This window comes from Variovorax pasteuri (assembly GCF_051216435.1).
Lineage (GTDB): Bacteria > Pseudomonadota > Gammaproteobacteria > Burkholderiales > Burkholderiaceae_C > Variovorax.
Genome location: NZ_JBPJZS010000007.1, coordinates 329,594 through 385,004, shown reverse-complemented (window position 1 = coordinate 385,004; position 55,411 = coordinate 329,594). Strand labels below are relative to the sequence as shown.

Genomic DNA, 55,411 nt, shown 5'->3' with positions numbered 1-55,411 from the left:
CGCTGGAAGCCGCTGCGCAGGTCGGACACCGCATCGGCGGTGTCGCGGTCGAGCGCGGCCTGCACCTGCTCGACCTCGTGCCGCCCCGCGAGCCACACCACCGTGACCAACAGCGCGGACACCAGCACCGCCAGCAGCAGCCACAGGAACCAGCGCTGCCACAGGGAGCGCAGCCGCGCGAACGCCAGCAGCGCCCGGCGCGGCGGCGCGACGGTCGGCAACGCGTCGGACATCGCTAGAGCACGCAGTGCGACAGCACGGGCAGTTGCGCCCGTGTGCGCTCGACCTGCGCCGCGTCGATGTCGAACAGCACCACGCCTTCTTCGGTGGCCTGTTGCGCCACCACCGTGCCCCAGGGGTTGACGACCAGCGACTGGCCCCAGGTGTGGCGGCCGTTTTCGTGCGTGCCGCCCTGCGCGGGCGCGACCACCCAGGCCAGGTTCTCGATGGCGCGGGCGCGCAGCAGCACCTCCCAGTGGGCGGCGCCGGTGGTGCGCGTGAAGGCGCTGGGCACCAGCAGCAGGTCGGCGCCCTGCCTGGCGAGCGCGCGGTACAGCTCGGGAAAGCGCAGGTCGTAGCACACGCTCATGCCCACGCGCCAGCTGTGGCCGTCGCGCGAAGGCAGGTCGAACACCACGGGCTCGGTGCCCGGGGCGATGACGCGGCGCTCGTCGTAGCGCTCGGTGCCGTTGTCGAAGAAGAACAGGTGGATCTTGTCGTAGCGCGCCACGCACCTGCCCTCGGGCGAGAAGGCCAGCGAGCTGTTGAACACGTGCTCGGCGTCGGTGCTCTCGATGGGCAGCGTGCCGCCCACGATCCACAGGCCGAACTCGCGCGCCGCATCGGCCAGGAAGCCCTGCACCGTGCCTGCGCCGGCGGTTTCGCGCAGGCCCAGCTTGTCGGTGTCGCGCGCGCCCATCATGCAGAAATACTCGGGCAGCACGGCGAGTTCGGCGCCGGCCGCGGCGGCCTGCGCAAGCAGGCCGTGGGCGCGCGCGAGGTTGGTTTCGCGGGCGATGGCCGACACCATCTGGACGGCTGCGACTTTCATTGCGTGGTCTCCGGTTTCTTGTCTTCGTTGGCCGTGGACGGACCCGAACCGCGCGAGCCCGACAGCCCCGGCATCGACGGGATGCCCTGCGGCAGCAGCTGCAGCGAGCGCGGCACCTTGGTGATCTTCGGGTCGGCCCAGGTGCCTTCGATGTGGAACTCCTGCGTGGCCGCCGCCGACAGCGGCTTGCTCAGCACCCATTGGGCCAGGAAGGTGCCCAGCCCGATGGCGGGGTTGATGGCCGTGGCCACCAGCGCGGCCGTGCCGGCATTGATCTCGGGCACCACCACCACGCGCAGGTCTTGTGTCTCGCGCACGATGTCGGCCGAGCCGTCCATCAGCGCGGCGGCGTTCACACCCTTCATCTGCAGGTTGTTGGTGCTGGCGATGCCCTTGTTGATCTTCGCGTCGCCGCGGATGAAGTCGAAGGCGAAGCCCTGGCTGAACACGTCGCGGAAGTCGAGCGTGAGCCGGCGCGGCAGCGCCTGCAGGCTCAGCACGCCGAGCAGCTTGGCAAGGCCCGGGTCGGCCTTGAGGAACTGGCCCTGCTCCACGTCGACCTGCAGCTGCCCGCCCAGGCTCGGGTAGTCGAGCGAGAACGGCGAGCCGCGCCAGTTGACGTCGCCCTCCAGCCGACCCTTGCCGCGGCGCAGCACGCCCGGCATGCCGAAGCGCGCGAGCAGCTCGCCGGCGTCGGAAATGTCGAGCCTGAAGGTCATGCCGGTGCGACGCTGGCCGGCCGCCCCGCCGGGCACGCCCGCCCAGGTGCCCTTGGCGGCGAAGCTCGCCTCGGGCATGGTGAAGGCGAGCTTGTTGAGCGCCCATTCGCGGCCCGCGCCGCCGCGGTTGACCGCGTCGATCTCGGCGCGGCCCAGGCGCTTGCCCAGCAGCTCGAAGTCGTCCACCACGATGTCGAGCGCGGGCAAGGTGCCCGGCTGTTCGTCGAGCAGGGTCTCGACCTGGGTGGCTTCGCTGGGCGCGATCTTCAACCGCGCAAGCCGCGCATACAGCCGCCCGGCCTGCGTGTGGCGGTACTCGGCGTAGCCGCTGAGTTCGGTGGCGTCGATGTTGGCGCGCCAGAGGTCACCGTCGCGCGTGCCGCCGAGCACCACGTTGTGCAGCGTGCGGCCCGCCACGGCGAGCTGCTGCGCGCGCACGGCGATGCGCGTGGGCAGGTAGGCCAGGGAGGGGTCGTCGGCGCGCTCGGCGCCCTCGGCCGCAGTGACGCCTGCGCCCGTCTGCCCGCCGGTACCGGTCGCCTCGCCCACCAGCGACTGCCACGCCCCCATGTCGAGCTTGCCCACGTTGACGTTGGCGAACACGCCCTTGTCGGGCAGGCTGGCGGTTTCGCCCGCCACCAGGCCGATGCCGATGCTGCCGCGCACCACGCGCGCTTCGTTGCCCACGAGGTCGCGCACGTACTGCACGGCGCCGATGCGCCCGAGGTCGAGCGACAGCTGGTCCTGCGTGGCGGTGCCCACGGCAACGGCGGCGCCCTGGCGGGCTTCGCGCGCCAGCACCTTCTTCTCGATGCGCAGCGGCATCTGCTCTTCGGCGCTCTTCATGAGCGGGGGCGGCAGTTGCAGGGCCAGGCCCTGCAGGCTGCTGGTGAGCGAGAACTCGGGCGTGCCGTCGCGCATCGAGAAGGTGGCCGCATACGGCGTGCTGCCGGTGGCCTTCTTCGCCAGGCGGGCGAGCCAGTCGACCTCGCGCGCGCCGCGCAGGCCATCGGCGGTGGCGGTGCCCTGTGCCTTCAGCGCGACTTCGCGGCTGGGGCCGGTGAAGCGGCCGCGGCCTTCGACGCGGACGTCGCCGCCGAGCAGCCTGGCCTGCACGTTGGCCATCGTGAAGCCGGTCTCGGTGAAGCTCAGCGTGCCCTTGGCCTGCGTGAAGGTGGGGGCCTCGGGCACGATCTGCAGCTCGTTGCCGGACAGCACCACGCTGGCCTGCACCTTGGCGTTGTCCATGGCGGCCAGGGGCAGTTCGAGGTGCAGCTTGTAGTCGGCGGAGCCGGTGGCGCGCGCGCGCAGCATGATCTCGCCGGTGTCCCCGGCCAGCGGCGCGCCCGCGCGCAGCACCTCGCCCAGCGGCCCCTTGGCCTGGGCGTCCACACGCAGCATCGAGGCGTGGTGCGACATGTCGGCAATCTGCGCCTCGGCCCTGGTCACCTCGACGCCCGGCGCGCCCACCAGCCGGCCGCGCGCATTGCGCACCAGCATGCCGGCGCGCTCGAACACCAGTTCGCCCGACAGGCCGGTGAGCGGCGGCCACACCGGCGGGGGCATGCCGCTGCGCGCGGCAGGTTGCGCGGTGCCGCTCGGGGTGTGGGGCGGCGCGTAGGCGTAGTCGACGTCGGCCACCTTGGCGGCGATGCGGAAGTCGCCCTGCTTCGGGTCCATGAAGGGCATGTCGTGCAGGTCGCCGCGCACGCGGAAGTCGACGCTGCTGGCGGTGCCCTTGGTGACGGCGTCGCGCACGTAGTCGCGCGTGTGCTGGGGAATGTCCAGCGGCAGGTAGCGGAACACGCGCGTGCCGTCGGCGCGCGTGAGCTTGCCCTGCAGGTCGAGCACGCCGGGGTAGCGGCCCTTGCCGCTGGAGACGGCCGGGTCGCTGGTACGCCAGCTGGCCTCGGCATCGCCCTCGGCGTCGGCGTTGACGAAGCGCAGCCTGGACACCTGCAGCTGCGCGTTGCCGTTGTCGAGCTTCCATTGCAGCTGGGTCGAGAGCCGCTCGATGGGGACCACGGGCTCTTCGAACACGCCGGGGAATTCGAGCGTGCCCTGTGCGATGGCCAGCGTGGCGGTGCCGCCGGCGTGGGTGGCGTCGAAGTCGACGGTGGCGCCGCTGAGGCCGGGGGTGCCGGGGTGGGCCCTGGGGGGAGCGGCGGTTGCGGCGGTGGTGGTCGTGGTGGTCGTGGTGCTGGTGCTCGCCGCGGGTTGCGAGGCCACGCGCAAGCCGCTGATGCGGCCCTTGGCCTGGTAGCGGTCGGGCGCGCCCGGCGAACCCTGCCAGTTCAGGTCGATGTGCTCGACCAGACCGCGCGGCGCATAGGCCTCCAGCACGCGGTGCGTGGCGTCGCCCAGCGGCAGCCGGTCGGCGATGAGCGCCAGCGCGGCCAGGTCGAGGCGGTCGGCGCGCATGGCGCCGTGCTCGGGCGTGCGGCCCTTGGCCGGCGTGTGCTGCAGCCACAGGTTGCCGCCCGGCCAGCGCATGCCGTCGCTGGTGTCGAACTGCAGCGCGGTGGTCGAGAACTCGAGCGTGTCCTCGGTCCGCTGGCCGGCCAGGCGGCCGGTGACGGCGCGCAGCACCAGCGGCTGCAGGCCCTTGTCGAGCGAGACGTCGACCTTGTCCAGCCCCAGGTCGGCCGCGCCGCCGACGACCTGGCCGTCGTCCACGTCGGCCCACACGCGCAGCGCACCGTTGCCTTCGCGGATGCGCGCGTCGAGCGACACGTACTGCCCCAGGCGCGTGACGTCGATGTAGGGCAGGTCGGCATAGAGCTGGCCGTCCCAGGTCTGCCAGTGGCCGCTGCGTATCGACAGCAAGGGCTGGCGGAACTGGCCGCGCAAGGTGAAGCGCTCGCCCCAGCCGGCCGGCGGGGTGGCGTCGAGCCGCAGCCCGTGGCGGCGCGACGTGTTGCGCGCAACGAAGCGCACGTCGGTCAGCAGCAGGGGTTCGGCCTGTCGCTGCTCGTCGGTCCAGCGCACGGTGCCGCCTTCGATGACCAGCTCGCGCTGCGCGAAAAACCAGTCGGCGCCGCGGGTCTCTCCGGTGGTGTCGGTCGACATGTGCAAACCAGCCACATGGAGTTTTCCCTGAGTGTCGCGGCGCACGTCGAGCTGCGGGCCCTCGATGTAGAGCTGCTCGAAATTCAGCCGCCACAGCGAGCGCGGCGACACGCTGGCCACCACGCGCACGAGGCGCAGCGCCTCGCGCTGGTCGGCGTCCTGCAGCACCACGTCGCGCAGTTCGAAGGCTGGAAAAAGCCCTTCGGAGCGGGCGGTGATCGAGCCGATGCGCACCGGCACGCCGATGGCCTTGCTAGCCTGTGCTTCCAGGGCGCCGCGAAAATCGCCGATTCGCGGCACAATCCACGCGTGTAGGACAACGACTGACAGCGCCAGCAGAAGCCATGCAGCGATCAACAGACCCAGCAGCCAGCGCGCCGTCACAGCGGTGATTTTGAGCAGACGTGAAGGGGGAGACGCCGTGTCGTTCATTGAGGATCGCGCTGTGTCGGGAATTATGACCGCCAGCATTCAGAGGGGTTCCACGGAAACCGACAGCAGTGTGAACCAGTTGCAAGCCACATCGACGCAAACCGCGTTCTCCTCCTACTCGCGCTTCGTGCAGCGCCTGCGTCGCAGGTACGCGGCCGAGCTTTCATGGCTTCCCCCTGGCGCGCCGCGGCGCGAATCGATGACTGTGGCCTACGAGGCATTGCGCCGACGTGGGGACAGCGTGGGCGATGCACTGCGAATTGTGCGGCAGCTGGTGATGGAACGGCTCGTCACCCTCGATTGCGACGCGCAGGCGCCGCTGGCCGTGGTGACCACCGCGGTCACCGAGCTGGCCGAACTGGCCCTCGATGTCGCCTGCCAGGACGCCTGCCATGAACTCGATGCGGTGCACGGCGCCCCGCTCGGCCCCGAGGGCCAGCGCGCGCAACTGTGGGTCGTGGGCATGGGCAAGCTGGGTGCGCGCGAGCTCAACGTGTCGAGCGACATCGACCTCATCTACCTCTACGACGTCGACGGCGAGACGAAGGGCGACGCCGACGGCCGCGGCCGGCTGTCGAACCAGGAGTACTTCTCGCGCGCCGTGAAGCGCATCTATGCGCTGGTGGGCGACACCACCGAGCACGGCTTCGTGTTCCGCGTCGACCTGGCGCTGCGGCCCAACGGCAACTCGGGGCCCAGCGTGGTCTCGCTCGATGCGCTGGAAGAGTATTTCCAGGTGCAGGGCCGCGAATGGGAGCGCTTTGCCTGGATGAAGAGCCGCGTGGTGGCGCCGCGCGACATCGTGCTGGCGGGCCAGGCCCAGGGCCTGCGCGGCGCGGTGCTGCCCTTCGTGTTCCGCCGCTACCTCGACTACAGCGTGTTCGATGCGCTGCGCGTGCTGCATCGGCAGATCCGCGAGCAGTCGGCGCGCCGCAGCGCGGGCCGGCCCGAGCGCGCCAACGACGTGAAGCTGTCGCGTGGCGGCATCCGCGAGATCGAGTTCACCGTGCAGCTGCTGCAGGTGGTGCGCGGCGGCCAGTTCCCCGAACTGCGCACGCGGCCCACGCTCGACGCGCTGCAGCGGCTGGCGCGCGCCGGCCTGATGCCGCAGGAAAGCGCCGACGCGCTGGCGCAGGCCTACGAGTTCCTGCGCCGCGTGGAACACCGCATCCAGTACCTGGACGACCAGCAGACCCACGTGCTGCCGGTGGCCGACGACGACCTGCGCTGGATCGCCCAGACCATGGGCTATGCCGACTGCTGCCCGTTCCTCGCGCAGCTCGACACGCACCGCGAGTTCGTCGCGCAGGAGTTCGACAAGCTGCTCGGCAGCGACAAGCCCTGCAGCGGCAAGTGCAGCGGCAAGAAGGCCGCTGCGCCCGCCGAGCTGGCCGACCTGCTCGGCGACCTGCCTCCCGCCTTCGCCGAGCGCATCCGCGACTGGTGCGAGCAGCCGCGCGTGCTGGCCCTGCGCGAAGACACCCGCGCACGGCTGCGCCAGCTGGTGCAGCGCACCGGCGCGTGGCTGAAGGAACCCGACGGCGATGGCGAGGGACAGACGCCGCGCCACGTCGATGCCGCGCTGCGCTGGGCCGACTGGATCGAGCCGCTGATGCGCCGCGAGAGCTACCTGGCGCTGCTGGTCGAACGCCCGGCCGTGCAGGAGCGCCTGCTGCGCCTGCTGGGCTCGGCGAAGTGGCCCGCGCGCTACCTGATGCAGCACCCCGGCGTGATCGACGAGCTGGCCAGCGACGAAATGCTCTCGGGCCGCTTCGTGGCGGCCGAGTTCGAGCGCGAGCTCGAGGCGCGCCACGCCTCGCTCACCCGCACCGGCGAGGCCGATGAGGAGCGCCTGCTCAACCTGCTGCGCCATGCGCACCACGCCGAGGTGTTCCGCACCCTGGCGCGTGACGTGGACGGCCGCATCACGGTGGAGCAGGTGGCCGACGACCTGAGCGCGCTGGCCGACACCACGCTGCGCGTGACGGCCCGCTGGTGCTGGCCGCATGTGCGCAACCGGCACCGCGAGGTGGCGCAGTTCGCCATCATCGGCTACGGCAAATTGGGCGGCAAGGAACTGGGCTACGGCAGCGACCTGGACATCGTGTTCGTGTACGACGACGACGACGAGCGCGCCGGCGAGGTGTATGCGGCCTACGTGCGCAAGCTGATCAACTGGCTCACGGTGAAGACGCGCGAAGGCGACCTGTTCGAGATCGACACGGCCCTGCGGCCCAACGGCAACTCGGGCCTGCTGACCACCAGCTTCCAGGCCTACGAGAAGTACCAGCTCGGCCGCGGCAGCAACACGGCGTGGACCTGGGAGCACCAGGCCATGACGCGCGCGCGCTTCGTGCTGGGCAGCGAGGACCACGGCGCCGAACTGGGTGCGCGCTTCGACCAGGTGCGCGAGGCCGTGCTGGTGGCGCCGCGCGACCGCGAGGCGCTGAAGGCCGAGATCATCGCCATGCGCGACAAGCTGCGCGGCGCGCGGCCGGTGAAGGCCGGCCGCTTCGACGTGAAGCACAGCCCCGGCGGCATGGTCGATGCCGAGTTCGCGGTGCAGTTCCTGGTGCTGTCGTCGTCCGGCGAACACCCCGAGCTGATTCCGAACGTGGGCAACATCGCGCTGCTGCTGCGCGCCGAACTGGCCGGCATGCTACCCGAGGGCGTGGGCCGCAGCGCGGCGCGCGCCTACCGCGAGCTGCGCCGCGTGCAGCACCGCGCACGCCTGAACGAAGAACCGACGCAAGTCACCCCGCCCGCACTGGCCGCCGAGCGCGACGCCATGCTGGCGCTGTGGAAGGCCGTGTTTGGCTGATCTGGCTCACCCCCCGGCTTCGCGCACTTCGTGTCGCTTCGCCACCCCCCTCGCCGGGGGCAACACCGGCGGCCCGGCAAAGCCGGTTCCGCGGTGTTCCTGGCGCGAACCGCGACAGGCACTCGCTGTGTGCGCGGTCGTGGTCGCCGTACTTCTGGCCGGTTGCGCGAGCAGCACACGCACCGGCGGCGGCGTCGCCAGCGGCCGCGACGGCCCCGGCAGCCACATTCCGCCGGACCTTGCCAGCGTGCCCGACGCCGAGCCCCGCATCGAGCCGATCCGCACCAGCGGCGGCACCAGCAAGCCCTACACGGTGCTGGGCCGCGGCTATGCGCCGGTCACCGACGACCGGCCGTTCCGCGAGTCCGGAATGGCCTCGTGGTATGGCAGCAAGTTCCATGCGGCGTCGACGTCCAGCGGCGAGCCCTACGACATGTACGCCATGACGGCCGCGCACAAGACGCTGCCGCTGCCCAGCTATGTGCGCGTGCGCAATCCGGCCAACGGACGCGAGGTGATCGTGCGGGTGAACGACCGCGGGCCCTTCGTCGACGGCCGCGTCATCGACCTGAGCTACACGGCCGCGCTGAAGCTCGACCTGCTGCGCGGCGTGGCACCGGTGGAGATCGAACGGATCACCAACGAGGACATCCGCACCGGCGCCTGGCGGCGCGACTCGGACACGGCGTATGCCGCCGCGGCACCTGCTGCCGCGCCCACTGCCGCACCCATGGCCGTTCCGGTGCGCATGCCGGCGACGCGCGTGGCGAGCGCCCAGCAGGTGCGCGTGCCGGCCGAATGGGTGGCGCCGGTCGGTGCGGCGTACAACGACATTCCACCGCCGGCCTCGACGATGCCGGTCGTGCCGCAGACGCCGATGACAGCGGCCCCATCCGCCGCTTCCGGTGCCTCGGCGGGGGCCGAAACGGAATCGGCGCAGTGGCCGCCCTCCACGCCGCCGTCGCGGCCGGCCATCGTGGTCAACGACCTGGCGCCGCTGCAGGCGGCACCGTCGTCACCGCCGCCGTTGCCGCCCGGCGCACCCGCGCCGTCCGCCGCGCTGCAGGGCTTCTGGGTGCAACTGGGCGCGTTCCGCGAACGCGACGGCGCCGAGAGCCTGCTGAACCAGGCCGCGCGCGGCCTGCCTTCGCTGGCGCCGCAGTTGCGGGTGTTCAGCGAAGCAGGCACGCACCGGCTGCAGGCCGGGCCCTTCCCCTCGCGCAACGCGGCCGGCGAAGCCGTCACGCAGCTGCGCGACACCCTGCGCATCTCGCCGATGGTGGTCGAGCGGCGCTGACCGAGCCCACGCCCGCACAGGGCATCGCTCAGTCAGTCGATCGGCTTGGCTGCCACCGGCAGCTGCATGCCCACGCCCAAACGGTTCCATGCATTGATCTGCGCGATGGCCACCGAGAGCTCGACGATTTCGAGCTCGTTGAACTGGGCCTTCACCGCTTCGTACTCCACGTCGCGCGAGCCGTGGTCGCTGGACAGGCGCGTCAGGCTCTCGGCCCAGCCGAGTGCGGCGCGTTCGCGCGCGTCGTAGAAGCTCACTTCGCGCCAGGTGGCCAGGCTGTTGATGCGCTGCCAGTCTTCGCCCTGCACGCGCAGGTCGCGCACATGCATGTCCAGGCAGTAGGCGCAGCCGTTGATCTGCGAGACGCGGGCGAAGACCAGGTCGACCAGCTTCTTGCCGAGCGTGGTCGATTCGATGGCGCCGTTGACGCCGAGCATGGCCTGGAAGGCCTTGGGCGCGATCTTGAACCAGGCGAGGCGGGGGGCAGTGTTCACGGTGACTATCTCCAGGGTGGTTGACGATGAAATCTGCTTACCCACTGAAGACGGGCGAACCCTGCGCCCTGTGACACGCCGCGCGAATTATTTCGATGCAACGCGCCGGGCGATGCGCGCGAGCTTGTCCGGATTGCGCTGCGCGCGGATGCGCACGATGCGGTCGTTCTCTATTTCGAAGGTCTGCGCCGATTCGAGCTGGCCGTCGACGAAACGCAGCAGGCCGGGCTCGCCATTGATGTCGACCACCTCCACGCGCATGGCCGCGCCCCCCGAGCGCCGCCAGACGGCGAAGTAGAGCTGGGCCAGCCGCTGGCTGCCGCGCAGGATCTTGCCGAAGCTCGGCACCTTGCCGCCGCCGTCGCTCAGCAGTTCGGCGTCTTCCGACATCAGCGCCTTCAAGTCCTGCAGGCTGCCGCGCACGGCGGCATCGGCGAAGGCGCGCAGCAACCGCTCGTGCGTCTCGCGCGGCACGCTGAAGCGCGGGCGTGCGTCCAGCACCTGGGCCTTGGCGCGGTGCACCAGCTGGCGGCAGGCGGCCTCGGTCTTGCCGAGGGTGCGGGCAAGGTCCTCGTAGTCGGCGTCGAACACCTCGCGCAGCAGGAAGGCGGCACGCGCTTCGGGCGCGAGGCGTTCGAGCACGGCCAGGAAGGCGACCGAGACGTTGTCGGCGCGCTCCAGCAGTTGCTCGGGGGTGTCGGGGGCGCCCGTCAGGGTGGGCTCGGGCATCCAGGTGCCGATGTAGTGCTCGCGCTCGACCTTGGCGGCGCGCAGCCGGTCGATCGACAGGCGGGTGACCACCGTCACGAGCCAGGCGTCGGCGCTGTCGAAAGTGTCCCGGGCGGCTTCATGCCAGCGCAACCAGGCGTCCTGCACGACCTCTTCCGCCTCGGCCATGGCGCCGAGCATGCGGTAGGCAATGCCCTGCAGCCGGGGGCGCAGGCGGTTGAAGGTGAGGGTGGCGTCGTCCATGAGGGCTAGACGGCTGGCATTCCCCGTTTGTGACGGCGGCCTCAAAAAAACGCCCCGGGGTGCGGGGCGTTTCTTGAATCAGGCGCCCTGGTATTCGGGCTTGGGGCCGAGGGTGGCCGAGATTTCCTTGCGGTAGCGGTTGAGCTCCTGCACGGTCTTGAAGCTGCGGTCCATCAGCAGGCTCAGGTTGTGCAGGATGCGTTCGCCCACCTTGGTCTCCCAGACGGCGTCGAACTTGATCTGCTTGTCGAGCCAGTGCTCCAGCCAGTCGGGGTCGGGCATGCGGCTCTGGATGGTGTCGTTGGGAAACAGCGCCTTGTTGACGTGCAGGTTGGTCGGGTGCAGGGCCTGCGCGGTGCGCCGGGCGCTGGCCATCAGGACGCCGACCTTGGTGAAGGCGGCACGGGCCTCGTCGCCGAACTTTTCCATCGCGCGCTTCATGTAGCGCAGGTAGGCGCCGCCGTGGCGGGCTTCGTCCTGGCTCAGCGTGGTGTAGATGTGCTTGATGACCGGCTCGGTGTGCCACTGGGCGGCACGGCGGTACCAGTGGTTGAGGCGGATCTCGCCGCAGAAGTGCAGCATGAGGGTTTCGAGCGGGGGGGCCGGGTCGAAGTCGAAGCGCACTTCGTGCAGTTCCGCCTCGGTGGGCGCGTGCTGGGGGCTGAAACGCTTCAGGTACTCCATGAGCACAAGCGAATGCTTCTGTTCCTCGAAGAACCAGATCGACATGAAGGCGGAGAAGTCGCTGTCGTGGCGGTTGTCGCGCAGGAACATCTCGGTGGCCGGCAACGCCGCCCACTCGGTGATGGCATTCATCTTGATGGTTTGCGCCTGCTCGTCCGTCAGCAATGTCGCGTCGAACGATTGCCAGGGAATGTCTTTTTCCATGTCCCAGCGGACGGATTCGAGTTGTCTGAAGAGTTCCGGATAGAGCATCAATGTCTTTCTATGGCCGTCGATTTTAGTCGGCACGTTTGGCGCGACCATGACAGAAGCGCGATGATGCGAATACGTGCGCCGTGGCAACGCGGATGCACACCCCCCTTTTTCGAACCTGGAGCCCGCCATGCGACCCCTCTCCCGATTGTCGATGCGGTGGCACTGCGTACCGGCTGTTTCCCTCGTGGCGAGCCTCATTTCAGCCCTGCCCGCCGGTGCCCAGACCACACCCGCCGCCCCCGCCGCGGTGCAACCGTCGGGTTGCCCCGCGGTGCTGCAACACACCTTCCCGCGGCTGCAGGATGAAAAACCCCAAAGTCTCTGCCAGTACTCCGGCAAGGTGGTTCTGGTAGTCAATACGGCCAGCTTCTGCGGTTTCACGCCGCAATACAAGGGTCTGGAGGCGCTGGACCTGAAATACCGCTCGCGCGGCCTCGTGGTGCTGGGCTTTCCGTCGAACGATTTCTCGCAGGAATCGGGCTCCAACAAGGAAATTGCCGACTTCTGCGAAAGCACCTTCGGCGTGAAATTCCCGATGTTCGCCAAGTCGTCGGTGCGCGGCACCGACGCCAATCCGCTGTTCAAGCAGTTGGCGCAGGCTTCAGGCACCACACCGAAGTGGAATTTCTACAAGTACCTGATCGGGCGCGACGGCAAGGTCGTGCAGGCATGGTCGAGCATGACGGCGCCGGACGAAAACGGGTTCGTGAACGTCATCGAGAAGCAACTCGGACCAAATTAAGACTGAGCAGTTCACAACACGACGCATCGGTAATATTATCTACCGATGCGTCCAAGCCATTGTGAACTCACAGAAACAAACGTTTACCAAACGCGAGGGAACCGTGCCTCGGATGCCGCGCTCCTAACTTGCGTGGGCAGTGAGTGCCCACAGGTTTTCATGTTGCGAGGTCTTCCGGGCGCCTGCCGTCCGGTCGAAATCCCGAGGCGATTCTTCTCCTCCTCCCTCCCTCCCTCCTTCGCGTCGGGGCGCCTCGCAGCATTTTTGTCTTCCAGCCGGACGGCGGGTGCGCCGTGACGCACACCACCCGCATCGCCGTCGTCGGCGCCGGCATCTCGGGACTGGCCGCAGCCCACGCGCTGCGCGACGTGGCCGCCGTCACCCTCTTCGAAGCCAGTGACTACTTCGGTGGTCACGCCCACACGGCAACGATCGAGCTTGCGCGCTCCGCCACAGACACCACCCGCGTCGCCCATGGCGTCGACACCGGCTTCCTGGTCTACAACGACCGCACCTACCCCCAGCTGATTCGCCTGTTCTCGGAGCTCGGCGTCGAGACGGCGCTGTCCGAGATGTCGTTCTCGGTGCAGGCCACGCGCGACGACGGCGGCGGCCCGCTCGAATGGAGCGGCAACAACCTGAGCACCGTGTTCGCGCAGCGGCGCAACCTGTTCGACGCCCGCTTCCTCGGCATGCTGGGCGACCTGCTGCGTTTCAACCGCCTGACCACGCGCATCGCGCAGGCCGGCACCGAGGGCGAACTGGCCCAGCCGCTGGGCGAGTTCCTCGACGCCCATCGATTCGGCGCGGCCTTCAGAGACTGGTACTTCCTGCCCATGATGGGCTGCATCTGGAGCTGCTCGACCACGCAGATGCTGGCGTTCCCGGTGGCCACCATGATCCGCTTCTGCCACAACCACGGCCTGATCCAGATCGCCAACCGGCCGCAGTGGCGCACCGTTCGCGGCGGCTCGCGCAACTACGTGGAAAAGATCGTCGCCGGCCTGGCCGACAAGCGCCTGAACACACCGGTGCGCCACATCAGCCGCTCGGGCGTCGATGTGCGCGTGACCACCGATGCCGGCACCGAGTACTTCGACCACGTGGTGCTCGCCACCCACTGCGACCAGTCGCTTGCCATGCTGGGCGGCGACGCCAGCCCGGCCGAGGCGGCGGTGCTGGGCGCCATCCGCTACCAGGCGAACCACGCCGTGCTGCACACCGATGCCGCCGTGCTGCCGCAGCGACGGTCCGCCTGGGCCGCCTGGAACTACGAGCGCGCGGCCGCCGGCGAGCGCGAAGCGGGCCGGGTCTGCCTGCATTACCTGCTCAACAAGCTGCAGCCGCTGCCGTGGGAGCAACCGGTCGTCGTTTCGTTGAATCCGGTGCGCGAGATCCAGCGTAGTCAGGTGATGGCCGAATACGACTACGACCACCCGGTGCTCGACCTTGCCGCCCTCCGCGCGCAAGGCGAGGTGCCCGCCCTGCAAGGCCAGCGCAACACCTGGTTCGCGGGCGCGTGGATGGGCTACGGCTTCCATGAAGACGGCCTGAAGGCCGGGCTGGCCGCGGCCCAGGGCCTGCGCGCGCGCCTGGCGCGCCAGGACGCACCGATCGACGCCATGGGGAGTGCGCTGGTATGACCCAGCCGCAGCCGATGCCGACCCCGCTGATGGGCTTCGGCGAGGTGCGCCACACGCGCTTGCGCCCGGCGCGCAACGCCTTCGCCTACCCGACCTATTTCCTGATGCTGCCGATGCGGGCCCTGCGCGCGCGGCCCGCCGGCACGCTGGCGCTCAACCGGCGGGCGCCGCTGTCCTTTCACGACGTCGACCATGGCGACGGCCGCGCACCCGCGCAGGGCGGCGCGCTGGGCTGGCTCGACGAGCTGCTGGCTGCGCACCAGATCCACGACGCCACCGGCGAAGCCTGGCTGCACTGCTACCCGCGCGTGTTCGGCTACACCTTCAAGCCGGTGAGCTTCTGGTACTGCCACACACCCGAAGGCGTGCTGCGCACCATCGTGGTCGAGGTGAACAACACCTTCGGCGAGCGCCATTGCTACCTGCTCGACCAGCCCGTGTACGGCGCGGAACTGAAGGCGACCAAGGCCTTCCACGTCTCGCCGTTCTGCCGCGTCGCCGGCGACTACCGCTTTCGCTTCTTCGTCGATGCCGGCCTCACGCGCACCGTGGTGCGCATCGACCACGACGACGCCGACGGCCCGCTGCTGCAGACCAGCGTGAGCGGCGACCTCGTGCCGATGACCGCGGCCAGCGTGCGGCGCGCGCTGTGGCGCTACCCCGCCATGACCTTCGGGCTGATCGCACGCATCCACTGGCAGGCCGCGAAGCTCTGGATCAAGCGCGTGCCTTTCGTGCCCAAGCCGGCACCGCCCACCCATTTCGTTTCACGCGACAACCCCCAGCAGCAGGCGAATCCGCGTGCGGCGCGCCGGGCCGCCCCAAGCAAGCTCGCACCGTAGTGCGACGCACGAAGGCATTCGAATGACCTCCACCACCACGGCCTCCCGCTTTTCGCTTCCTCAAGACGCACCCGGTTCCGCGCGCACCGTGCTCGGCCTGCTGCAGCGGCTGTCCTACGGCTCGCTCACCGTGCGCCTGCCGGACGACTCGGTGCGCCATTTCGGCGCCACGCCGGGCAGCGGCCCCACGGCCTCGCTCACGCTGCGCAACTGGAACGTGTGCCAGGCGGCGCTCAAGTCGGGCGACATCGGCTTTGCCGAGAGCTACATCGCCGGCGACTGGACCACGCCCAACCTCACCGAGCTGATCAAGGTGTTCATCGCCAACCGCCGCGCCATCGAGGACGTGGTGTACGGCAGCTGGTTCGGCCGGCTGGTGTACCGCGTGCGGCACATCATGAACCGCAACAGCAAGACCGGCAGCTCGCGCAACATCCACGCGCACTACGACCTGGGCAACGCCTTCTACAAGCTCTGGCTCGACGAGACGATGAACTATTCGTCCGCCTGGTTCGAAGGCGACCTCGCCAGGCCGATGCCCGTGGCGCAACGCGCCAAGGTGCGCCGCGCGCTGGAGCTGGCGCGCGTGAAACCCTGCGACCGCGTGCTCGAGATCGGCTGCGGCTGGGGCGCCCTGGCCGAGATGGCCGCCACCGACTTCGGCGCCTCGGTGACAGGCGTGACGCTGTCCACCGAGCAACTGGCCTTTGCCCAGAACCGCACCGCCGGCATGGGCACCGACCTGCGCCTGCAGGACTACCGCGACATCAAGGACGCGCCCTTCGACGCCGTGTGCTCCATCGAGATGGTGGAGGCGGTGGGCCGCGAATACTGGCCGACCTACTTCCAGAGCGTGAGCCGGCTGCTGAAGCCGGGCGGGCGCGCCTGCGTGCAGAGCATCGTGATCGACGACGAGCTGTTCGACCGCTACATCGACTCGACCGACTTCATCCAGCAGTACATTTTCCCGGGCGGCTGCCTGCCGTGCCCGCGCGAGTTCCGCCGCGAGGCCGAGGCCGCGGGGCTGGACGTGGTGGACGAATTCGCCTTCGGCGCGGACTACGCCGAGACGCTGCGCCGCTGGCGCGAGAGCTTCCTGGCGCAGCGCGCCCACATCCTGCAACTGGGCTTCGACGAGCGCTTCATGCGCATCTGGGAGTTCTACCTGGCCTACTGCGAGGCCGCGTTCTCGCAGGCCAACATCGACGTGGTCCAGTACACGCTGCGCAAGCGATAGAAACGCGCGGCCCTTCGTGCCCCCTGCCTCTTCTTCCTCCCGCTTCGGAACCCTGGACGGCCTGCGCTACGGGCTGCTAGGGTTGCCGCTCGCGTTCGTCGCGCTGCCGCTCTATGTGCTGCTGCCCAACCACTACGCGCGCGCCTTCGGCGTGCCGCTGGCCACGCTGGGCGCGGTGCTGCTGGGCGCGCGGCTGCTCGATGCGCTGATCGACCCGCTGCTCGGGCGGCTCAGCGACCGGCTGCATGCGCGCTCGCCGCGGGCGGTGCTGGGCTTCGGCGCCTTTGCCGCGGGCGTGCTGCTGCTGGGCTTCGGGCTGCTGTTCTTTCCCCAGCTGCTGGTCGACCCCGCGCGCCACGCCGTGCTGCTGGCGGCGGCGGCCGTGCTGCTGGCCGTGACCTATGCGGGCTACAGCATGCTGAGCATCGCGCACCAGTCGTGGGGCGCGATGCTGGGCGGCGACGCGGTGCAGCGCGGACGCATCGTGGGCTGGCGCGAAGGCATGGGGCTGGTGGGCGTGGTGCTGGCGTCGGTCGTGCCGACCGTGGCGGGGCTGCCCGCGATGGTGGCGCTGTTCGGCGTGCTGCTGGCGGTCGGCTGGCTGATGTGGACGCAGGCGCCGCGCCCGGTGCGCACGCCGGCCCCGCATGCGACGGCCGACCTGCGCCTGCCGCTGCGCCGCCCGGCGTTTCGCCGGTTGCTGGCGGTGTTCGTGCTCAACGGCATCGCCAGCGCGGTGCCGGCCACGCTGGTGCTGTTCTTCGTGCAGGACCGGCTGCAGGCACCGGCCTCGCTGGAGCCCGCGTTCCTGGGGCTGTACTTCGTGATGGCCGCGGCGTCGATTCCCGTGTGGCTGCGCATCGTGCGGCGCTTCGGGCTGGCGCGCTCCTGGCTGGGCGGCATGTGCATGTCGGTGGTGGTGTTCGCCTGGGCCGGCGCCATGGGCGCGGGCGACGCGGTGCCCTTCCTGGTGGTGTGCGCGCTGTCGGGTTTTGCCATCGGCTCCGACCTGGTGCTGCCGAGCGCGCTGCTGGCCGGAATCATTGCCGAGGCCGGCGACCAGCCCAACGCCGGCGCCTACTTCGGCTGGTGGAACTTCGCGACCAAGCTCAACCTGGCGCTGGCCGCCGGCCTGGCGCTGCCGTTGCTCGGGCTGGCGGGCTACGTGCCCGGCGCGCGGGAAGCCACGGCGCTGCAGGCGCTGTCCCTGGCGTACTGCCTGCTGCCCTGCGTGCTCAAGGTGGCGGCGGGGCTGGCGCTGTGGGCGCTGGTGATACGGCCGGGCCCCGCCCCTTCTTCTTCCTTGCCCCTGCCGAAAGTCTCTCCTTGAAGCCACTCAATCCGCCGCTGACCGACTGGCAGGGCAAGACGGCGTGGGTCGTGGGCGCGTCCTCGGGCATCGGCCGCGCCACGGTGCTGGCGCTGCTGGCGCGCGGCGCGCGCGTGGGCGTGTCCGCGCGCAGCGGCGAGGCGCTCGACGAACTGGCGGCGCTGCACAACGAGGCCGGCCAGCCGCCGCGCGTGATCGCGCTGCCGCTGGACGTGCGCGACGCCGCCTCGGTGGCCGCCGCCCACGCGCATCTGCTCTCGGTGACCGGCGCGATCGACTTCGTGCTGCACAACGCCGCCACCTACGACGCCCTGCGCGCGGACGCGTTCGCGCTCGACACGATGCTGGTGCACCAGCAGGTCAACTACGTCGGCGCGCTGCATGTGCTGGCGGCGGTGCTGCCCGGCTTCGTGGCGCGCAACGCGGGCCACATCGCCATCACGGGCAGCGTGGCCGGGTTCCGCGGGCTGCCGAAGAGCCTGGCCTACGGGCCGACCAAGGCGGCGCTGACCAACCTGGCCGAGGTGCTGTACGTGGACCTGCATGCACGCGGCATCGGCGTGAGCCTGGTGCAGCCGGGCTTCGTCGACACGCCGCTCACGGCGAAGAACGATTTCAGGATGCCGGCACTGATCACGCCCGCCGCCGCCGCCGAAGCCATGCTCGCGGGCTGGCGACGGGGCCATTTCGAGATTCACTTTCCGCGCCGCTTCACCTTCTGGATGAAGCTGATGCAGCTGCTGCCGTACCGGCTGTACTTTCCGGCGGTGGCGCGGCTCACGGGGCTCTAGCAACGAAAAAGGCGCCTTGGGGCGCCTTTTGTCAGGGTTTCGTGTCGATGAAGCTGGGCCGCAACATGAGCTTGTCGTACAGCTTGGCCAGGTTGCTGTGGTCGGCGCGCCAGTCGATTTCAGGAAAGCGCAAGGCCAGCCAGCCCAGCGTGCAGCCCACCGCGATGTCCGACAGGCTCAGGTGAATGCCGCTGCAGAAAGGCTTGTCGGCCAGGCCCTTGGCCATGGCGGCGACGCCGTCCTCGACCTTGGCACGCTGGCGCTCGATCCAGGCGGCGCTGCGCTCGCCGTCGTTGCGCCCGGCCCAGGTGGCTTCCAGGCGCCAGAGCACGCCGGCGTCCATGACGCCGTCGGCCAGCGCTTCCCAGGTCTTGACCTCGGCACGCTCGCGGCCCTGCTGCGGAATCAGCTTGCCGACCGGCGACAGGGTGTCGAGGTACTCGACGATCACGCGCGAGTCGAACATCGCCTCGCCGCCTTCCATGATCAGGCAGGGCACCTTCCCCAGGGGATTGGAGCTGGAAATGGTGGTCTCGGAAGCCCAGACGTCTTCGATGACAAACTGGTAATCGAGCCGCTTTTCGGCCAGCACCACGCGCACCTTGCGCACATACGGGCTGGCGGCGGATCCGATCAGTTTCATGAAGGCTCTCTCCCTAAGATTTACAACATTCGTTAATAGTCATTTTAGGTGAACGGGAAAACCAGGGCCCCAAATCGACGCCGATGTGTAGGTAGCGCCCCACGGAGCGGCAGCCGCCTAAAATTCGGGCATGAGCTTTTCCACCGTTTCCGCCCTCTCCCCCCTTGACGGTCGCTACGCGGCCAAACTCGCGGCGTTGCGCCCGCTGATGAGCGAGCAGGGCTATATGCACCGGCGCGTGCAAGTCGAGGTGGCGTGGTTCATTGCGCTGTCCGACTGCGGCTTCGCCGAATTCAAGCCCCTGACGGGCGGCGCCCGCAAGTACCTGCTGGGCCTGGTCGCCCACTTTTCCGAGGCCGACGCGCTGGCCATCAAGGAAATCGAAAAAACCACCAACCACGACGTCAAGGCGGTCGAGTACTGGATCAAGTCCAAGTTCGAAGCCCGCCCGGAGCTGCTGGCCGCGGCCGAGTTCGTGCACTTCGCCTGCACCAGCGAAGACATCAACAACACCAGCCACGCCCTGCAGATCCAGGCCGCGCGCGAAAAGGTGATGCTGCCGGCCATCGACGGCCTGATCGCCAAGCTGCGCGAAATGGCGCACCAGTTCGCCGATGTCTCGATGCTCGCGCGCACCCACGGCCAGACCGCCAGCCCGACCACGGTGGGCAAGGAAATCGCCAACGTGGCGGTGCGCCTGGCCAAGGCCCGCGCGCAGATCGCCTCGGTGCAGCTGCTGGGCAAGATGAACGGCGCGGTCGGCAACTACAACGCCCACCTGGCCGCCTGGCCCGAGTTCGACTGGGAAGCCTTCAGCCGCAAGGTCATCGAGACGCCCGCGCCGCTGGGCCTGGGCCTGAGCTTCCAGCCGTACAGCATCCAGATCGAGCCGCACGACTACATGGCCGAGCTGTTCGACGCGGTGGCCCGCGCCAACACGATCCTGATCGACTTCTCGCGCGACATCTGGGGCTACGTGAGCCTGGGCTACTTCAAGCAGCGCCTGAAGAAGGGCGAGATCGGCTCCTCGACCATGCCGCACAAGGTCAACCCGATCGACTTCGAGAACGCCGAAGGCAACCTGGGCCTGGCCAACGCGGTGCTGCGCCACCTGAGCGAGAAGCTGCCCATCAGCCGCTGGCAGCGCGACCTGACCGACAGCACGGTGCTGCGCAACATCGGCGTGGCCTTCGGCTACGCCACACTGGCCTATGCGAGCCTGGCCACCGGCCTGGGCAAGCTCGAACTCAACGAGGAGGCGCTGGCCGAAGACCTCGACGCCTCGTGGGAAGTGCTGGCCGAGCCGATCCAGACCGTGATGCGCCGCTATGGCGTGCAGGGCGCCTACGAGCAGCTCAAGGAAGTGACGCGCGGCAAGACGGTGACGGCCGAGGCGCTGCACGGGCTGATCCGTTCGCTGGAAATTCCGGAAGAGGAAAAGACCCGCCTGCTCGCCATGACGCCGGCCAGCTACGTCGGCAAGGCTGCCGAGCTGGCCAAGCGCATCTGATGGCCCTCAAGTCCACCATCTTCAAGGCCACCCTCGCGGTGGCCGACATCGACCACGGCTACTACGCCGACCACGCGCTGACCCTGGCGCGCCACCCCAGCGAAACCGACGAACGGATGATGATCCGGCTGGTGGCGCTCGCGCTCAATGCGCACCAGCTGCAGGACATCTGCAACGGCGACGGCACGCTGGCCTTCGGCGCCGGCCTGTCGAACGTCGAGGAGCCAGACGTGTGGCTGCGCGACTTCACCGGCCAGGTCAAGATCTGGATCGAGGTCGGCCAGCCCGAGGACAAGCCCGTGCTCAAGGCCTGCGGCAAGGCGGACGAGGTGATCGTCTACTGCTTCAACCACGCGGCCGAGATCTGGTGGCGCGGCATGGAGAACAAGCTCGCGCGGCCGAAGAACCTGAAGGTCTACCGCGTGCCGACCGATGCCTCGCAGGCGCTGGCCGCGCTGGCGCAGCGCAGCATGCAGCTGCAGGCGACCATCCAGGAAAACACGCTGACGCTGGGCGACGGCACGAACAGCGTCGACGTCGAGCTGCTGCGCTGGAAATAGCGCCGCGCGGCTAGGCCGCCGGCATCATCTCGCCGCACTGCCAGCACTGCTCGAAGCCGCCTTCGACCTGCTCGCCGCACACGCACAGCCAGTTGCGCTGCGGCCGGTTCTGCAGTTCGTGCAGCAGGCGCTGCGCAAGCTCGAACTGGGTCTCGTCGTCGATCCATATCTCGGGCAGGCACTGGTCGGGCGGCAGCTGGCCCATGACCGCACCCAGGAACTCGCGCTGCACCGTGGCGGCCACGCCCTCTTCGCGCAAGGCGTGCGCCCACACGGTGGCGATCGCGAGGTTGGGGGCTTGCGCGAGACGGCGCATCGTCAGGGAGCCCGGTTCTTTTCGTCGTCGGGGTCGAACTCGGGCTCGGCGGCGGCCGCCGGCCCCTCGTCACGCGCCTCGCGCGCCCGCTCCGCATAGCGGTTGAAGCGCCAGGCCGAATCTTCCATGGTGATGCGGCGCCACGTGGCGCGCTTTTCGACAGCGGTCATGGCGGGCCAGAACTGCACTTCGTCGAAGCTGCGCCCGCAGCCCTTGCATTCGTCGTCGCCCTGGCTGGTGGAGCAGATCGCGATACAGGGCGTGTCGGGCGTGCTCTCGTACCAGGCCATCCAGGCGGCCCAGGCCTTGGGCGGGAAGCCGACCTCGTCGACCTCGTCCTCGTGGTGAAAGACCATGAGCGCGTAGACCTCGGCCAGCGCGCGCAATTCGGGGCCGAGCGTGATGCCGTCGGGCGAGGGCGTCTTCTCGCGCCAGTGGTTGATGGCGGCCTCGATGTCGGTGATGTGTATGGCGGCCATGAAAGGTGAAAAAACAGCGGACGGCGATCATAGTCCGGCAATGTCCCGAAGCGTCGAAGGGACAAGATCGCTACAAAAGAAATAGCAGCACACGCCCTGTTCATGCGCATCTCCAAGCTGTTCTCTTCAAGCCCCTGAAAACTTTCGATTGCGCGGCCGCGGGCTTCGATGCTCTAATCCGCCCCACGAAGGGGAGTAGCTCCCGACCGCTGTCCACGGCAGCGCGAATCGTCAGGTCGTCAATACGAAGCAAAACACTTCCGGCCTGCCGGGCAACGTACGCGCGCTCGCGCGGGCGCTGTCGAGCAAGACCTTCGATTTGAACCTGTGCAGGTTTGGTCGAAGCGTTTGCAAGCTCCCGGCGGTCCCCAAAGTCTCCGGCCTTCATCCCCCGCTTTCGATCTCTCCCGCCCAGGATGAATCGAAACGCATCGGCATGCGCCTTCCGTCGTCACCCCTGCAGGGAGAGACAGGGGCGCGAAGACAAAGAGGAATCTATGGAACTGTTCATGACCCCGGAATTCTGGGTCGCTGTCGGTCAGATCATCATGATCGACATCCTGCTCGGGGGCGACAACGCCGTCGTGATCGCGCTGGCCTGCCGCAAGCTGCCGCCCGCACAACGCACCAAGGGCATCCTTTGGGGCACCGCCGGCGCCATCATCCTGCGCGTGATCCTGATCTTCTTCGCGCTCACGCTGCTGGCCATTCCGTTCCTGAAGCTGGTCGGCGCCATCCTGCTGGTGTGGATCGGCGTGAAGCTGCTGGCGCCCGAGCATGACGACGCGCACGGCAACATCACCGGCAGCGACAAGCTGTGGGGCGCCGTCAAGACCGTGATCGTTGCCGACCTCGTGATGAGCGTGGACAACGTCATCGCCATTGCCGGCGCCGCCCAAGGCGCGGGCGAAGGCCACCAGATGCCGCTCGTGATCTTCGGCCTGCTCGTGAGCATCCCGATCATCGTGTGGGGCAGCCAGCTGGTCATCAAGCTGATGGACAAGTTCCCGATGATCATCACGCTGGGCGGCATGCTGCTCGGCTGGATCGCCGGCACCATGGCCGTGTCCGACCCGGCTCTGGCCAACGCCGCGGCCTGGACCTGGGTGCCGAAGGTGCCGCAGACCGACGTCATCAAGTACGCTGCCGGCATTGCCGGTGCGCTGCTGGTGCTGGCCCTGGGCAAGTGGATCGCCGCGCGCAATGCACGCAGCCGGCCCGCAACGGCCGTGGCGGCCGACTGAGCCCGCGCCACCGCCCGGAAACCTGCCGCCCCGCACAGTCTCTGTCACTCTAACTACCTGAAGGAGCACGCCATGGAAAAGATCATTCTTTACGTCGACGACGTCACCTACGCCAGCGAGCAGTTCGCCGAACTCGCGCCGGACGCGGGCAGCGTCGTGGCGCGCCATTGGGTGCTGGTGGCCTGCGCGCCGCGCATGACGCATCGCATCAGCAAGTGGGTGAGCCACAGCGCGCGCGAGAACTGGCGCGCCAAGTGGTTCAGCAAGGTGCAGGCGCAGATGCTGCCGCTGCTGGAGCGCAACGGCGGCCAGGTGACCCCGGTGCTGGCCAAGGGCCCGCTCACCGAGCTCACGGCGCTGCTCAAGCGCGAGCATGGCGCGGTCCACGTGGTCGATGCGCGCCGCCCGAAGATCGGTGTCGACATGGAGCCGGTCACGCCCGACCAGAAGCCTGCGCACCAGTCGGGCTGGGCCTTTCCCGGCGCCGTGATGGGCATGGGCGCGCTGCTGGTCTTGGCGAACGAGCTGGCCGAGTAAGACAGGCCCGGTCATTCCTGCAACGAGCCCCGGTGCGGCAACGCACCGGGGCTCGTTGTTTTTCGGGCCCTGCGTTATCCTGCGCCGCATGCGCATCATCATCAAATGGCTGCTCAGCGCTGTCGCGCTGCTGGCGGTGGCTTATCTCTATAGCGGTGTCCAGGTCAACAACTTCGGCTCCGCGCTGATCGCGGCCGCGGTGATCGGCCTGCTCAACATGATCGTGCGGCCGGTGCTGGTCGTGCTGACGCTGCCCGTCACCATCGTCACGCTCGGGCTGTTCCTGTTCGTGATCAACGCGCTGCTGTTCTGGGCGGCTTCGGGCCTGCTCGGCGGCTTTCACGTCAACGGCTTCGTGGCCGCGCTGATCGGCTCGCTGCTCTACTCGCTGCTGGGGCTGGTGATCGAGGCCGCGCTGGGCGGCCTGCTTTCCAAGCGCTGAGCGTCCCGGCTACCTGAGAGGCGGCTCTGCCGCCTGCTCCTTCACCAGCGCCTCCACGGCCCGCGCGCGGGTGTCGATGATCGACGCCTCGTAGTGGTCGACCACCCTGGACTGGCGCACCAGTTCCTGCGCCGCCTTGAAGCGGTCGCGCGCGGCGGGGTAATCGAGGATCGCGACGTTCGCCTCGGCATCCGCACGCACCGCGCGCAGCGTGTCGTTCTCCGCGCCATACAGGTTGCCGAGCGCACGCCAGGCGGTCGCATCGCGCGGGTTCGCGGCGACCCAGTCGCGCAGCACCGGAACCATCGGCGCGGGCTGGCGCGTGGCGGTGGCGGCTTCGGCGGACAGCAGCATCTCGGGGCGCTCCTTCGACCTGGCGTCGAGCAGCGCCGCCGCCCTGGGCGCGGCGCCCGCGGCCAGTTCGATCTCTGCAGCGAGCCAGCGTGCCTGCCTGGCCGCGGCCTTGTCGTCGGCCGTGCGCGCGACCAGCCGCTCGGCCAGGGCACGCGCCGTCTTGTAGTCGCGCATCTCCTTGGCCGACAGCGCCGCCGCGTAGAGCATGCCGGCCTGCTGGGCGGGCGAGCTCCTGGCGAACTCGCCGCCGGAGGCGGCATCGATCCACAGCCGCAGCACGTCGACACCCGGGCGCGTCAGCACGCGGGCGCGCGAGGCGACCATCGCATGGTCCATGACCAGGGGCACCGGTGGCGCCGCGTCCATGCGGAACTGGAAGCGGCCCTGCATGTCGGAAATGCGCTCGGTGGTCAGCGGGTGGCTGCGCAGGTAGGGGAACGAGCCGTTGTCGTTCAGGCGCGAGGCGTACTGCAGCCGCTCGAACATGGCGGCCGCGCCTTGCGGCGCGAAGCCCGCCTGCGTCATCACGCCGAAGCCGATGCGGTCGGCCTCGCGCTCCATGTCCCGCGAGAAGCTCAGCTGGCTCTGCATGAAGAGGGCCTGGCTGCCCATGATCACGGCCTGGCCGGCGTCGCCGCTGCGGCTGCGGCCCGCGGCGATCATCCCGAGGATCAGCCCGGCGATCATGAGCGGCATCTGCTTGCCCTGCTTGTCCATGATGCGCGAGATGTGGCGCTGCGTGACGTGCGAGAGCTCGTGCCCGAGCACCGTGGCCAGCTCGTCGCGGCTGCCCACCGCCGCCACCAGGCCCAGGTTCAGCCCCAGGTAGCCGCCAGGCAGCGCGAAGGCGTTGATGTTGCGGTCGCGGCCCAGCAGGATCGTCCAGGCAAAGCGCTCGTCGAGTTCGGGCGTGAGCTCGCCGCGGGCGCGGGCGGCGGTCAGCAGGCGCTGCCAGATGTCCTGCACGTAGGCGGCGATCACCGGGTCGTCGATGTAGTCGGTGTCGCGGTACAGCTCGCGGGCGATCTGGTCACCCAGGTGGCGCTCGGCGCTGGCGGTCATTTCGCCGCCGTCGCCCAGTCCGGGCAGCACGGTTTGAAAGGGCTGCAGCTGCGCCAGGGCCGGCGCGGGAAGCAGCGCCTGCGACGCTACCAAAACAGTAGCGCACAACGACCGCAGGACGTGCGTCAACCGGTTTTTTCGGGGAAGTTCGGGAGTCAAGCGCGGCAGTCCTCGTCAGTGGCTCGGGCTCGTATGATGCATCTTCAACTCGATTGTTCAACCATGAGCTCTCTCACCCATTTCGACGCCCAGGGCCAGGCCCACATGGTCGACGTCGCGGCCAAGCCCTCCACCCACCGCGTGGCCGTGGCCACGGGCCGCATCGAGATGCAGCCGGCGACGCTGGCACTCATCGAGTCCGGCACCGCGAAGAAAGGCGACGTGCTGGGCATCGCGCGCATCGCGGGCATCCAGGCGGCGAAGAAGACCAGCGACCTGATCCCGCTGTGCCACCCGCTGGCGCTGACGCGTGTGGCGGTGGCGTTCGCACTGGCCGACGCGGGCAGCGTGCCCCAGGTGGCCTGCACGGCGACGGTCGAGACCGTCGGACCCACGGGGGTCGAAATGGAGGCGCTGACGGCGGTGCAGGTGGCGCTGCTGACCATCTACGACATGTGCAAGGCGGTGGACCGGGGCATGCGGATCACCGATGTGCATGTGCTGGAGAAGCACGGCGGGAAGTCGGGGAGCTGGGTGGTGGGAGCGCCCGGGTAGCGCCCTTCGGCTTCATTGCGGCGAGACCGGCGAGAGGTCTGGCTCGTCGTCTTTCAGCCAGCGCGCGAACTCCCGCGGAAAGGCCGCCCTGAAGCGGGCCGCCTGCGCCCTGGCCTCGTCTTCCAGCCCGAGCAGTTCGGCGCTTTCGATCAGCTTGACGATGACGCGCGGCTCCGGCGAGAAATGCACCGCACGCTGCGCGAGCGCATGCACCTCGGCCGCATTGGCGCGCGTCACCGTGGTCAGCGTCAGTTCCGCAAACTGCGCCTGGCTGGTGAAGAACCATGTGCCCCTGACCTTGGCAAGGGTGTCGTCCTCGTAGGCCGGCAGCCGCTCGTCGCGCGAGAGATAGATCTGGCTGACGCGCACGTAGTCCCAACCCGTGCACACGACGACCAGCAGCAGCCCCACCGCCGCGAGCGACGACAGCGCCGGCCGTGCCCGCAGGCTGCGCCTGGCCGGCCACAGCATGCCCAGGCACAGGCCGAACACCAGCTGGAACGGCCCGTACCAGAGCGGGTACTCGAGCAGGCTGTGCAGCACGATCGCACCCAGCATGCCCCAGGCCATCAAGCGCGCGGGGTCTCGCTCGCGCCAGGGTCGCGCGGCCAGCACCATCCACAGAAAGCCGCCGCAGATCAGCACCGCGGCGGGAATGCCCAGTTCCACTGCCAAGTGCAGGGGCAGGTTGTGCGCGTTGTCCAGGATCTCGACGAAGCGGGCGCCTGGGTACTGGGCGCTGTAGTGCGCGAAGCTGAGTTCGCCCCAGCCCCAGCCGGTCCAGGGGCGCTCGGCGATCAGCGCGAGCACGTTACGCCACAGGATCAGCCGGCTGTGGTCGTCGGGCGCGCCGGTGTGCAGGCGCTGCAGCATGCTTTCGACACCGCCGCTGCCGCCACCGCCCACCAGTTGGGGCAGTACCCAGGCAATGGCGAAGTAGAGCGGAACGGTCGACAGCAGGCGCAACGGCGAGGGCAGGCGAAACCGTGACCCGGTTTCTGCAGACCGCCAGCCTTGGCGCTCCCGCCTGGCGATGAAGCTGGCCACGCCGACGATGGACAGCAGTTGCAGCAGGCCTGTGCGGGAGGTCGACGCGGCTGCCGCGACCAGGAGCAGCGCGGCCGCGGCCGTCAAGCCGCGCCGGGCGCGCGGCGAAGGATGTACGGCATGGAGCCACAGCGCGGCCACCCAGGCCATGCTGATCAGCGTGGCGAACTGGTTGCGCTGGCGCAGGTTGCCGTAGGCCTGGCCGAGGGCGGGTGAGGTGGTCCAGGGCACGAGGACTTCGGCCAGGCCGTAGTACTGGAGCAGGCCCAGCACGGCGCTGACGAGGCCTGCGGCCAGAATGCCCCAGGCCAGCGCGGCAGCCCCTTGGGCGGCGCTCGACATGCGTGCGCCCACCAGCGCCGCCGCGGCGACGGCCGCCATCGCGGCGCAGGCGGGCGCCCAGTAGCCCCACACATCGCCGCGGAACAGCGCAATGCAAGCCGCGCAGAGCGCCAGCCAGCAGACAACGTGGCGGCTTGGCAGCTTGCCGTTGGGGTCGCTCAGCAACAGAAGGAATGCGGTGCAGGCCCAGGCGCAGAGCAGCTGCCAGGTGTTGACGGAGGGGCCGGCCACCCACGGGCACAGGAACGGAAGCGCGACAAGGAAAGCGCGGGTGGCACCGGGAGCCCTTGAAGAGGACAGAACGGCGCCGGTCGGCGCTGCGGAAGACGTCATCCAGCCGATTGTGCCGAGCAGGCTTGCCGACGAGTGGTCACTGTCGCGAGACGAATGGCTTTGCAAAGGCTAACAATTAGAGACATCCTTTGACAATTGTTAGTGATTGTTGCCCTTGATTTTCGGCACTGCCGATCGGGCCTGAAAGGTTAATTAGATGAAACAACATTTCGCCCGAAGCCAGGCCATTGCTCGCAACACGTCCCGCGGCTTCACGCTGATCGAAATCATGATCACAGTGGCCATCATCGGGATTCTCGCGGCCATCGCGATTCCGAGCTATCAAGACTATGTGCGGCGCGGCTATGTCGTGGACGGCACGAACGGCTTGGCCACTGTGCGCGCGGATATGGAGCGGTACTTTCAGGACAACCGGACTTACCAGAAGGTGGGCACCATCACCCCGCCATGTGAAACGACGGACGCGAAGAACCGCACCTTTGGCAACTTTGTCGTAAGTTGCGCCACAGTCGCGTCGACGGACACGACATTCACGCTCTACGCAGACGGCAGCGGTCCTGCCAAAGACGTCTCCTACACCGTCGATCAGACAAATACCCGCGCCACGAAGAAGATGCCGTCAGGCTGGTCCGGCTGGACATCGACTTGCAACACCGCCTGGATCGTCAAGAAGGGCCAGGCATGCTGAGAGCCAGCCTCTCCCAGCGTCGCCGCAGGGGGTTCACGCTGGTCGAAATGATCGTCGTGGTGGCGATCATGGGCCTGCTCGCGGCGCTGGCCATGCCGTCCATGCTCGGCTGGGTGCGCAACAACAAGATCCGCACGGTCAGCGATTCGCTGCAGAACGGCTTGCGGCTTGCACAGGCGGAGGCCACCCGCCGCAGCCGGCAAATGGTCTTTTCTGTCACCGACGACAAGCCCACCCCCACCAAACCCAGCTATACAGCCAAGACCAGCGGCAGCAACTGGGCTATCAGCACGGTGGCCCCAGCCGACTCCGATGTGACGGCTGCGTTTGTCGAGGCGGGCATCCTGCTCGACGTCGGCTCCAGCGTGGTGATCTCAGGCCCCGTATCCGTCTGCTTCAGCTCGATCGGGCGGCTTGTGAAGAACGACACGCCCGGTCCCACCAGCGCAGCGTGCAAGGCCGAGGCTGCCCAGTACGACATCGCGATGAGCGATAGCAAGACGGGTGACCGCGCACTGCGCGTCACCGTCGCGCTGGGCGGGCAAGTGCGCATGTGCGACCCCCTGCGAACCCTTTCAGCCACCCAGCCCGACGGCTGCCCCTAGCGATGAAACACCCCCGCGAAACACCTCGTCGCAGCCAGGCCGGCATCGCACTGCTTGAAGTCCTGGTGTCAGTGCTGCTCTTCTCGCTGGGCCTGCTGGGCCTGATCGGTCTGCAGGCACGCGCCATCAGCTTCTCGGTGGACGCCGAGGACCGCAACCGTGCCGCATTGCTCGCCAACGAAGTGGTGGCGCTCATGTGGCTCAACCAGTCGCCTACCGTGCCTCCCGACGCCTTGGCCGCCTGGAAGCTGCGTGTCAGTGATCCGAAGGCTACAGGCCTGCCCAATGGCGTGGGCACTGTGGACGTGGCCGGCAAGACGGCCGACGTGAAGATTACCTGGCAGGCCCCGTCGCGCAGCACGGGCAGCCAACTCACGACCCATGTGGAGTTGCCTTGATGAGCATCCAGCAAGCCAGGCGCGCGATGCGCGAACGCGGCCTCACCCTGATCGAGCTTCTGGTCGCCATGGTCATCGCGCTGGTGGTGACGCTGGCGGTGACCAGCGCCGTAACCTTCGGCGAATCGACCAAGCGCACGACCACGTCCGTCAACGACATGAACCAGTCGGGCTCCTACTCGGCCTACCTGCTGGACCGCGCGATACGCAGCGCCGGCTCGGGCTTCACCCAGTCATGGGACCTCGGGGTGTTCGGGTGCAAGCTGCAGGCCAAGTACAAGAATGGCGCAATCCTTCCCCGGACCACTGTTTTCCCGGCGCCATTCGAGAAGTTTCTTGGCAACGCCACCGATGTTGCAGACCTGCGCATGGCACCGGTGCTGATCGGCAAGGGGCAGTCGTCCGACGGCAAGTCCGACGTGCTGATGGTGATGGGCGGCAATGCCGGAGCCGGTGATGTGCCGCGCCCAATCATCTCCGCGGGTGCCAGCGACAAGATCATTCGCCTGGACAACACGGTTCAGCTGAAGCAGAACGACATTGCGCTGGTCAGCCAGGTCGGTAGCACGGACTGTCTGCTCGAACAGGTCGAAGCTTCATTCGTGGACAGTCAGAACAACGAACTCGTGACGCTCGACGGCAACTACTACACGGCGGGTGTCGGTACCACACTGACCTCGCTGGCGGCCAGCGGCAGCGCCTACCTCACACCTCTGGGCAACGGCACCGCCGGCAACGTGCAGTTCCAGCTCTTCGGCATCGGTGCGAACAACACGCTGGTCAGCTACGACCTGCTGCGCGCCGATGGGACCGACGACACGAGAACCCTTGCCGACGGTGTCATGGAGATGCACGCGGTCTACGGCCTGGACACCAACACGGACGGAAAGATCGACAAGTGGACGCCGCCGGACGCCTCGGGCTTCGACATCAAGACCCTGATGAAAGACCCAAAGCTGAGCAGGCAAGTGGTGGCCGTGCGCGTCGGCCTGATCCTTCGCAGCCCGACACTCGAGCGCGATCCGGTCTCCCTGACCATCCCCGCGATGTTCGGCGACATCGCCGACACGGGCGTCAAGCGCGACGCCGTCACCCTGAAGGACGACGACCAACGCTACCGCTATCGCGTCGTCGAATTCACCATTCCGCTGCGCAACATCCTGTTGCTGCCCAAATCATGATTACTTCCTTGAACCGGCAACGCCGGGAGCGCGGCGTCGTGCTGCTGATCTGCCTGATCGTCCTTGTCATCCTGCTCGCCGGTGGCGTCGCGGTCATGCGTTCGATGAACACCTCCCTGTCCAGCGCCGGCAACCTGGCTTTCAAGCGCGACCTCGTCAACCAGGGCGAGCAGGCCGCGGTCAAGGTGCTGGCGCTGTTCGACGGCGGCGGCCTGTCTGCCGTGGGCGCGGACTACAACGACGTCCCGGCATCGAACTACAGCGCAGTCAGGCTCGACTCCAACGACCGCGGCATCCCGCTCGCGCTGCTGAAAGACGACCTCTACAAGGTGAAGGCGTCCAACATCATCGATCGGTCTGCGGACTTCGTGAAGATTCGCTACCTCATCGACCGCCTCTGCAACACCTCCGGCGCTTCGAGCAAGACCACCTGCGTCTACGCACCCGCCACCACCGACGTGCGCGGCGGAAGCGTCCAGGAAGCGGGCAGGCCTCCACCGCCCAAGGCGCTGGTCTACCGCCTGAGCGTGCGTGTAGACGGCCCTCGCGACACGCAGGTGTTCCTGCAGTCCTCCTTCACGAAGCCCGAATAACGAATCGCGGACGACGACCATGAACAAGCTATCGATCCTTGCCGCGCGCTTTGCCGGTACCGCCGCGTTGGCGGGCGCACTCCTCGGCATGCATGGGCCGGCCGGCGCCGCCAGCCTGGCGGACCAACCGGTGTTCGCCACCTCCAACGTGCCCGGCAACCTGGCGCTGACACTGTCCGTGGAATGGCCGACGGCCTCACGCACCGCACACACCGCGGCCTATGCCAGTACCAGCACCTTCCTGGGCTACTTCGATCCGGCCAAGTGCTACACCTACGTGGTGGACGCCACCGCCAACGACACCAACACCGGCGACAAGAGCTTCTTCGACCCGACGGCCGTGGCCACCAACCGCAAGTGCGACGGCACGAAGTGGAGTGGCAATTTTCTGAACTGGGCGGCCACCGCAACGATCGATCCGTTTCGCTGGGCGATGACCGGCGGCAGGCGCGTGGTCGATACCGAAACCGACACCATCCTGGAAAAGGGCTACCACTCCGGGCAAGGGCTGTTCGACGACCGCACCATCGCCGCCGCCGAAATCGCGGGAGCCACGCCCTTCAGCACGTCCACCAGCCTCGGCATTTCGGTCAACGGCCGCAAATACGCGATGCGCATCACGGCATCGGGCGCCTCCCTCAAAGGCGAGTACTTCAACAACGCCAACAAGTCGTTGACGGGAACACCCACCGTGACTGTGGCCCGGGACACCGGCGACCATGACTGGGGCAGCGGCGCTCCCGTCACCGGCATCGGCGCGGACAACTTTGCCGCCCGGTTCACAGGCACGTTCGTCGCCCCTGCCGCCGGCACCTACACCTTCCGGGTTCGGGCGGACGACGGGGTGCGCCTGTGGGTGTCCGGCGTTCTGCTGGTCGACAAATGGATCGACCAGGGTCCGACCAACTACGACGCCTCGGTCACGCTGACCGCGGGACAAAGCTTCGACGTGAAGATCGAGTACTACGAAAATGCCGGCGGCGCGGTGATGCAGTTCCTCTGGCAACGGCCAGGCAGCAACACCTTCAATACCTTCACGAGCGACATCGGCGGCGCGACCACCGGCGACTACACGATGCGCAACAGGGTCTGCAACCCCAACGCACCTGGGGGCGTGGAAAGCAACTGCAAGCAGTACGGCAACAACTGGAAGCCCGAGGGCCTGATCCAGCAGTACGCGCGCCGCATGCGCTTCAGCGCTTTCGGCTACCTGAACGAGGACGGCAACGGCCGCGACGGCGGCGTGATGCGCGCGCGCCAGAAGTTCGTGGGGCCGCAAAAGCCAGTGCCAGGCCTGCCCGACACCAGCAACACGCTGAAGGAATGGGACGAGAACACCGGCGTGTTCATTCGCAACCCAGATCCGCTCGACGCCACGGCCACCTCCACCACCAACGTGACCATTGCCGACAGCGGCGTGATCAACTATCTCAACAAGTTCGGCCAGCTCATTCCCGGCAACTACAAGTCGAACGACCCGGTCAGCGAGCTCTACTACGCGGCGCTGCGCTACTACCGCAACCTGGGCAACGTGCCGGAGTGGAGCAACCTCAACACCACCGACACCGCCACGATCAAGAAGCGCCTTGACGGTTTTCCAGTGATCACTGCATGGGATGACCCGATCCAGTATTCGTGCCAACGCAACTTCGTGCTGGGCATTGGCGACATCTACACCCACGCCGACAAGAACGTGCCCGGCAATACCAACAACGCCAACGAACCGGCAATGCCCGCGAAGGTGACTGAAGACACCACGGTCAATGCCGTGCTGGCCACCAACAAGGTCGGCGTGTTGCAGGGTGGATTGGGTACCACCTACGGCACGAACACCAACGTCTCGAACGGCTGCTGCAGCAACAACTCGGCCTTGATGGCGGGCCTTGCCTACGATGCGAACACCAAGGACATTCGCCCTGACGTTTCGTCTCAATCGAACACCATCGGGAAGCAAACGGTTCAAACCTACTGGGTCGACGTGCTCGAACAGTCGTTCCAGGCCAACAACCAGTTTTATTTGGCAGCGAAGTTCGGGGGGCTGAAGATACCCACGAGCATGCAGAGCACGTTCAACCCGTACACCTTCAGCGACGCCATTCCACAGACCTGGTGGGCGACGAGCGGCGACACGCTCACGGACACCCGAAACGGCGGTACCACGCAGCCGCGCCCCGACAACTACTTCACCGCGGGCCGGCCCGACTCGATGGTGGACGGCCTGACCAAAGCCTTTGCGAGCATTGCCAACGCCATCAAGTCGTTCACGACCTCGTTCTCGCTGTCGAGTCCGCAGGTGTCTTCGGAAGGCGCCAATTCCTACGCGTCGCAATATGACTCGAACGGCTGGACCGGCGTGATCACGGGCAGCAAGCTCACCTTCCCGGGCGGTGTGCCGACCCTGAACGAAGTGTGGAGCACCGCCACCACGCTCGAGACGCAACTGGCCGGCACGGGCTGGGACACCGCGCGCCGGGTGGTCACGTGGAGCGGCACCGCGGGCGTGCCTTTCCGCAAGACCAACCTGAGCTCCGCGCAAGTCACCACACTCGATTCGCCGTGGGTGACGGGCGATGACAGCGGTGACTATCTCAACTACCTGCGCGGGGACCGCAGCAAGGAAAAGACGAGCACGGACGACACCAAGCCCTACCGTCGCCGCGCCTTGCTGCTCGGCGACATCGTGAACGCCAAGGTCACGCCGGTCGGACCGCCCTCGTCCCAGTTCTCCAACACGGTGAATCCAGGCTATGCGAAGTTCAAGACCGACTACGCGACCCGCCCGACCATCGTCTACGCCGGTGCCAACGACGGCATGCTGCATGCGTTCAACGGCGCAATGAGCGGAACCGGCGCCGGCACGGAACTGTTTGCGTACGTGCCGAGCGTGCTGTTCTCCGGCCCCAGCAACCCGGCCACGCCAGCGCTCGATGGCCTGGCACAGCTTGGCAACCCTGACTACGAACACCGCTACTACGTGGATGCGTCGCCCAAGGCCTTCGACATCGACTTCAATACCGCAGGCGGCGTCTTCACGACCACTCCGACCGGCAACAACTCGGACTGGCACACCGTGCTGATCGGCGGCCTCGGCAAGGGCGGCAAGGGCTTCTACGCCATCGACGTCACCGACCCCGCGAGCATGACGAGCGAAGACAACATCAAAGGCAAGGTGCTCTGGGAGTTTTCCGGCGCGACCAGCGGCGTGGGCAACACCCTGGGCTTCAGTTTCGGCACGCCGGTGGTGCTGAAGACGAAGAAGTACGGCTGGGTCGTCGTCTTCACTTCGGGCTACAACAATGCCGACGGCTACGGCTACGTGTATTTCGTGAACCCGAAGACCGGCGCACTGCTCGAGAAGGTGCAGACACCCACTGCATCGGCCGGCCTGACGCAACTCACCGCCTACATCACCGACTTCACGGACGGCACCGCCGACGCGCTCTATGCGGGCGACCTGAACGGGCAACTCTGGCGCTTCGACGTGACCGCGGCCAAGGGCAGCAGCGGCGCCTACCCCGTGCCGCTGAAGCTGGCGACCTTGGCGGATGCCAGCAGCAACGTGCAGCCGATCACGACGCAGCCGCTGGTGGAAATCGACCCCAAGACCAAGAAGCGCTACGTATTGCTCGGTACAGGTCAACTGCTCGACACGGTGGACATCAATTCGACTGCGGGGCAATCGTTCTACGCCATCATCGACGGCACTGCAACGGGCTTCGACACCGGGATCACCAGTCCGGTCACGCGCAGCACGCTGGGCGAACTAACGGAAAGCAATCTGAAGGGGACCACCGCATTCAGTCTGGGCACCAAACAAGGCTGGTACCTGGACTTGGGCAAAGACGATGTTTCAGGGATTACCTGGCGCGTCACGCTGGGCGCGACGTCGTTCAACGGCGTGGTGGTGTTTTCGAGCCTGCTCACCACGGGCGATGCGTGCAGCCCCTCGGGGCAGAGCCGCATCTATGCGGTGAACTACGGCTCCGGAACGACGGCGTTGACCTCGGGCGCTGCCTTTGTCAGCTATACCAGTGCGATCACCGACATTCAGATCATCAACAACAACGGCAAGATGCAAGCGATCGCAGGCAATGTGAAGGGCGAAGTGAACCAGCCGCCGATCGACTTCGGCAAGGGCACGGGGGTGCGGTTGTTGAATTGGCGGGAAGTGCCGACGATTGATTGAGGGTTGGGCTCTCTCGACCGAGAGTCCCATTCAAGCAGTTCGCACCGACAAGCACGAGCCGACAGCGTGAATCTCACAAGAGGATCGCTGTCGTTCCGTCTTGATGCTCTCGCAGTTCAAGGACTATGCCTAATCTCCGGCCATTTGCTATGCGAACTCGGATCAGGTCTATCTCACCGGACACACATCGGCGTGCAAATCGAGGCGATAGAAAACCGCGGTCAGTTCAATGGCGCGTCGATGGCATCGCGATCTAGGAAAACACAACACTGCGGCTAACGCGCCGAGTAGGCACTGGCTGGATCGGTGCGGTCGCTACGTCCCCCCGCGAGCGCGGAGGTCAGCATACGGAACCCTTGCATGGTCGCATGCGGAGTGCATGGGCATGACCGCTTCACCGAGATCGAAGCCGCTCCGCTACAAGGCCGAAATGTGGTCGCATCCCAGGAATGGATCATGGCGTGATCCAGCGGAAGTCAACTAGCAAAGAGTGACGCGCGGAAACCCAAGGCTAACGCCGTTAGCTCGGGATTGCGCAGGTGCTTCGCATTACAGCGGACAAGCCGTGCTTGCGTACTTGGGGTCGATGTTCGCTGCCCGGCAACCCCAGCTGCCGTCGAGTTGCCGTGTCCAAGTTATGGTGCCGGCCATCGGCATCCGCAGTGGAACTCCAGCGAGGTTGCCGAATGTGGCGACGACCGTTGTTGGGTCGGTTGTCGAAAGCGAAACTTGTGGGACACCCGTACCAACAGATGACCAAGTCGCATCGATAGTGGGTGCTGCGTTGCCTGCAGTCACCTGGAGATTAGAACCAGTGGCTTGGGGGTCGCATTTGCCGTCGGACGGATTTCCAACGGTGGTCTTGCCACTCAGCAGGCACACCTCCACTGCGGGCTTGAGACTCCCAGACTCACCAATGACGCGTTGAACCTGCGAGCGAAACACATACGTCTGGTACTGCGGAATGGCGATCGCTGCGAGCACCCCAATGATCGCAACGACGATCATCAACTCGATCAGCGTGAACCCGCGGACTTCCAGCTTCGATTGAGACATGGCTTTCCTCGATAGCAATAAAAAAGCCGCCCGAAGGCGGCCTTTACTGTGAAACAGTTGAAGAATTAGCCGCCTGCAGCCGCCTTCAGAGGGCACGACGTAGGAGCGTACTTCGATTCGATACCGGCGCTTTGGCACGTCCAAGTGCCTTCAGCCGAGCGCGACCAAGTCACCGTGCCAGGCGTCTTCGTCAATACAGCGGCAGCGCCGTTGCCGAACGTAGCAATGATGGTGGCTGGGTCAGCAAGTTGGACTTGAGGATAGCCAGTGCCAGCAGACGCGGCAACGCCAGCACCTTGCACATCACCCTTTTGAATAGAAGAGGCAGTTGCTTCGAGCGAGCAATCACCGGCGGCCAGAACGGTGCCAGCAGGTGTGTTGGAGTTGACCTTGCCAGTCAAGCGACCTTCCAAAACGCAAGACTCCACTGCCGACTTAAGGTTGCCGGATTCGCCAATCACTCGGTTCACTTGCGACTTGGCGATGTAGGTTTGGTACTGGGGAATCGCGATGGCGGCCAGAATGCCGATGATCGCGACAACGATCATCAGTTCGATAAGGGTGAAGCCGGCCTGTGCGCGGCGGGCGAGAGTGCGATGGTTCATTGAACTAACTCCAGGTTGGTTGGTTGAGCCCGGGAACCTGCCCGGAGCGCAATACCTTCCGCAGCATCTGTGCCAACCGGCTTTCAATCGTTTACACCTTGAAAGTAGTGCATTTGTTCACACTCAAGTTACAGCAAGTGACACATTGCGCTCGTTGTCGCAACAACCCGTGACAAGTTTGTCACTCTCACCCGCCCGCGAACTCAAAACGTCAGCACGCCATCCGCCTTCAGCCAGCGAATGTCCCGCTGCGCCAAGCCCGCCACCTGCCGGGCTGCCAGCCCTTCGATCTGGCTCATGATTTCCTCGGTCTCCGCGGGCTTGGTGTGCGTGATGTAGATGGGGTACTGCTTGCCCGGATCGATCTGCGCCAGCTCATCGGCCAGCACCGACGGCGACAGGTGCAGGCTGCGTTCGGCCAGCGCCTGCTCGCGGCTGCTGAAGGCCGTCTCTATCACCAGCATTGCCACGTCCAGCGCGTTCACGCGCTTCCAGAAGGGCGCATTGCGCTCGGTGTCGCCGCTGAACACCCAGTGAGCGCCTCCTTCGGCGCGCCGCACGGCGAAGCCGCAGGCCGGCACGGTGTGCACGGCCGGCAGTACCTCGATGCGCTTGGGCACGCGGCTGCCCAGGTGCAGCGACTGCCCGACCGCAATGTCATGAAAGCTCACGAAGGGCGCTTCCTGGCTCGGAATGTTCTCGAAGTCCGGCCAGATGACGTTGTTGAACACATGCGTGCGCAGCGCCTCGATGGTGGCCCTCAGCGCATGCACCCGCAGCGGCTGGGCACGGCGGCTGCCGACGGCGTCGAGCATCAGGGGCAGCGCGGCGATGTGGTCGAGGTGGCTGTGGGTGAGCACCACGTCGTCGATGGCGGCCATTTCGTCGAGCGTGAGGTCTCCGACCCCCGTGCCCGCGTCGACGAGCAGGTCGGTGTCGACCAGAAACGAGGTGGTGCGGCAGCCTTTGGCGATGGCGCCCGAGCAACCCAGCACACGAACCTGCATTGTGAGAGACCCCTTGTGTGTGTCTGCCGTCATTTGGTTTCGAACCGGGTTGCGCCGTCCCAGTTCGGGTCTTGCGGGCGCAACGCCATCGAGGCTAAACGCTGGGCGTAGAGCTGGTAAAGGACTTTTTTGGCATCCTCGGCGAGCAAGGGGGCGAGCAGGCTTCGGCCCAGGGCCCAGTCCTGGCGCCGGTAGGCGGCGAGCACGTCGCTCCAGCGCTCGAGCATCCGGCGGGCGTGCTCGACGGATTCGGGGGTGCGTGCGACCAGCGGCGTGAACACGGCCACCGCCTGGGCCTTGCCCTTGACGCGCACGCTGTCGAGCTCCTGCCAGAGATGGCCGGGCGCCATGGCCCGGGTCGCGCCGCTGGCGACAATTTCGACGCCGTAGTGCCCGCTCAGGCCCTCGAGCCGGGACGCAAGGTTGACCGCGTCGCCCACCACGGTGTAGCTGCGGCGCTCGGCCGAGCCCATGTCGCCCACGCTCATCACGCCGCTGTTGATGCCGATGCCCACGCTGATCTCCGGGCGGCCGCTGTCGCGGTGGATGCGGTTGATGTCCCGCACGGCGTCGCCCATGTCCAGGGCGGCCTGCACGGCGAGCGCGGCGTGGTCGGGCGTGTCGATGGGCGCACCCCAGAAGGCCATGACGCAGTCGCCCATGTACTTGTCGACGGTGCCGCGGTGCGCGCCGATGACGTCGGTGAGCCGGCTGAACACGGTGTTGAGAAAGGCCTGCAGCTCGGCCGGCGCCATCTGCTCCGACAGGCGGGTGAAGTCGCGCATGTCGCAGAACAGCACGGTCATGGGCTTGCTCTCGGCGCGCATGCTGTAACGGTCGGGGTGCACCATCATTTCGTTGACCAGCTGCGGCGGCACGTAGGTACCGAAGAGCCGCGCCAGCCCCCGCCGGGCGCGCGATTCGACGAAGTAGCCCCAGCTCATGTTGAGCACGAACGCCAGCGCCGTCATGGCCAGCGCCGACGCCAGCGGCAGGACGAGCCCGTGGCCCACGTAGAGCCAGAGGTTGAGGCCGACCAGCGCGGCGACGGTGCCGGCGGCCAGCAGCACGGCGCGCGACGCCGACAGCAGCGACAGCCCGAAGGCCAGCACGAGCCCCGCCACCAGCACCAGCAGCACCTCGTAGCCCGGCGCGTAGTCCGGCACGCTCAGCAGGCGGTGATCGAGCAGGCCGGAGACGACGTTGGCGTGCACCTCGACGCCCGGAAACGCTGCGTCCACGGGGGTGGCGCGCAGGTCCTGCAGGCCCGGCGCGGTGGCGCCGAGCAGCACGATTTTGTGTTTCAGCTCGCCCGGCGAGAGCCTGCCTTCCAGCACGTCGGCGGCGGGCACGTAGCGAAACGATCCGCCGTTCGCACCGCCGGGCCCGCGAAACGGCACCTGCATGCTGGCGCCCTGATCGACCGGAATGCGCAACGTGCCCAGCCGCAGCGACGCGAGCCGGGGCACCCCCGCGCCGGCGCCCGACGCGAAGGCCGGCAGCACCGCGGGCGAGCCGTTGGCGAGCCGGTAGACCGCGAGCCCCAGCGATTCGTAGTACCCAGGCTGCGCCTGGTCGCCTTCGTAGCGGGCGAGCAGCGGCACGCTGCGGATTGCGCCGTCGCCGTTGGCGCCGACCAGCGTGTTGATAAAGCCGGCGGCCGGGGCGGCCTGGGCCAGGGCAGGCAGGCTGGCGCCGAAGCCGTTCCAGGTCGTGCCGTAGGTGCCGCCCGCGGGAAAGGCGCCGACCGGCAGCAGCGGTGTGGCGGGCAACTGGCCCTTGGCGCGGGGCGGCTGCGTGCGGTTGAAGTAGTAGCCGAGCGCCACCGGCTGGCCTTTCAGGGCTTCGGCAAAGGTGGCGTCGTGGTCCAGCGAGGGCGCCAGCCGCTCGACCTCCGATGCCAGGCCGGGCATGCCCCGCAACGGTCCGTTCGCCATTTCGCGCAGCCGTTCGAGGCCGGAGCTGCGGTCGGGTTCGAGAAACATCACGTCGAAGCCGAGCACGGCGGCCTGCTGGCGGGTCAGCAACTCGGTGGTGAGGCGGGCCATCTTGTCGCGCGGCCAGGGCCACTGGCCCTGGCGCGCCAGGCTGGCGTCGTCGACGTCGACGATCACCACGCGCGGATCGGCCGTGCGCGGCATGGTGGCGCGCAGGCGGATGTCGTAGATCAGCAGGTCAAGGCGTTCGAGTGCGCTCAGCGGCCAGGCGCCGGTGGCATGCGCCAACGCCAGCAACAGCGGCAACAGCGTGATGGCGATGCGCGGCCAGTGCCGCCGCAGCTCGCGCCACTTGCTCACGACAGCCCGTCCTTGCGGGCGTTGCCGCGGCAGGCCACAGGGGGAAATTCAGATGCGAACGAACTGCATGCGCGTGGCGCCGCCGAGCTCGAGCACGTCGCGCTCCTGCAAGGCGACCGCCTCGGTGCCCAGCTGCAGGCCGTTGAGCGTGACGTTGCCCTCGACGCCAGCGGCCACGTAGCCCTGCCGGCGGCGCGTGACGACGGCCACGGCGACGCCGGGCTTGCCGATGGTGGTGACGACCTTCTGCAGCGCAACGTCCTGGCCTTCGTTGGCGCCAGCCAGCACCCGCAGCACCGGAATGCCCAGCTCGACCAGCGCGCCGGACTCGGTGGGCGCCGACGACAGCGGCACGGCACCCGAATGCCCCGAGTGCTCGGGCAAGGTGGTGCGCACGGAACCGGGACCGATGGCCAGGTTGCTTCGCGCCCGGAAGTGGATGCGGCAGCCACCGACCTCGATGACGTCGTTGTCCTTGAGCGCCTGCTTCTGGATGGCGAGCGCATTGACGTACGTACCGTTGGTACTGTTGAGATCTTCAATTTCGACTTGACCATCGCCATCGCTCATGTGCAGCACGGCGTGCTCGCCGCTGACCGCCAGATTGTCGATCACGATGTCGTTGTAGGCACGTCGTCCCAGCGTCGTGCGTTCCTTGGCGAGTGCCACTTGTCCGATGACAACGCCATCGACAGAGATGATCATCTTCGGCATTGCCGACTCCCCGATTGCAAAGCTTGAGTGAGGGCAAGCGGGACGGTGGGGTGCCGTCCAGGCCTGCTACTTGGCCGCGCGAGACGTTTCCAGGACGCTCGCCCGTGCCAGAACAACCGAAATATTGTCCCGTCCGCCATTGTCGTTTGCAATTGCAACTAAAAGTGAAGCTTTTTTCTGAAGCCCGATCTCATGCGCAAGAAGCGTGAAAAGCTGCTCATCGGAAATCATCTCGCTCAGTCCGTCGGAGCAGAGCATATAGAGATCGCCCGGTCTTGCGCTGTGTTCGTGCATTTCCAGCATGACCTGCGGCTCCACGCCCACCGCGCGGGTCACGAGGTTGCGGGTCGGCGAATTGAGGGCTTCCTCGGCGGTGATGGCGCCGGCGTCGAGTTGCTGCTGGCGCAGCGAATGGTCGCGCGTGAGCAGTTCGAGCTTGTCGTTGCGCACCCGGTAGCAGCGCGAATCGCCGATGTGGCCGACCACCACGCGCTGCGGCCGGAAGGCCGCCAGCACCAGCGTGGTCCCCATGCCCTGCAGCTCGGGGTTGGTGGTGCCGGCGTGCAGGATGGAGCCATTGGCCTCGTCCGTGGCGGCCTGCAGCGCCCGGCGGACCACCCGGGCCGGCGCCTGCATGCCGGCCTGGGCGAACCAGCGGCCGAAGCTGGCATGCATCAGCGACACGGCCATGGCACTCGCCACTTCGCCGCCCTTGTAGCCGCCCATGCCGTCGGCCAGCAAGGCCAGCCCGAGCGCTGAATCGACGTGGACGGCGTCTTCGTTGTGGGCGCGCAACCGCCCGACATCGGTCAGGGAGGCGAACTCCCAGGTCAGCGCGGGGCGGGTGGAGAACAGGGAAACGCCGACACTCGCCATGGTTTGCCAGTGCCGACTTCTCTGAAACTCAGTGTGCCGCGGCGTGCGCACGCCGTTGCAGCAGGCGGCCGACGGCCACGACGAACAGGGCACCGGCAGCAGCTGCCGCGTAGTGCAACCAGGGATTGGCCGCGAGCGTGTCGCGCAGCGCCACGTCGCTCACGATGGTTTCGCCACCGACCCAACCGATCAGCGCGGCACCCAGCATGACGATGATCGGGAAGCGTTCCATGAGCTTGATCATGAGGGTGCTGCCGAAAATGACCAAGGGAATACTGATTGCCAGGCCCAGCACCAGCAGCACCATGCTGCCCTGCGCGGCGGCCGCCACGGCAATGACGTTGTCCAGGCTCATCACCAGGTCGGCCAGCAGGATGGTGCGCACGGCGACCATCATGCTGCCGTATTCCTTGGACTCGCCCTCGCCCTCGTCGTCGCCGCTGAGCAGCTGCGTGCCGATCCACAGCAGCAGCAGGCCGCCGACGATCTGCAGGAAGGGCAGCGCGAGCAGCTTGGCCGCCACCACCGTGAGCACGATGCGCAGCACCACGGCCGCGCCCGAGCCGAACATCACGGCCTTTTTCTGCTGTGCGGGCGGCAACGAGCGCGCCGCCATGGCGATCACCACGGCGTTGTCGCCCGACAGGATGATGTTGATCCAGACGATCTTGAGCAGACCTATCCAGAAATCTGTGCTTTGAAGGAGTTCCATGTCTCTGATCCCACTGTGTTTTATTTGAAAAAAGCGCCCGCAATCCAGTGCGGGCGCTTTTTTTGTTTCTGCGTGGTCCTCGCATGACCCGGCTCTGCGGCCGGTGTCGTGGAGCGTCTCTTACAGACGTGCCTTGAGCAGCTTGGCCAGTTCGGAGAAGTTGCGCGTCACGGTGAAGCCGCACTCTTCCATGATGGCGAGCTTGGCATCGGCCGTGTCGGCACCGCCCGAGATCAGCGCGCCGGCGTGGCCCATGCGCTTGCCGGGAGGGGCGGTGACACCGGCGATGAAGCCGACGACCGGCTTCTTCATGTTGTCCTTGCACCAGCGGGCGGCGTCGGCCTCGTCGGGTCCGCCGATTTCGCCGATCATGATGACGGCGTCGGTGTCCGGATCGTCATTGAAGGCCTTCATCACGTCGATGTGCTTCAGGCCGTTGATCGGGTCGCCGCCAATGCCGACTGCCGACGATTGGCCCAGGCCGATTTCCGTCAGTTGAGCCACGGCTTCGTACGTCAGCGTGCCCGAGCGCGAGACCACGCCGATGCGGCCCTTGCGGTGGATGTGGCCGGGCATGATGCCGATCTTGATTTCGTCGGGCGTGATCAGGCCGGGGCAGTTCGGGCCCAGCAGCAAGGTCTTCTTGCCGCCGGCCGCTTCCTTGGCCTTCATCTTGTTGCGCACTTCGAGCATGTCGCGAACAGGAATGCCTTCGGTGATGCAGATCGCCAGGTCCAGGTCGGCCTCGACGGCTTCCCAGATGGCGGCCGCTGCGCCTGCCGGCGGCACGTAGATCACCGACACGGTGGCGCCGGTCTGCGAAGCGGCTTCCTTCACCGAACCGAAGATCGGGATGTTGAAGATCGACTCGCCGGCCTTCTTCGGGTTCACGCCCGCCACGAAGGCGTTCTTGCCGTTCGCGTATTCCTGGCACTTTTCCGTGTGGAACTGACCGGTCTTGCCGGTGATGCCTTGGGTGATGACTTTGGTGTCTTTGTTGATGTAGATCGACATGACTTTTTCCTTAGGCCTTCTTGACTGCTGCCACGACCTTCTGGGCCGCGTCCGCCATGGTGTCGGCGCTGATGATCGGCAGGCCCGAATCGGCCAGCAGCTTCTTGCCTTCGACTTCGTTGGTGCCCTTCATGCGCACGACCAGCGGCACTTGCAGGTTCACGGCTTTGCAGGCCGCGATCACGCCGGTGGCGATGGTGTCGCACTTCATGATGCCGCCGAAGATGTTCACGAGGATGGCTTCCACGTTCTTGTTCTTCAGCATGATCTTGAAGGCTTCGGTGACCTTCTCGGGGGTGGCGCCGCCGCCCACGTCCAGGAAGTTGGCCGGCTCGCCGCCGAACAGCTTGATGGTGTCCATGGTGGCCATGGCCAGGCCGGCACCGTTCACCAGGCAGCCGATGTTGCCGTCCAGCGAGATGTAGGCGAGGTCGAACTTGGAGGCTTCGACTTCGGCCGCGTCTTCTTCGTCGAGGTCGCGCAGGGCCACGATTTCGGGGTGGCGGAACAGCGCGTTGCTGTCGAAGTTGAACTTGGCGTCCAGCGCCATGACGTTGCCCTTGCTGTCACGGTTGAGCGGATTGATCTCGACCAGCGAGGCGTCCGTCTCCATGTAGCAGGTGTAGAGCTTCTTCAGGATGTCGACCGTTTGCGCGGTCGAGTCGGCCGGCATGCCGATGCCGTCGGCGATCTGCTTGGCCTGTTCGTCGGTCAGGCCCTTTTCGGGGTCTGCGAACACCGTGATGATCTTTTCCGGCGAGGAGTGGGCCACTTCCTCGATGTCCATGCCGCCTTCGCTCGAAGCGATGAACGCCACCTTCTGGGTGGCGCGGTCGGTCACGGCGGAAACGTAGTATTCCTTGTTGATGTCGGCGCCGTCTTCGATGTACAGGCGGCGGACCTTCTGGCCTTCGGGGCCGGTCTGGTGCGTCTTGAGCTGCATGCCGAGGATTTCACCGGCGAGCTTCTTGACGTCTTCGATGGTCTTGGCGACCTTGACGCCGCCGCCCTTGCCGCGGCCACCCGCGTGAATCTGGGCCTTGATGACCCAGACCGGGCCTCCAAGTTTCTGGGCGGCTTCGACCGCCTCCTGGACCGTGTAGGCCGGAATGCCGCGCGGCACTGGCACGCCGAACTTGGCAAGGATTTCCTTGCCTTGGTACTCGTGAATCTTCATGAGGGATGTCTCTCGGAAGGAGGAGGTTGAGAACGGGAATCTGCGGGTGAGAGTGTTTCTGCTCTGTTGCTCGCGGGCGACGGCAGCCTGACGGCTGGGGGCGGCGAACAACCGCGGACTGTATCATGGTGCGCCGCACCAATACTGTACGTGGGGTTGCGGTCAATACGTACTTTCTTCTAGACCCCCTCCCCCGGAACACAGAGCACTCCACAATGGCCAAGGTTTTCATCGACGGCGAAGCCGGTACCACCGGCCTGCAGATTCGCGAGCGGCTCCAGACGATGCCCCAGATCGAACTCGTGAGCATTGCGCCCGAGCTGCGAAAGGACGTCAACGCCAAGCGCGACCTGATGGCCGGCGTCGACCTGGTGGTGCTGTGCCTGCACGACGACGCGGCGCGCGAGTCGGTGGCGCTCATCGACCAGCTGCCGGGCAGCAAGCCCAAGATCATCGACGCCTCCACGGCCCACCGCATCGCCCCGGGCTGGGTGTTCGGCTTTCCCGAACTGGCCGAAGGCCACTGGCAGGCCGTGGCCAAGGCCGAGCGCGTCGGCAACCCCGGCTGCTACGCCACCGGCGCCATCGCCATGGTGCGCCCGCTGGTCGACGCGGGCATCCTGCCGGCCGACTTTCCGATTTCGCTGCCCTCCGTGAGCGGCTACTCGGGCGGCGGCCGGACCATGATCGAGGCCTACGAAAAGGGCGAGGCGCCCCTGTTCGAGACCTACGCGCTGGGCCTGAAGCACAAACACATTCCTGAAATCATGGCCTACACCGGCCTGACCCGCCGCCCGGTCTTCATTCCCTCGGTGGGCAATTTCAAGCAGGGCATGCTGGTGCAACTGCCGCTGCACCTCGACCTGCTGCCCGGCAAGCCGAAGGCCGCCGACCTGCACGAAGCGCTGGCTGCGCACTATGCGAAGAGCAACACGCCCGAGCAGTTCGTGAAGGTGCTGCCGCCTACCGAAGACGGCAAGCTAGAGCCGCAGGCGCTCAACGACACCAACGAACTCGAGATCCGCGTGTTCCCGAACGAGGACCACCACCATGCCGTGGTCATCGCCCGCCTGGACAACCTGGGCAAGGGCGCCAGCGGCGCCGCGGTGCAGAACCTGAAGCTGATGCTGGCGCTCTGAGCGCCCGGCCTCGCTTCCCCTGGCTCAGTTGACGAGCCAGAGCCCCACGCCCAGCAGCGCCGCGTGCGCGCCCAGCGCGATGTACAGCGGCGTGCGCGAGGGCTCCGCCATGTCCTGCAGGGTTTCGTTGATGCGGCGCGTGAGCAGCGCGCGCAGCGCCGGGTCCTGCACCGTGCCTTCGCCGGGTGAAACGAGCGGCTCGCCATGCGCGGCCCGGCTCTCCTGCCACTCGGCCATCATTTCGCTCAGCGGCAGCCGGTTGAGCACAAAACCCACCACCGAACGCACCGCCCTGCCCTCGCCCAGCACGGGCGCGAGCTGCTTGCTCAGGGCATCGGCCGACAGCCAGTCTGCCGCGCGGTGCAGCGTGCCGTGGGCGCGCGGCATCGCCTCGATGCGGGCGGCAATCGCGCCGGACAGCCGCTGCGACACCGCCTCGCCGCGCGCCGCGACCAAGTGCTGCATCGCGCGTGCGCGCCCTTGCGCCACACCCAGCATCACGTAGACGACCACGAACAACAGCAGCAAAAACGCCACCAGCACCGACGGCGTGGTGATCAGCGCAACGATGGCGCCCGCACCGCCGGCCCGCGCCGCGACGTTGCCCGGCCCATTCAGCTGGCTCAGATAGAAAAAGAAGACGCCCCCGCCCAGCACCACGCCGAGCAAACCGCCCTTGACGACAGAGCCGGCGAAAGCCAGCCCGGCCTTGGCGCCGGTGCGAACAAGGGACGGCTGGGCATCGGGACCGGTAGAACCTGTGGACATGCGGGAACTCCTCCAACTAATTTATTAATTCAGTTCCGCAAAGCACTTGGGATAGATGCGGATCGGTACGGATCGACGCTGAAAAATTCAGCAAATGCGAACAAGTGCAGCATCGCACACACGCGTTGGATCATGCCATCGGCCCGCGCCACCAGAATCGCCCTCCACAAACACAAAGGGAGGAATTCAATGGACCGCACATTTCAAAAACCCACGGGCGCCTTCATTGCGGCGTCCTGGACCGCGCTGCTCGCAGGCGCGGTCGCTTACCTGATCGGGCTCTGGAATGCCACGATGCAGCTCAATGAAAAAGGCTATTACTTCACCATCCTGACGTACGGCCTCTTTGCCGCCGTGTCATTGCAAAAGAGCGTGCGCGACCGGCTCGAGGGCACGCCCGTCACGGGCATCTATTACGGCCTGTGCTGGATTTCTATGCTGCTCGCCATCGGGCTGCTGGCTGTCGGCCTGTTCAATTCGACGCTGGCCCAGAGCGAAAAAGGCTTCTACGCCATGGCCTACCTGCTCAGCCTGTTCGGCGCCGTGGCGGTCCAGAAGAATGTGCGCGATCTCACGGCGCGCCGTACCGAGGCGCCATCGGCCGCGGAGATGCCCGAAGCCGGGTGACGCCCACCCCGCGCGCCCACGCCCCGCGGCTCACTCGTTGTCGTTGTAGCCGCTTGCCCCCATGAGCGCCGACAGCCGCGCGGCGATGTTGCCGACGATGCCGCGCACCTGCACCGCGTCGGGCGCCGACTTCTGGTCGATGCGCTCGATGTACGGCACGTTGATCGACGCGATCACGTGGTCGGCGGCACCCATCACCGGGTACGCGATGTTGGTGATGCCGCGCGTCTGCCGGCTCGGCATGGCCGAGTAGCCGCGCGCGCGCACCTCCTGAAGAATGGCGAACAGCTCGCCCGGGTCCATGTCGAGTTCGCCTTCCACGCCGATGTGGGCGCGCAGCATGCGGGCGCGGTCGATCTCGTCGCGAAACGCCAGCAGCACATGGCCCGAGGACGTGTCCGTCAGCCCCATCACCACGCCCACCTTGAGCCCGAACGACCAGCGCTCCGGGCTTTCGACCTGCGCGATGACGACCACGCGCCCGCCCTGGTACATGGTCAGGTGGCACGACTGGCGCGCCCGGTTGGCCAGCTCGCGCAACAGCGGCAGCGCGGCGCTCACCAGGCTTTTCAGCGGCTGCTGGCGGTGCGCCAGCTCGAACATGCGCAGCGTGAGCGTGTAGCGGTCGTTCTCGTCGACCTGCACGTAGCCGCGCCGCTGCAGCGTCACCGCCATGCGGAAGATCTCGCTGACCTTGCGGCCCACCTTCTGCGCCAGCTCGTTGAGCGTGCAGCCGGTGACGCTGTCGGCCAGCACCTCCAGGATGTCCAGCCCCTTTTCAAGCGCCGGCGCCGAATAGCGCGGCCCGGCGTCTCCGTCTTCCGGCTCGGACGACGGGGTTTCGATCAATGGTTCTGCAGGGCTGCTCGGCATCTTTGGATTCATGGCGCTTCAAGCGTACACGCATGGCAGGCCGGCTTCGGGCGAAGCCGGGCAGCACATCAGTCCACGCGGTCCTTTCCGGCAATCTGCCGCGGCAGGGCGAACAGGATGAGCGCGGCGGCGAGCAGCGTCACGGCGGCAATCACATACAAGCCGACCTGCGTGCTGCCGGTCATGTCATGCACCTTGCCCACCATGTACGGACTGATGATGCCGCCGAGGTTGCCGATGGAGTTGATCAGCGCGATGCCGCCCGCCGCAGCCGTGCCTGTGAGGAACTTCGGCGGCAGGGTCCAGAACACCGGCAGGCAGCCGATCACGCCCACGGCCGCCACCGTCAGCGCGGCCATTGCCAGCCCGGTCGAGGCGCCGAAGTAAGCGCTGCAGATGTAGCCCAGCCCGCCCACGGCCACGGTCAGGCCGAGGTGCCAGCGGCGCTCGCCGGAGCGGTCCGAGCTGGCGCCGATCAGCACCATCGCGATGCCCGCGGCCGCATAGGGAATGGCCGTGAGCAGCCCGATGTTCAGCGGGCTCGTGATGCCGGTGTTCTTGATGAGCTGCGGCATCCAGAAGGTCAGCCCGTACAGGCCCATCAGCATGAACATGTAGATCAGCGCCAGCAGTGCCGTGCCCGGCTGGCGCAGGGCCGCCAGGAAGTTGTGCTCGGCCTGGCCGGCCTCTGCGTCGACGTTGGCACGCAGCAGGCGCTTTTCGTCATGGCTCAGCCACTTCGCATCCTCGATGCGGTTGTCCAGCAGGAGCAGCACCACCAACCCCAGCACGATCGTCGGCAACCCTTCCAGCAGGAACAGCCACTGCCAGCCGGCCCAGCCGTTCATGCCCGCGAAGCGGGTCATGATCCAGCCGGCCAGCGGCCCGCCGATGACGCCCGAGATCGCGATCGAGGTCATGAACCAGGCGTTGATGCGCGCGCGCCGCCGGGCCGGAAACCAGTAGGTGAAGTACAGGATGACGCCCGGCAGGAAGCCTGCTTCCGCCGCGCCCACCAGGAAGCGCAGGATGTAGAACGAGGTCTCCGACTGCACGAACATCATCCCGGTGGAGGCTAGCCCCCAGGTGATCATGATCCGGGCGATCCATCGCTTGGCACCCACGCGATGCATGATGATGTTGCTGGGCACCTCGAAGATGAAGTAGCCCACGAAGAAGATGCTGGCCCCGAGCCCGTAGGCCGCATCCGAAAGGCTCAGGTCGCCCTGCATCTGCAGCTTGGCAAAGCTGATGTTGACGCGGTCGAAGTACGCAAAGATGAAGCAGACCACCAGCAGCGGCAGCACCCGCCAGCCGACCTTGCGGTAGATGGCGTCCTCGGCCGCAGAGCCGTCCGCCAGCACGGCGGCCCCGGCAATGGATGAACTGCCCATGTCAGTTCGACCAGCCGCCGTCGATCATGTGGGTGGTGCCGGTCGTGAAGGCCGACTCGTCCGATGCCAGGTACACCACCAGCGCGGCAATTTCCTCCGGCCGGCCGACACGGCCCAGCGGCTGGCGTGCGACGAACGCGGCGCGCACGGTGGCCTCGTCGGCACCGGCCTGCTCGGCCTGGGCCGCGATGCGGTCGCGCAGCGAGGGCGACTCGACAGTACCCGGGCAGATCGCGTTGCAGCGGATGCCTTGCTGGATGAAGTCCGCCGCCACCGCCTTGGTCAACCCGATGACCGCGGCCTTCGACGCACCGTAGACAAAACGGTTCGGCACGCCCTTCACGCTCGACGCGGCCGAAGCCATGTTGATGATCGAGCCGCCGCGCTCCAGCATCGCCGGCAAAAAGGCGCGGATGGTGCGGTACATCGACTTGGCGTTGAGGTCCATGCTGAAGTCCCAGTCGGCCTCCTCGCAGGCCAGGATGTTGCCGCTGTGCACGAAGCCGGCGCAGTTGAAGAGCACGTCCAGCCGTCCGGCGGTCTGCGCGAAGGCCTGCAACGCGGCGGTGTCGCGCACGTTGAGCGACGCGGTCTTCAGGCCGGTCAGCCCTTCCTCGCGAGCCAGTGCGGCGAGTTCGGCCAGCGCGGCTTCGTCCACGTCGGTGGCCCACACGGCGGCAGCGCCTTCACGGGCCAGTGCGAGTGCGCTGGCGCGGCCGATGCCCTTGCCTGCGGCGGTGACGAGGATGTTCTTTCCCTGAACGCGATTGCTCATGTTGCGGTGTCCTTGGTGTGGCTGGAGTGTTGATGAAATTCTTATTTCATCTATGAAATCAAATGTACGCCAAGGCTTTGAGATTTGGAGCCCGCCAGAGGCCTTGAATCACGCCTTTCTCATTGGTGTTTACCCGCAATCAGGCGCAAACCCCAGCGTCAAAAACACGCCGCCCTGTTAGCCTGAATGCTGAAATCTAGTTTTATCTAAGAAAACAAGAGACATGACCACCACGACCGATTCGCTGCTGCTGCCCCGGCTCCAGGCCTGCTACACCGGCATCCTTCACGACGTGATGCGCGCGGCCGGCCTGCGCGACTTCACGCTGCCGCCCACGCTGCGCCCGCTGATCGCCGGCCAGAAGCTGTGCGGCCCGGCTTTCACCGTGAACGGCCGCGTCGACCCCACGGCCGATCCGCACGAGACGCTGATGGCCTGGACCGGCTTTCTCTCGCGCGCCAAGCCCGGCCACATCGCCGTGATCCAGCCCAACGACTCGACCGTGTCGCACATGGGCGAGCTCTCGGCCGAGACGCTGGGCCGCAAGGGCGTGCTGGGCGTGATCGCCGATGGCGGCGTGCGCGACGCCGAATTCATCCTGCAGCAGGGCTTTCAGGTGTGGCACCGCTACTTCACGCCGCGCGACATCGTGGGCTACTGGCTGCCCGACGCGATGGACGTGCCGGTGCGCATCGGCGAGGTCACGGTGAACCCCGGCGATCTGCTGCTGGCCGACACCGACGGCGTTGTGTGCCTGCCGCTCGCGCAGGCCGAGGCCATCGTCACCGAGGCCGAGCACATGATGGGCCGCGAGAACCTCGTGCGCACGGCCATCCTCGCGGGCACCGACCCGCAAGAGGCCTACCTGAAGTACCGCAAGTTCTGAGCGCCGGATGCCCCACACATCCTCCACCCCCGCCATCGACGCCCGGCTGGTGCTGCTCTCGCCGGCCGACAACTGCCTGATCGCCTGCACCCACCTGGCCGCCGGCACCGCCGTGCAGCTCGAAGGCGGCTCGGTGACGCTGGCCAAGGACATCGGCCTGGGCCACAAGCTCGCGCGCCATGCCATCACCGCCGGACAGAAGGTGCGCAAGTACGACGCCGTCATCGGCAGCCTGCGTACGCCGGTCGAGGCCGGCGCGCACATCCACACCCACAACCTCGACAGCGACTACACGCCCACCTACACGCTGGACGAGGGCAAGACCTTCGTCGGCCACGCCTGAGGCGCCCCACCTTCGCATGAACGGCATGAACGGCATGAACACTCCCCACCCGCTCCAGATCCAGGGCTTCCCGCGTGCCGACGGCCGCAAGGGCATCCGCAACGTGGTGGTCGTGGCCTACCTCGTCGAGTGCGCGCACCACGTGGCGCGCGAGATCACGCTCAACTTTCGCCAGCAGGACGGCGAATCCGAAGTGCACCTCGTGGGCTTCCCCGGCTGCTATCCGAACGAGTACGCCGAACGCATGATGGAAGCGATTGCCACGCACCCCAACGTGGGCGCGACGCTGCTCATCTCGCTGGGCTGCGAGAGCATGAACAAGCGCAAGCTCGAGCAGGCCGTGGCGGCCTCGGGCCGGCCGGTGCACACGCTCACCATCCAGCAGAAGGGCGGCACGCGCAGCACCATCCGCGAAGGCACGGAATGGGTGCAGTGGGCGCTGGCCGAGCTCGCGCAGCAGCAGCGCGTGCCCATGGACCTGAGCGAGCTGGTGGTGGGCACCATCTGCGGCGGCTCCGACGGCACCAGCGGCATCACCGCCAACCCGGCCGTGGGCCGCGCCTTCGACCTGCTGATCGCGCAGGACGCGCGCTGCATCTTCGAGGAAACCGGCGAGCTGATCGGCTGCGAGTTCCACATGCAGCGCCGCGCCGCCACGCCCGAGCTGGGCCAGGCCATCGTCGACTGCGTGGCCAAGGCCGCGCGCTACTACAGCACCATGGGCCACGGCAGCTTCGCGCCGGGCAATGCCGACGGCGGCCTCTCGACCATCGAGGAGAAGTCGCTCGGCGCGTACGCCAAGAGCGGCGCCTCGCCCATCAACGGCATCGTGAAGCCCGGCGACGTGCCCACCCAGCCCGGCCTCTACCTGCTGGACGTGGTGCCCGACGGTGAGCCGCGCTTCGGCTTTCCGAACATCAGCGACAACGCGGAAATCGTCGAGCTCATTGCCTGCGGCGCGCACCTGATCCTGTTCACCACCGGGCGCGGCTCGGTGGTGGGCTCGGCGGTGTCGCCGGTCATCAAGGTCTGCGCCAACCCCGACACCTACCGCCAGCTCGGCGAGGACATGGACGTGGACGCCGGCCGCATCCTCGAAGGGCGCGGCACGCTGCAGGAAGTGGGGCAGGAGATCTTCGACGCGGTGCGCAGCGTGGCGAACGGCGCGGCCAGCAAGTCGGAGGCGCTGGGCCATCGCGAGTTCATCCTGACCTACAAGGCCTTCGAACCGATCGGGCCTGCGTGCCTGCCTATCGCCCAAGTGGCTCGCGTCGCGCACGGCGCCTGAGCGCCTTGCGCTGCGCCCTCCCCGCCTTTCTTCTGGCCTTCCGGAGCCCCCATCCTTGAACTACCAGTTCGACTTCGCGCCCGTGCTCGCGCAGTGGCCCTTGCTGCTCGACGGCGCCTGGACCACCGTGCAGCTGTCGTTCATTGCCACCGTGCTGGGCTTCGCGCTCGGCACGGCCTGTGCGCTGGGCCGCAACAGCCGCCATGGCTGGCTGCGCCACCTCACGGGCGGCTACGTGGAGGCGGTGCGCAACACGCCGCTGCTGATCCAGAGCTACTTCCTCATCTTCGGCCTCTCCAGCGCGGGCGTGACGATGCCGATCATGGTGGGCGCGGTGCTGGCGCTGGTGGTGAACATCGGCGCGTACAGCTGCGAGATCATCCGCGCGGGCATCGAGTCGATCCACAAGGGCCAGCTCGAAGCGGCGCAGTGCCTGGGGCTGTCGAAGCTGCAGGTGTTCTGGCACGTGATATTGCGACCCGCCGTGGAGCGCGTGTACCCGGCGCTCGCGAGCCAGTTCGTGCTGCTGATGCTGGCCTCCAGCATCATGTCGTCGATCGGCGCGGAAGAGCTGTTCGGCGTGGCCAACCGCATCCAGTCGGACACCTTCCGCAACTTCGAGATCTTCATCGTGCTGTGGGTGGTGTACCTCGCGCTGTCGTACGCCATGCGCCTGGGCTTCTGGCTGCTGGGCATGCTGATCTTCCCGCGCCGGCGCAAGCTCGGCACGCCGCTGTGAAGAAGGTTGGCAAGCCATGAGCTTCATGCCCATCGATCACTTCGGCTTCCTCTTGATGGGCGCATGGGGCACGGTGCAGCTCTCGGCGCTCGCGTTCGTGGGCGGCGGGCTCATCGGCCTCGCCGTGGCGCTGGCGCGCGTGTCGCCGATCAAGGCCGTGCGCGTGGCCGCCGCGGGCTACATCCAGGTCATCCAGGGCACGCCGCTGCTGGTGCTCATGGGCGTGTGCTTCTTCGGGCCCAACATCGCGGGCATCGGCTCGGTGCCCGCGCTTGCCGCGGCGGCGCTGGCCATCACCATCTATGCGAGCGCCTTCCTCGGCGAGATCTGGCGCGGCTGCATCCAGTCGGTGCCGCGCAGCCAGTGGGAGGCGGCCGAATGCCTGGCGCTCACGCGCTGGGAGCGCATGCGCCGCGTGATCCTGCCGCAGGCGCTGCGCATCGCGACGCCGCCCACCGTGGGCTTCCTGGTGCAGATCATCAAGAACACGTCGATCGCATCGCTGGTGGTCGGCTATGCCGAGCTTTCCTACAACGCCAAGGTGCTGAACAACTCGACGTTCCAGCCCTTCCTGTATTTCGGGTGCGCGGTGGTGCTGTATTTCATTCTTTGTTATCCGCTCTCGCGATGGAGTCGCGCCCTTGAAAGGAAGCTCAATGCAGCCCGTGGTTGAACTCAACGAAGTCCACAAGCACTTCGGCAAGCTGCATGTGCTCAAGGGCGTGTCGTTCTCCGTCACGCGCGGGCAGGTGGTGGCCATCATCGGCCAGAGCGGCTCGGGCAAGAGCACGGCGCTGCGCTGCATCGACCGGCTGGAGACCATCGACAGCGGCACCATCCAGTGCTGCGGCCACGCGGTGCACGACAACGCGCTGAACCTGCGCGACCTGCGCCAGGACGTGGGCATCGTGTTCCAGAGCTACAACCTGTTCCCGCACCTCACGGTGAAGCAGAACATCACGCTCGCGCCCAAGTCGGTGAAGAAGATGAGCGGCTCGCAGGCCGACGCCATCGCCATGGAAGTGCTGGAGCGCGTGGGCCTGGCCGAGAAGGCCGACGCCTACCCCGAGCAGCTCTCCGGCGGCCAGCAGCAGCGCGTGGCCATTGCGCGCTCGCTCGCGATGAAGCCCAAGCTGATGCTGTTCGACGAAGTCACTTCCGCGCTGGACCCGCAGCTCACCGGCGAAGTGCTCAAGGTGATGGAGAAGCTCGCGGCCGAGGGCATGACCATGATCCTCGTCACGCACGAGATGGCCTTCGCGCGCGGCGTGGCCGACAAGGTCATCTACATGCACCAGGGGCTGGTGTGGGAACAGGGCGACGCCAGCATCCTCGGCAACCCGCAGACGGCCGAGCTGCGCCAGTTCATCGGCACCGGGCTTTGATTTTTTCTTCTTCAGACAACTCCAGGAGACTCTCGATGACTTCCCCCTTCTCGTTCCCGCGCCGCGGCGCCCTGCTCTCGGCGCTGATGCTCGCGCTGCCGCTGGCCTTTGCCGGCGCCTCGGCACACGCCGACCAGCTCGACACCATCACTGCCGCGAAGA

The 55,411-nt window shown here is 67.2% G+C and carries 53 protein-coding genes (2 of these 53 cut by a window edge); 29 read left to right on the top strand and 24 right to left on the bottom strand.

Annotated features, from left to right (window positions below; translation table 11 throughout):
• The 3 genes in view from ACSFBM_RS24950 to ACSFBM_RS24940 are tightly spaced (at most 2 nt apart) and all read right to left on the bottom strand, a layout consistent with a single transcriptional unit that may run on beyond the window.
• Positions 1 to 233 carry the beginning of a two-component system sensor histidine kinase NtrB gene (locus ACSFBM_RS24950; RefSeq protein WP_435437397.1) on the bottom strand. 1,813 nt of this gene lie to the left of the window's left edge, so the window shows 233 of its 2,046 coding nt (coding positions 1-233); the start codon lies at positions 231 to 233; the stop codon falls past the left edge of the window.
• A gap of 2 nt (positions 234 to 235) precedes the next feature.
• Complete coding sequence (locus ACSFBM_RS24945; RefSeq protein ID WP_435486779.1) at positions 236 to 1,051, bottom strand: carbon-nitrogen hydrolase family protein; 816 nt, start codon at positions 1,049 to 1,051, stop codon at positions 236 to 238.
• Positions 1,048 to 5,271: a YhdP family protein gene (locus tag ACSFBM_RS24940; protein WP_435486778.1), complete on the bottom strand. Its 4,224-nt coding sequence runs from the start codon at positions 5,269 to 5,271 to the stop codon at positions 1,048 to 1,050. The genes ACSFBM_RS24945 and ACSFBM_RS24940 overlap by 4 nt, the downstream gene beginning before the upstream one ends.
• Positions 5,272 to 5,296: 25 nt before the next feature.
• On the opposite strand from ACSFBM_RS24940, the gene glnE reads away from it, so the two are divergent.
• Positions 5,297 to 8,092, top strand: coding sequence for a bifunctional [glutamate--ammonia ligase]-adenylyl-L-tyrosine phosphorylase/[glutamate--ammonia-ligase] adenylyltransferase (gene glnE / locus ACSFBM_RS24935; RefSeq protein WP_435486777.1), 2,796 nt, complete (start codon positions 5,297 to 5,299; stop codon positions 8,090 to 8,092).
• A gap of 139 nt (positions 8,093 to 8,231) precedes the next feature.
• Complete coding sequence (locus ACSFBM_RS24930) at positions 8,232 to 9,389, top strand: septal ring lytic transglycosylase RlpA family protein (RefSeq protein ID WP_435486776.1); 1,158 nt, start codon at positions 8,232 to 8,234, stop codon at positions 9,387 to 9,389.
• 32 nt (positions 9,390 to 9,421) lie between these two features.
• Here ACSFBM_RS24930 and ACSFBM_RS24925 read toward each other — a convergent pair whose 3' ends face one another.
• From ACSFBM_RS24925 to ACSFBM_RS24915, 3 genes are all read right to left on the bottom strand, one after another.
• The gene (locus ACSFBM_RS24925; RefSeq protein WP_435486775.1) at positions 9,422 to 9,883 is read right to left on the bottom strand and encodes a carboxymuconolactone decarboxylase family protein; all 462 of its coding nucleotides are present in this window, start codon (positions 9,881 to 9,883) and stop codon (positions 9,422 to 9,424) included.
• Positions 9,884 to 9,970: 87 nt separating this feature from the next.
• Positions 9,971 to 10,855 carry an RNA polymerase sigma-70 factor gene (locus ACSFBM_RS24920; protein ID WP_435486774.1) on the bottom strand — a complete coding sequence of 295 codons (885 nt, stop codon included), beginning with the start codon at positions 10,853 to 10,855 and terminating at the stop codon, positions 9,971 to 9,973.
• Positions 10,856 to 10,933: 78 nt separating this feature from the next.
• The gene (locus tag ACSFBM_RS24915) at positions 10,934 to 11,791 is read right to left on the bottom strand and encodes a ferritin family protein (protein WP_435437390.1); all 858 of its coding nucleotides are present in this window, start codon (positions 11,789 to 11,791) and stop codon (positions 10,934 to 10,936) included.
• A 130-nt stretch (positions 11,792 to 11,921) separates the two neighbouring features.
• Here ACSFBM_RS24915 and ACSFBM_RS24910 point away from each other — a divergent pair, with 130 nt between their 5' ends.
• From ACSFBM_RS24910 to ACSFBM_RS24885, 6 genes are all read left to right on the top strand, one after another.
• A complete protein-coding gene (locus tag ACSFBM_RS24910) occupies positions 11,922 to 12,536 on the top strand; it encodes a glutathione peroxidase (RefSeq protein ID WP_435486792.1) in 615 nt (204 codons plus the stop codon).
• Between the two features lie 293 nt (positions 12,537 to 12,829).
• Positions 12,830 to 14,179, top strand: a complete 1,350-nt coding sequence (locus ACSFBM_RS24905) for an NAD(P)/FAD-dependent oxidoreductase (RefSeq protein WP_435486773.1) — start codon at positions 12,830 to 12,832, stop codon at positions 14,177 to 14,179.
• Positions 14,176 to 15,021, top strand: a complete 846-nt coding sequence (locus tag ACSFBM_RS24900; protein ID WP_435486772.1) for a DUF1365 domain-containing protein — start codon at positions 14,176 to 14,178, stop codon at positions 15,019 to 15,021. Before ACSFBM_RS24905 ends, ACSFBM_RS24900 begins: the two co-directional genes overlap by 4 nt.
• A gap of 22 nt (positions 15,022 to 15,043) precedes the next feature.
• Positions 15,044 to 16,258 (top strand): class I SAM-dependent methyltransferase, encoded by a 1,215-nt coding sequence (locus ACSFBM_RS24895; RefSeq protein WP_435486771.1) that lies wholly within the window; start codon positions 15,044 to 15,046, stop codon positions 16,256 to 16,258.
• Positions 16,259 to 16,274: 16 nt separating this feature from the next.
• Positions 16,275 to 17,588 (top strand): MFS transporter, encoded by a 1,314-nt coding sequence (locus ACSFBM_RS24890; protein ID WP_435486770.1) that lies wholly within the window; start codon positions 16,275 to 16,277, stop codon positions 17,586 to 17,588.
• A complete protein-coding gene (locus tag ACSFBM_RS24885; protein ID WP_435486769.1) occupies positions 17,585 to 18,379 on the top strand; it encodes an SDR family NAD(P)-dependent oxidoreductase in 795 nt (264 codons plus the stop codon). The genes ACSFBM_RS24890 and ACSFBM_RS24885 overlap by 4 nt, the downstream gene beginning before the upstream one ends.
• A gap of 31 nt (positions 18,380 to 18,410) precedes the next feature.
• Here the strand turns inward: ACSFBM_RS24885 and ACSFBM_RS24880 are convergent, their stop codons facing one another.
• Positions 18,411 to 19,022 carry a glutathione S-transferase N-terminal domain-containing protein gene (locus ACSFBM_RS24880; RefSeq protein ID WP_435486768.1) on the bottom strand — a complete coding sequence of 204 codons (612 nt, stop codon included), beginning with the start codon at positions 19,020 to 19,022 and terminating at the stop codon, positions 18,411 to 18,413.
• Between the two features lie 130 nt (positions 19,023 to 19,152).
• Between ACSFBM_RS24880 and purB the strand changes: the two genes are divergently transcribed.
• Positions 19,153 to 20,532: an adenylosuccinate lyase gene (gene purB, locus ACSFBM_RS24875; protein WP_435486767.1), complete on the top strand. Its 1,380-nt coding sequence runs from the start codon at positions 19,153 to 19,155 to the stop codon at positions 20,530 to 20,532.
• Positions 20,532 to 21,092, top strand: a complete 561-nt coding sequence (locus tag ACSFBM_RS24870) for a YaeQ family protein (protein WP_435486766.1) — start codon at positions 20,532 to 20,534, stop codon at positions 21,090 to 21,092. Before purB ends, ACSFBM_RS24870 begins: the two co-directional genes overlap by 1 nt.
• A 10-nt stretch (positions 21,093 to 21,102) precedes the next feature.
• On the opposite strand, the gene ACSFBM_RS24865 is transcribed toward ACSFBM_RS24870, so the two are convergent.
• Both ACSFBM_RS24865 and ACSFBM_RS24860 read right to left on the bottom strand, forming a co-directional pair.
• Positions 21,103 to 21,408: a putative signal transducing protein gene (locus tag ACSFBM_RS24865; protein WP_435437380.1), complete on the bottom strand. Its 306-nt coding sequence runs from the start codon at positions 21,406 to 21,408 to the stop codon at positions 21,103 to 21,105.
• A 2-nt stretch (positions 21,409 to 21,410) separates the two neighbouring features.
• Positions 21,411 to 21,887, bottom strand: coding sequence for a DUF3717 domain-containing protein (locus tag ACSFBM_RS24860; protein WP_435486765.1), 477 nt, complete (start codon positions 21,885 to 21,887; stop codon positions 21,411 to 21,413).
• Positions 21,888 to 22,384: 497 nt separating this feature from the next.
• Between ACSFBM_RS24860 and ACSFBM_RS24855 the strand changes: the two genes are divergently transcribed.
• From ACSFBM_RS24855 to ACSFBM_RS24845, 3 genes are all read left to right on the top strand, one after another.
• On the top strand, positions 22,385 to 23,131 hold the full coding sequence (locus ACSFBM_RS24855; RefSeq protein WP_435486764.1) for a TerC family protein: 747 nt from the start codon (positions 22,385 to 22,387) through the stop codon (positions 23,129 to 23,131).
• 72 nt (positions 23,132 to 23,203) lie between these two features.
• On the top strand, positions 23,204 to 23,668 hold the full coding sequence (locus ACSFBM_RS24850) for a hypothetical protein (RefSeq protein WP_435486763.1): 465 nt from the start codon (positions 23,204 to 23,206) through the stop codon (positions 23,666 to 23,668).
• 88 nt (positions 23,669 to 23,756) lie between these two features.
• Positions 23,757 to 24,110: a phage holin family protein gene (locus tag ACSFBM_RS24845; protein WP_435437376.1), complete on the top strand. Its 354-nt coding sequence runs from the start codon at positions 23,757 to 23,759 to the stop codon at positions 24,108 to 24,110.
• Between the two features lie 9 nt (positions 24,111 to 24,119).
• Here ACSFBM_RS24845 and ACSFBM_RS24840 read toward each other — a convergent pair whose 3' ends face one another.
• Positions 24,120 to 25,694: a M48 family metalloprotease gene (locus ACSFBM_RS24840; protein WP_435486791.1), complete on the bottom strand. Its 1,575-nt coding sequence runs from the start codon at positions 25,692 to 25,694 to the stop codon at positions 24,120 to 24,122.
• 54 nt (positions 25,695 to 25,748) lie between these two features.
• Here ACSFBM_RS24840 and moaC point away from each other — a divergent pair, with 54 nt between their 5' ends.
• Positions 25,749 to 26,240 carry a cyclic pyranopterin monophosphate synthase MoaC gene (moaC, locus tag ACSFBM_RS24835; protein WP_435486762.1) on the top strand — a complete coding sequence of 164 codons (492 nt, stop codon included), beginning with the start codon at positions 25,749 to 25,751 and terminating at the stop codon, positions 26,238 to 26,240.
• A 12-nt stretch (positions 26,241 to 26,252) separates the two neighbouring features.
• Here moaC and ACSFBM_RS24830 read toward each other — a convergent pair whose 3' ends face one another.
• Positions 26,253 to 27,962: a PglL family O-oligosaccharyltransferase gene (locus ACSFBM_RS24830; RefSeq protein ID WP_435486761.1), complete on the bottom strand. Its 1,710-nt coding sequence runs from the start codon at positions 27,960 to 27,962 to the stop codon at positions 26,253 to 26,255.
• 157 nt (positions 27,963 to 28,119) lie between these two features.
• Between ACSFBM_RS24830 and ACSFBM_RS24825 the strand changes: the two genes are divergently transcribed.
• From ACSFBM_RS24825 to ACSFBM_RS24800, 6 genes are read left to right on the top strand one after another with little or no spacing between them, the layout of a single operon-like run.
• On the top strand, positions 28,120 to 28,611 hold the full coding sequence (locus tag ACSFBM_RS24825) for a type IV pilin protein (RefSeq protein WP_435486760.1): 492 nt from the start codon (positions 28,120 to 28,122) through the stop codon (positions 28,609 to 28,611).
• Positions 28,605 to 29,216, top strand: a complete 612-nt coding sequence (locus tag ACSFBM_RS24820; RefSeq protein ID WP_435486759.1) for a pilus assembly FimT family protein — start codon at positions 28,605 to 28,607, stop codon at positions 29,214 to 29,216. Before ACSFBM_RS24825 ends, ACSFBM_RS24820 begins: the two co-directional genes overlap by 7 nt.
• 2 nt (positions 29,217 to 29,218) lie before the next feature.
• A complete protein-coding gene (locus tag ACSFBM_RS24815; protein WP_435486758.1) occupies positions 29,219 to 29,614 on the top strand; it encodes a prepilin-type N-terminal cleavage/methylation domain-containing protein in 396 nt (131 codons plus the stop codon).
• Complete coding sequence (locus ACSFBM_RS24810) at positions 29,614 to 30,795, top strand: PilW family protein (RefSeq protein ID WP_435486790.1); 1,182 nt, start codon at positions 29,614 to 29,616, stop codon at positions 30,793 to 30,795. Before ACSFBM_RS24815 ends, ACSFBM_RS24810 begins: the two co-directional genes overlap by 1 nt.
• Positions 30,792 to 31,388: a pilus assembly PilX family protein gene (locus tag ACSFBM_RS24805; protein ID WP_435486757.1), complete on the top strand. Its 597-nt coding sequence runs from the start codon at positions 30,792 to 30,794 to the stop codon at positions 31,386 to 31,388. The genes ACSFBM_RS24810 and ACSFBM_RS24805 overlap by 4 nt, the downstream gene beginning before the upstream one ends.
• A 19-nt stretch (positions 31,389 to 31,407) precedes the next feature.
• Positions 31,408 to 35,574 carry a PilC/PilY family type IV pilus protein gene (locus ACSFBM_RS24800; protein WP_435486756.1) on the top strand — a complete coding sequence of 1,389 codons (4,167 nt, stop codon included), beginning with the start codon at positions 31,408 to 31,410 and terminating at the stop codon, positions 35,572 to 35,574.
• A gap of 549 nt (positions 35,575 to 36,123) precedes the next feature.
• Here the strand turns inward: ACSFBM_RS24800 and ACSFBM_RS24795 are convergent.
• From ACSFBM_RS24795 to sucC, 9 genes are all read right to left on the bottom strand, one after another.
• Positions 36,124 to 36,630 carry a pilin gene (locus ACSFBM_RS24795; RefSeq protein ID WP_435486755.1) on the bottom strand — a complete coding sequence of 169 codons (507 nt, stop codon included), beginning with the start codon at positions 36,628 to 36,630 and terminating at the stop codon, positions 36,124 to 36,126.
• A 65-nt stretch (positions 36,631 to 36,695) separates the two neighbouring features.
• Complete coding sequence (locus ACSFBM_RS24790) at positions 36,696 to 37,235, bottom strand: pilin (RefSeq protein WP_435486754.1); 540 nt, start codon at positions 37,233 to 37,235, stop codon at positions 36,696 to 36,698.
• Between the two features lie 203 nt (positions 37,236 to 37,438).
• On the bottom strand, positions 37,439 to 38,242 hold the full coding sequence (locus ACSFBM_RS24785; protein ID WP_435486753.1) for a 3',5'-cyclic-nucleotide phosphodiesterase: 804 nt from the start codon (positions 38,240 to 38,242) through the stop codon (positions 37,439 to 37,441).
• A 29-nt stretch (positions 38,243 to 38,271) separates the two neighbouring features.
• Positions 38,272 to 40,539, bottom strand: a complete 2,268-nt coding sequence (locus tag ACSFBM_RS24780) for a CHASE2 domain-containing protein (protein WP_435486752.1) — start codon at positions 40,537 to 40,539, stop codon at positions 38,272 to 38,274.
• Between the two features lie 48 nt (positions 40,540 to 40,587).
• Positions 40,588 to 41,253, bottom strand: coding sequence for an FHA domain-containing protein (locus ACSFBM_RS24775; RefSeq protein ID WP_435486751.1), 666 nt, complete (start codon positions 41,251 to 41,253; stop codon positions 40,588 to 40,590).
• A gap of 66 nt (positions 41,254 to 41,319) precedes the next feature.
• Positions 41,320 to 42,129, bottom strand: coding sequence for a Stp1/IreP family PP2C-type Ser/Thr phosphatase (locus tag ACSFBM_RS24770; RefSeq protein ID WP_435486750.1), 810 nt, complete (start codon positions 42,127 to 42,129; stop codon positions 41,320 to 41,322).
• A 28-nt stretch (positions 42,130 to 42,157) separates the two neighbouring features.
• Positions 42,158 to 42,841 (bottom strand): TerC family protein, encoded by a 684-nt coding sequence (locus ACSFBM_RS24765; RefSeq protein WP_116910421.1) that lies wholly within the window; start codon positions 42,839 to 42,841, stop codon positions 42,158 to 42,160.
• A gap of 120 nt (positions 42,842 to 42,961) precedes the next feature.
• Positions 42,962 to 43,855: a succinate--CoA ligase subunit alpha gene (sucD, locus tag ACSFBM_RS24760; protein WP_435437361.1), complete on the bottom strand. Its 894-nt coding sequence runs from the start codon at positions 43,853 to 43,855 to the stop codon at positions 42,962 to 42,964.
• 10 nt (positions 43,856 to 43,865) lie between these two features.
• Positions 43,866 to 45,032 (bottom strand): ADP-forming succinate--CoA ligase subunit beta, encoded by a 1,167-nt coding sequence (gene sucC / locus ACSFBM_RS24755; protein WP_435486749.1) that lies wholly within the window; start codon positions 45,030 to 45,032, stop codon positions 43,866 to 43,868.
• 215 nt (positions 45,033 to 45,247) lie between these two features.
• Here sucC and argC point away from each other — a divergent pair, with 215 nt between their 5' ends.
• The gene (gene argC / locus ACSFBM_RS24750) at positions 45,248 to 46,171 is read left to right on the top strand and encodes an N-acetyl-gamma-glutamyl-phosphate reductase (protein WP_435437360.1); all 924 of its coding nucleotides are present in this window, start codon (positions 45,248 to 45,250) and stop codon (positions 46,169 to 46,171) included.
• Positions 46,172 to 46,195: 24 nt separating this feature from the next.
• Here the strand turns inward: argC and ACSFBM_RS24745 are convergent, their stop codons facing one another.
• Positions 46,196 to 46,939 carry a hypothetical protein gene (locus ACSFBM_RS24745; RefSeq protein ID WP_435486748.1) on the bottom strand — a complete coding sequence of 248 codons (744 nt, stop codon included), beginning with the start codon at positions 46,937 to 46,939 and terminating at the stop codon, positions 46,196 to 46,198.
• Between the two features lie 189 nt (positions 46,940 to 47,128).
• Here ACSFBM_RS24745 and yiaA point away from each other — a divergent pair, with 189 nt between their 5' ends.
• Positions 47,129 to 47,566, top strand: coding sequence for an inner membrane protein YiaA (gene yiaA / locus ACSFBM_RS24740; protein WP_435486747.1), 438 nt, complete (start codon positions 47,129 to 47,131; stop codon positions 47,564 to 47,566).
• A gap of 30 nt (positions 47,567 to 47,596) precedes the next feature.
• Here yiaA and ACSFBM_RS24735 read toward each other — a convergent pair whose 3' ends face one another.
• The 3 genes from ACSFBM_RS24735 to ACSFBM_RS24725 form a co-directional block, all read right to left on the bottom strand.
• On the bottom strand, positions 47,597 to 48,415 hold the full coding sequence (locus ACSFBM_RS24735; protein ID WP_435486746.1) for an IclR family transcriptional regulator: 819 nt from the start codon (positions 48,413 to 48,415) through the stop codon (positions 47,597 to 47,599).
• Positions 48,416 to 48,507: 92 nt separating this feature from the next.
• Positions 48,508 to 49,833 (bottom strand): MFS transporter, encoded by a 1,326-nt coding sequence (locus ACSFBM_RS24730; protein ID WP_435486745.1) that lies wholly within the window; start codon positions 49,831 to 49,833, stop codon positions 48,508 to 48,510.
• Position 49,834: 1 nt separating this feature from the next.
• Positions 49,835 to 50,608, bottom strand: a complete 774-nt coding sequence (locus ACSFBM_RS24725) for an SDR family oxidoreductase (RefSeq protein WP_435486744.1) — start codon at positions 50,606 to 50,608, stop codon at positions 49,835 to 49,837.
• Positions 50,609 to 50,831: 223 nt separating this feature from the next.
• Here ACSFBM_RS24725 and ACSFBM_RS24720 point away from each other — a divergent pair, with 223 nt between their 5' ends.
• The 7 genes in view from ACSFBM_RS24720 to ACSFBM_RS24690 are tightly spaced (at most 55 nt apart) and all read left to right on the top strand, a layout consistent with a single transcriptional unit that may run on beyond the window.
• Positions 50,832 to 51,494 carry an RraA family protein gene (locus ACSFBM_RS24720; RefSeq protein WP_435486743.1) on the top strand — a complete coding sequence of 221 codons (663 nt, stop codon included), beginning with the start codon at positions 50,832 to 50,834 and terminating at the stop codon, positions 51,492 to 51,494.
• 7 nt (positions 51,495 to 51,501) lie between these two features.
• A complete protein-coding gene (locus ACSFBM_RS24715; protein ID WP_435486742.1) occupies positions 51,502 to 51,837 on the top strand; it encodes a UxaA family hydrolase in 336 nt (111 codons plus the stop codon).
• 34 nt (positions 51,838 to 51,871) lie between these two features.
• Positions 51,872 to 53,125 (top strand): UxaA family hydrolase, encoded by a 1,254-nt coding sequence (locus ACSFBM_RS24710; protein ID WP_435486741.1) that lies wholly within the window; start codon positions 51,872 to 51,874, stop codon positions 53,123 to 53,125.
• A gap of 55 nt (positions 53,126 to 53,180) precedes the next feature.
• Complete coding sequence (locus ACSFBM_RS24705; RefSeq protein WP_435486740.1) at positions 53,181 to 53,864, top strand: amino acid ABC transporter permease; 684 nt, start codon at positions 53,181 to 53,183, stop codon at positions 53,862 to 53,864.
• Between the two features lie 16 nt (positions 53,865 to 53,880).
• Positions 53,881 to 54,537 (top strand): amino acid ABC transporter permease, encoded by a 657-nt coding sequence (locus ACSFBM_RS24700; protein WP_435486739.1) that lies wholly within the window; start codon positions 53,881 to 53,883, stop codon positions 54,535 to 54,537.
• Complete coding sequence (locus ACSFBM_RS24695) at positions 54,521 to 55,249, top strand: amino acid ABC transporter ATP-binding protein (protein ID WP_435437351.1); 729 nt, start codon at positions 54,521 to 54,523, stop codon at positions 55,247 to 55,249. The genes ACSFBM_RS24700 and ACSFBM_RS24695 overlap by 17 nt, the downstream gene beginning before the upstream one ends.
• Positions 55,250 to 55,284: 35 nt before the next feature.
• Positions 55,285 to 55,411, top strand: partial view of a transporter substrate-binding domain-containing protein gene (locus ACSFBM_RS24690; RefSeq protein WP_435486738.1) — the 5' end (the start) only. 695 nt of this gene lie beyond the right edge of the window; the window shows 127 of its 822 coding nt (coding positions 1-127); its start codon is at positions 55,285 to 55,287; its stop codon lies off the right edge, out of view.

What these genes read in the sequence shown, in the direction of transcription:
- ACSFBM_RS24945 (WP_435486779.1), bottom strand. Translation starts at nt 1,051, where the DNA reads ATGAAAGTCGCAGCCGTCCAGATGGTGTCGGCCATCGCCCGCGAAACC.
- ACSFBM_RS24940 (WP_435486778.1), bottom strand. Translation starts at nt 5,271, where the DNA reads ATGAACGACACGGCGTCTCCCCCTTCACGTCTGCTCAAAATCACCGCT.
- glnE (WP_435486777.1), top strand. Translation starts at nt 5,297, where the DNA reads ATGACCGCCAGCATTCAGAGGGGTTCCACGGAAACCGACAGCAGTGTG.
- ACSFBM_RS24920 (WP_435486774.1), bottom strand. Translation starts at nt 10,855, where the DNA reads ATGGACGACGCCACCCTCACCTTCAACCGCCTGCGCCCCCGGCTGCAG.
- ACSFBM_RS24915 (WP_435437390.1), bottom strand. Translation starts at nt 11,791, where the DNA reads ATGCTCTATCCGGAACTCTTCAGACAACTCGAATCCGTCCGCTGGGAC.
- ACSFBM_RS24910 (WP_435486792.1), top strand. Translation starts at nt 11,922, where the DNA reads ATGCGACCCCTCTCCCGATTGTCGATGCGGTGGCACTGCGTACCGGCT.
- ACSFBM_RS24900 (WP_435486772.1), top strand. Translation starts at nt 14,176, where the DNA reads ATGACCCAGCCGCAGCCGATGCCGACCCCGCTGATGGGCTTCGGCGAG.
- ACSFBM_RS24895 (WP_435486771.1), top strand. Translation starts at nt 15,044, where the DNA reads ATGACCTCCACCACCACGGCCTCCCGCTTTTCGCTTCCTCAAGACGCA.
- ACSFBM_RS24880 (WP_435486768.1), bottom strand. Translation starts at nt 19,022, where the DNA reads ATGAAACTGATCGGATCCGCCGCCAGCCCGTATGTGCGCAAGGTGCGC.
- purB (WP_435486767.1), top strand. Translation starts at nt 19,153, where the DNA reads ATGAGCTTTTCCACCGTTTCCGCCCTCTCCCCCCTTGACGGTCGCTAC.
- ACSFBM_RS24870 (WP_435486766.1), top strand. Translation starts at nt 20,532, where the DNA reads ATGGCCCTCAAGTCCACCATCTTCAAGGCCACCCTCGCGGTGGCCGAC.
- ACSFBM_RS24865 (WP_435437380.1), bottom strand. Translation starts at nt 21,408, where the DNA reads ATGCGCCGTCTCGCGCAAGCCCCCAACCTCGCGATCGCCACCGTGTGG.
- ACSFBM_RS24860 (WP_435486765.1), bottom strand. Translation starts at nt 21,887, where the DNA reads ATGGCCGCCATACACATCACCGACATCGAGGCCGCCATCAACCACTGG.
- ACSFBM_RS24855 (WP_435486764.1), top strand. Translation starts at nt 22,385, where the DNA reads ATGGAACTGTTCATGACCCCGGAATTCTGGGTCGCTGTCGGTCAGATC.
- ACSFBM_RS24850 (WP_435486763.1), top strand. Translation starts at nt 23,204, where the DNA reads ATGGAAAAGATCATTCTTTACGTCGACGACGTCACCTACGCCAGCGAG.
- ACSFBM_RS24845 (WP_435437376.1), top strand. Translation starts at nt 23,757, where the DNA reads ATGCGCATCATCATCAAATGGCTGCTCAGCGCTGTCGCGCTGCTGGCG.
- moaC (WP_435486762.1), top strand. Translation starts at nt 25,749, where the DNA reads ATGAGCTCTCTCACCCATTTCGACGCCCAGGGCCAGGCCCACATGGTC.
- ACSFBM_RS24830 (WP_435486761.1), bottom strand. Translation starts at nt 27,962, where the DNA reads ATGACGTCTTCCGCAGCGCCGACCGGCGCCGTTCTGTCCTCTTCAAGG.
- ACSFBM_RS24825 (WP_435486760.1), top strand. Translation starts at nt 28,120, where the DNA reads ATGAAACAACATTTCGCCCGAAGCCAGGCCATTGCTCGCAACACGTCC.
- ACSFBM_RS24820 (WP_435486759.1), top strand. Translation starts at nt 28,605, where the DNA reads ATGCTGAGAGCCAGCCTCTCCCAGCGTCGCCGCAGGGGGTTCACGCTG.
- ACSFBM_RS24815 (WP_435486758.1), top strand. Translation starts at nt 29,219, where the DNA reads ATGAAACACCCCCGCGAAACACCTCGTCGCAGCCAGGCCGGCATCGCA.
- ACSFBM_RS24810 (WP_435486790.1), top strand. Translation starts at nt 29,614, where the DNA reads ATGAGCATCCAGCAAGCCAGGCGCGCGATGCGCGAACGCGGCCTCACC.
- ACSFBM_RS24805 (WP_435486757.1), top strand. Translation starts at nt 30,792, where the DNA reads ATGATTACTTCCTTGAACCGGCAACGCCGGGAGCGCGGCGTCGTGCTG.
- ACSFBM_RS24800 (WP_435486756.1), top strand. Translation starts at nt 31,408, where the DNA reads ATGAACAAGCTATCGATCCTTGCCGCGCGCTTTGCCGGTACCGCCGCG.
- ACSFBM_RS24795 (WP_435486755.1), bottom strand. Translation starts at nt 36,630, where the DNA reads ATGTCTCAATCGAAGCTGGAAGTCCGCGGGTTCACGCTGATCGAGTTG.
- ACSFBM_RS24790 (WP_435486754.1), bottom strand. Translation starts at nt 37,235, where the DNA reads ATGAACCATCGCACTCTCGCCCGCCGCGCACAGGCCGGCTTCACCCTT.
- ACSFBM_RS24785 (WP_435486753.1), bottom strand. Translation starts at nt 38,242, where the DNA reads ATGCAGGTTCGTGTGCTGGGTTGCTCGGGCGCCATCGCCAAAGGCTGC.
- ACSFBM_RS24775 (WP_435486751.1), bottom strand. Translation starts at nt 41,253, where the DNA reads ATGCCGAAGATGATCATCTCTGTCGATGGCGTTGTCATCGGACAAGTG.
- ACSFBM_RS24770 (WP_435486750.1), bottom strand. Translation starts at nt 42,129, where the DNA reads ATGGCGAGTGTCGGCGTTTCCCTGTTCTCCACCCGCCCCGCGCTGACC.
- ACSFBM_RS24765 (WP_116910421.1), bottom strand. Translation starts at nt 42,841, where the DNA reads ATGGAACTCCTTCAAAGCACAGATTTCTGGATAGGTCTGCTCAAGATC.
- sucD (WP_435437361.1), bottom strand. Translation starts at nt 43,855, where the DNA reads ATGTCGATCTACATCAACAAAGACACCAAAGTCATCACCCAAGGCATC.
- sucC (WP_435486749.1), bottom strand. Translation starts at nt 45,032, where the DNA reads ATGAAGATTCACGAGTACCAAGGCAAGGAAATCCTTGCCAAGTTCGGC.
- argC (WP_435437360.1), top strand. Translation starts at nt 45,248, where the DNA reads ATGGCCAAGGTTTTCATCGACGGCGAAGCCGGTACCACCGGCCTGCAG.
- ACSFBM_RS24745 (WP_435486748.1), bottom strand. Translation starts at nt 46,939, where the DNA reads ATGTCCACAGGTTCTACCGGTCCCGATGCCCAGCCGTCCCTTGTTCGC.
- yiaA (WP_435486747.1), top strand. Translation starts at nt 47,129, where the DNA reads ATGGACCGCACATTTCAAAAACCCACGGGCGCCTTCATTGCGGCGTCC.
- ACSFBM_RS24730 (WP_435486745.1), bottom strand. Translation starts at nt 49,833, where the DNA reads ATGGGCAGTTCATCCATTGCCGGGGCCGCCGTGCTGGCGGACGGCTCT.
- ACSFBM_RS24725 (WP_435486744.1), bottom strand. Translation starts at nt 50,608, where the DNA reads ATGAGCAATCGCGTTCAGGGAAAGAACATCCTCGTCACCGCCGCAGGC.
- ACSFBM_RS24720 (WP_435486743.1), top strand. Translation starts at nt 50,832, where the DNA reads ATGACCACCACGACCGATTCGCTGCTGCTGCCCCGGCTCCAGGCCTGC.
- ACSFBM_RS24715 (WP_435486742.1), top strand. Translation starts at nt 51,502, where the DNA reads ATGCCCCACACATCCTCCACCCCCGCCATCGACGCCCGGCTGGTGCTG.
- ACSFBM_RS24710 (WP_435486741.1), top strand. Translation starts at nt 51,872, where the DNA reads ATGAACACTCCCCACCCGCTCCAGATCCAGGGCTTCCCGCGTGCCGAC.
- ACSFBM_RS24700 (WP_435486739.1), top strand. Translation starts at nt 53,881, where the DNA reads ATGAGCTTCATGCCCATCGATCACTTCGGCTTCCTCTTGATGGGCGCA.
- ACSFBM_RS24695 (WP_435437351.1), top strand. Translation starts at nt 54,521, where the DNA reads ATGCAGCCCGTGGTTGAACTCAACGAAGTCCACAAGCACTTCGGCAAG.